The sequence below is a fragment of the Pseudomonas fluorescens genome (genome assembly GCF_041354075.1).
Classification (GTDB): domain Bacteria; phylum Pseudomonadota; class Gammaproteobacteria; order Pseudomonadales; family Pseudomonadaceae; genus Aquipseudomonas; species Aquipseudomonas fluorescens_CE.
In genome coordinates this window covers 1-56,885 of the sequence record NZ_JARZGC010000025.1, presented here as the reverse complement: position 1 = coordinate 56,885, position 56,885 = coordinate 1, and the positions used below count along the sequence as shown (strand labels likewise).

Annotated in this window: 53 protein-coding genes and 1 other RNA gene (1 of these 54 running past the window's edge); 17 read left to right on the top strand and 37 right to left on the bottom strand. The window is 61.9% G+C overall.

All coding sequences use genetic code 11. The annotated features are described in order from the left end of the window. The 3 genes from QIW53_RS23910 to QIW53_RS23900 all read left to right on the top strand — a co-directional run. Positions 1-1,327, top strand: the 3' portion of a protein-coding gene (locus QIW53_RS23910) for a heavy metal sensor histidine kinase (protein WP_371052024.1). 38 nt of this gene lie to the left of the window's left edge; 1,327 of the gene's 1,365 nt are visible here — the last part of the coding sequence; its start codon lies beyond the left edge, outside the window; the stop codon is at positions 1,325-1,327. A gap of 241 nt (positions 1,328-1,568) precedes the next feature. Beyond that, complete coding sequence (locus QIW53_RS23905; RefSeq protein WP_371052023.1) at positions 1,569-1,793, top strand: hypothetical protein; 225 nt, start codon at positions 1,569-1,571, stop codon at positions 1,791-1,793. A 109-nt stretch (positions 1,794-1,902) separates the two neighbouring features. Then, positions 1,903-3,390 (top strand): sensor domain-containing diguanylate cyclase, encoded by a 1,488-nt coding sequence (locus tag QIW53_RS23900; RefSeq protein WP_371052022.1) that lies wholly within the window; start codon positions 1,903-1,905, stop codon positions 3,388-3,390. Positions 3,391-3,594: 204 nt separating this feature from the next. On the opposite strand, the gene lpxC is transcribed toward QIW53_RS23900, so the two are convergent. The 18 genes from lpxC to rsmI form a co-directional block, all read right to left on the bottom strand. Further along, positions 3,595-4,506 carry a UDP-3-O-acyl-N-acetylglucosamine deacetylase gene (gene lpxC, locus QIW53_RS23895; protein WP_027619572.1) on the bottom strand — a complete coding sequence of 304 codons (912 nt, stop codon included), beginning with the start codon at positions 4,504-4,506 and terminating at the stop codon, positions 3,595-3,597. 112 nt (positions 4,507-4,618) lie between these two features. After that, a complete protein-coding gene (gene ftsZ / locus QIW53_RS23890) occupies positions 4,619-5,812 on the bottom strand; it encodes a cell division protein FtsZ (RefSeq protein ID WP_192305115.1) in 1,194 nt (397 codons plus the stop codon). Between the two features lie 105 nt (positions 5,813-5,917). Beyond that, complete coding sequence (gene ftsA / locus QIW53_RS23885) at positions 5,918-7,177, bottom strand: cell division protein FtsA (RefSeq protein ID WP_175391042.1); 1,260 nt, start codon at positions 7,175-7,177, stop codon at positions 5,918-5,920. A gap of 14 nt (positions 7,178-7,191) precedes the next feature. After that, the gene (locus QIW53_RS23880; RefSeq protein WP_192305113.1) at positions 7,192-8,061 is read right to left on the bottom strand and encodes a cell division protein FtsQ/DivIB; all 870 of its coding nucleotides are present in this window, start codon (positions 8,059-8,061) and stop codon (positions 7,192-7,194) included. Positions 8,062-8,065: 4 nt separating this feature from the next. Continuing rightward, the gene (locus QIW53_RS23875) at positions 8,066-9,034 is read right to left on the bottom strand and encodes a D-alanine--D-alanine ligase (protein WP_371052021.1); all 969 of its coding nucleotides are present in this window, start codon (positions 9,032-9,034) and stop codon (positions 8,066-8,068) included. Next, the gene (gene murC / locus QIW53_RS23870; RefSeq protein ID WP_371052020.1) at positions 9,031-10,491 is read right to left on the bottom strand and encodes a UDP-N-acetylmuramate--L-alanine ligase; all 1,461 of its coding nucleotides are present in this window, start codon (positions 10,489-10,491) and stop codon (positions 9,031-9,033) included. Before murC ends, QIW53_RS23875 begins: the two co-directional genes overlap by 4 nt. Further along, on the bottom strand, positions 10,484-11,554 hold the full coding sequence (murG, locus tag QIW53_RS23865; protein WP_371052019.1) for an undecaprenyldiphospho-muramoylpentapeptide beta-N-acetylglucosaminyltransferase: 1,071 nt from the start codon (positions 11,552-11,554) through the stop codon (positions 10,484-10,486). Before murG ends, murC begins: the two co-directional genes overlap by 8 nt. Continuing rightward, positions 11,544-12,761: a putative lipid II flippase FtsW gene (ftsW, locus tag QIW53_RS23860; protein ID WP_371052018.1), complete on the bottom strand. Its 1,218-nt coding sequence runs from the start codon at positions 12,759-12,761 to the stop codon at positions 11,544-11,546. Before ftsW ends, murG begins: the two co-directional genes overlap by 11 nt. Continuing rightward, the gene (gene murD / locus QIW53_RS23855; protein WP_371052017.1) at positions 12,758-14,104 is read right to left on the bottom strand and encodes a UDP-N-acetylmuramoyl-L-alanine--D-glutamate ligase; all 1,347 of its coding nucleotides are present in this window, start codon (positions 14,102-14,104) and stop codon (positions 12,758-12,760) included. Before murD ends, ftsW begins: the two co-directional genes overlap by 4 nt. Before the next feature lie 5 nt (positions 14,105-14,109). Continuing rightward, positions 14,110-15,192 carry a phospho-N-acetylmuramoyl-pentapeptide-transferase gene (gene mraY / locus QIW53_RS23850; protein WP_262165700.1) on the bottom strand — a complete coding sequence of 361 codons (1,083 nt, stop codon included), beginning with the start codon at positions 15,190-15,192 and terminating at the stop codon, positions 14,110-14,112. Beyond that, the gene (locus QIW53_RS23845) at positions 15,192-16,559 is read right to left on the bottom strand and encodes a UDP-N-acetylmuramoyl-tripeptide--D-alanyl-D-alanine ligase (protein WP_371052016.1); all 1,368 of its coding nucleotides are present in this window, start codon (positions 16,557-16,559) and stop codon (positions 15,192-15,194) included. Before QIW53_RS23845 ends, mraY begins: the two co-directional genes overlap by 1 nt. After that, a complete protein-coding gene (locus tag QIW53_RS23840) occupies positions 16,552-18,015 on the bottom strand; it encodes a UDP-N-acetylmuramoyl-L-alanyl-D-glutamate--2,6-diaminopimelate ligase (RefSeq protein ID WP_371052015.1) in 1,464 nt (487 codons plus the stop codon). The genes QIW53_RS23845 and QIW53_RS23840 overlap by 8 nt, the downstream gene beginning before the upstream one ends. Continuing rightward, complete coding sequence (locus QIW53_RS23835; RefSeq protein ID WP_371052050.1) at positions 18,015-19,754, bottom strand: peptidoglycan D,D-transpeptidase FtsI family protein; 1,740 nt, start codon at positions 19,752-19,754, stop codon at positions 18,015-18,017. The genes QIW53_RS23840 and QIW53_RS23835 overlap by 1 nt, the downstream gene beginning before the upstream one ends. Then, entirely contained in the window at positions 19,754-20,047 is a 294-nt protein-coding gene (ftsL, locus tag QIW53_RS23830) for a cell division protein FtsL (protein ID WP_368555240.1), read from the bottom strand. Before ftsL ends, QIW53_RS23835 begins: the two co-directional genes overlap by 1 nt. Next, a complete protein-coding gene (gene rsmH, locus QIW53_RS23825) occupies positions 20,044-20,991 on the bottom strand; it encodes a 16S rRNA (cytosine(1402)-N(4))-methyltransferase RsmH (protein WP_371052014.1) in 948 nt (315 codons plus the stop codon). Before rsmH ends, ftsL begins: the two co-directional genes overlap by 4 nt. Next, on the bottom strand, positions 20,988-21,443 hold the full coding sequence (mraZ, locus tag QIW53_RS23820) for a division/cell wall cluster transcriptional repressor MraZ (protein ID WP_371052013.1): 456 nt from the start codon (positions 21,441-21,443) through the stop codon (positions 20,988-20,990). Before mraZ ends, rsmH begins: the two co-directional genes overlap by 4 nt. Positions 21,444-21,798: 355 nt before the next feature. Beyond that, positions 21,799-22,152: RNase P RNA component class A (gene rnpB, locus QIW53_RS23815), an RNA gene on the bottom strand. Positions 22,153-22,227: 75 nt separating this feature from the next. Further along, the gene (rsmI, locus tag QIW53_RS23810; protein ID WP_371052012.1) at positions 22,228-23,133 is read right to left on the bottom strand and encodes a 16S rRNA (cytidine(1402)-2'-O)-methyltransferase; all 906 of its coding nucleotides are present in this window, start codon (positions 23,131-23,133) and stop codon (positions 22,228-22,230) included. 175 nt (positions 23,134-23,308) lie between these two features. Between rsmI and QIW53_RS23805 the strand changes: the two genes are divergently transcribed. The 4 genes from QIW53_RS23805 to QIW53_RS23790 all read left to right on the top strand — a co-directional run bounded on the left by QIW53_RS23805 (position 23,309) and on the right by QIW53_RS23790 (position 26,755). After that, complete coding sequence (locus QIW53_RS23805; protein ID WP_371052011.1) at positions 23,309-25,120, top strand: penicillin-binding protein activator; 1,812 nt, start codon at positions 23,309-23,311, stop codon at positions 25,118-25,120. Next, the gene (locus QIW53_RS23800) at positions 25,120-25,482 is read left to right on the top strand and encodes a YraN family protein (protein WP_371052010.1); all 363 of its coding nucleotides are present in this window, start codon (positions 25,120-25,122) and stop codon (positions 25,480-25,482) included. Before QIW53_RS23805 ends, QIW53_RS23800 begins: the two co-directional genes overlap by 1 nt. 104 nt (positions 25,483-25,586) lie before the next feature. Next, positions 25,587-26,180 carry a phosphoheptose isomerase gene (locus QIW53_RS23795; RefSeq protein ID WP_368555245.1) on the top strand — a complete coding sequence of 198 codons (594 nt, stop codon included), beginning with the start codon at positions 25,587-25,589 and terminating at the stop codon, positions 26,178-26,180. Beyond that, a complete protein-coding gene (locus QIW53_RS23790; RefSeq protein ID WP_371052009.1) occupies positions 26,177-26,755 on the top strand; it encodes a BON domain-containing protein in 579 nt (192 codons plus the stop codon). Before QIW53_RS23795 ends, QIW53_RS23790 begins: the two co-directional genes overlap by 4 nt. Before the next feature lie 160 nt (positions 26,756-26,915). Here QIW53_RS23790 and QIW53_RS23785 read toward each other — a convergent pair whose 3' ends face one another. The 7 genes from QIW53_RS23785 to rplM all read right to left on the bottom strand — a co-directional run bounded on the left by QIW53_RS23785 (position 26,916) and on the right by rplM (position 31,806). Continuing rightward, positions 26,916-27,332: a ClpXP protease specificity-enhancing factor gene (locus QIW53_RS23785; RefSeq protein WP_371052008.1), complete on the bottom strand. Its 417-nt coding sequence runs from the start codon at positions 27,330-27,332 to the stop codon at positions 26,916-26,918. 16 nt (positions 27,333-27,348) lie between these two features. After that, a complete protein-coding gene (locus QIW53_RS23780; protein ID WP_371052007.1) occupies positions 27,349-27,966 on the bottom strand; it encodes a glutathione S-transferase N-terminal domain-containing protein in 618 nt (205 codons plus the stop codon). Between the two features lie 151 nt (positions 27,967-28,117). After that, positions 28,118-28,900 (bottom strand): cytochrome c1, encoded by a 783-nt coding sequence (locus QIW53_RS23775; protein ID WP_371052006.1) that lies wholly within the window; start codon positions 28,898-28,900, stop codon positions 28,118-28,120. Continuing rightward, a complete protein-coding gene (locus tag QIW53_RS23770; protein ID WP_192305083.1) occupies positions 28,900-30,111 on the bottom strand; it encodes a cytochrome b in 1,212 nt (403 codons plus the stop codon). Before QIW53_RS23770 ends, QIW53_RS23775 begins: the two co-directional genes overlap by 1 nt. Further along, the gene (gene petA, locus QIW53_RS23765) at positions 30,111-30,704 is read right to left on the bottom strand and encodes a ubiquinol-cytochrome c reductase iron-sulfur subunit (RefSeq protein ID WP_368555251.1); all 594 of its coding nucleotides are present in this window, start codon (positions 30,702-30,704) and stop codon (positions 30,111-30,113) included. Before petA ends, QIW53_RS23770 begins: the two co-directional genes overlap by 1 nt. Before the next feature lie 266 nt (positions 30,705-30,970). Next, positions 30,971-31,363: a 30S ribosomal protein S9 gene (gene rpsI, locus QIW53_RS23760; RefSeq protein WP_003228056.1), complete on the bottom strand. Its 393-nt coding sequence runs from the start codon at positions 31,361-31,363 to the stop codon at positions 30,971-30,973. A gap of 14 nt (positions 31,364-31,377) precedes the next feature. Continuing rightward, complete coding sequence (gene rplM, locus QIW53_RS23755; RefSeq protein WP_003228062.1) at positions 31,378-31,806, bottom strand: 50S ribosomal protein L13; 429 nt, start codon at positions 31,804-31,806, stop codon at positions 31,378-31,380. Positions 31,807-32,051: 245 nt separating this feature from the next. Between rplM and QIW53_RS23750 the strand changes: the two genes are divergently transcribed. Beyond that, positions 32,052-33,092, top strand: coding sequence for an NADP(H)-dependent aldo-keto reductase (locus QIW53_RS23750; protein WP_371052005.1), 1,041 nt, complete (start codon positions 32,052-32,054; stop codon positions 33,090-33,092). An 86-nt stretch (positions 33,093-33,178) separates the two neighbouring features. Here the strand turns inward: QIW53_RS23750 and QIW53_RS23745 are convergent, their stop codons facing one another. Further along, a complete protein-coding gene (locus tag QIW53_RS23745; RefSeq protein WP_371052004.1) occupies positions 33,179-34,315 on the bottom strand; it encodes an acyl-CoA dehydrogenase family protein in 1,137 nt (378 codons plus the stop codon). A 242-nt stretch (positions 34,316-34,557) separates the two neighbouring features. Between QIW53_RS23745 and QIW53_RS23740 the strand changes: the two genes are divergently transcribed. The 4 genes from QIW53_RS23740 to QIW53_RS23725 all read left to right on the top strand — a co-directional run bounded on the left by QIW53_RS23740 (position 34,558) and on the right by QIW53_RS23725 (position 39,836). Beyond that, the gene (locus QIW53_RS23740; RefSeq protein WP_371052049.1) at positions 34,558-35,454 is read left to right on the top strand and encodes a GlxA family transcriptional regulator; all 897 of its coding nucleotides are present in this window, start codon (positions 34,558-34,560) and stop codon (positions 35,452-35,454) included. Between the two features lie 136 nt (positions 35,455-35,590). Further along, entirely contained in the window at positions 35,591-37,537 is a 1,947-nt protein-coding gene (locus QIW53_RS23735; RefSeq protein ID WP_371052003.1) for an FAD-dependent oxidoreductase, read from the top strand. Between the two features lie 202 nt (positions 37,538-37,739). Next, positions 37,740-38,627: a nitrilase family protein gene (locus QIW53_RS23730; RefSeq protein ID WP_371052002.1), complete on the top strand. Its 888-nt coding sequence runs from the start codon at positions 37,740-37,742 to the stop codon at positions 38,625-38,627. Positions 38,628-38,642: 15 nt separating this feature from the next. Beyond that, complete coding sequence (locus tag QIW53_RS23725) at positions 38,643-39,836, top strand: hypothetical protein (RefSeq protein ID WP_371052001.1); 1,194 nt, start codon at positions 38,643-38,645, stop codon at positions 39,834-39,836. A gap of 123 nt (positions 39,837-39,959) precedes the next feature. Here the strand turns inward: QIW53_RS23725 and zapE are convergent, their stop codons facing one another. The 3 genes from zapE to QIW53_RS23710 all read right to left on the bottom strand — a co-directional run bounded on the left by zapE (position 39,960) and on the right by QIW53_RS23710 (position 43,154). After that, positions 39,960-41,054, bottom strand: a complete 1,095-nt coding sequence (zapE, locus tag QIW53_RS23720) for a cell division protein ZapE (protein ID WP_371052000.1) — start codon at positions 41,052-41,054, stop codon at positions 39,960-39,962. 90 nt (positions 41,055-41,144) lie between these two features. Further along, entirely contained in the window at positions 41,145-42,500 is a 1,356-nt protein-coding gene (locus QIW53_RS23715; protein ID WP_371051999.1) for a tryptophan--tRNA ligase, read from the bottom strand. Positions 42,501-42,524: 24 nt separating this feature from the next. Next, positions 42,525-43,154, bottom strand: coding sequence for an alpha/beta hydrolase (locus QIW53_RS23710; RefSeq protein ID WP_371051998.1), 630 nt, complete (start codon positions 43,152-43,154; stop codon positions 42,525-42,527). Positions 43,155-43,298: 144 nt separating this feature from the next. Here QIW53_RS23710 and QIW53_RS23705 point away from each other — a divergent pair, with 144 nt between their 5' ends. Then, entirely contained in the window at positions 43,299-43,739 is a 441-nt protein-coding gene (locus QIW53_RS23705; RefSeq protein ID WP_371051997.1) for a YhcB family protein, read from the top strand. 180 nt (positions 43,740-43,919) lie between these two features. On the opposite strand, the gene QIW53_RS23700 is transcribed toward QIW53_RS23705, so the two are convergent. From QIW53_RS23700 to ehuR, 8 genes are all read right to left on the bottom strand, one after another. Then, positions 43,920-45,305: an aspartate aminotransferase family protein gene (locus QIW53_RS23700; RefSeq protein WP_371051996.1), complete on the bottom strand. Its 1,386-nt coding sequence runs from the start codon at positions 45,303-45,305 to the stop codon at positions 43,920-43,922. Positions 45,306-45,316: 11 nt separating this feature from the next. Continuing rightward, positions 45,317-46,789 carry an NAD-dependent succinate-semialdehyde dehydrogenase gene (locus tag QIW53_RS23695; protein ID WP_371051995.1) on the bottom strand — a complete coding sequence of 491 codons (1,473 nt, stop codon included), beginning with the start codon at positions 46,787-46,789 and terminating at the stop codon, positions 45,317-45,319. 259 nt (positions 46,790-47,048) lie between these two features. Further along, positions 47,049-47,528: an Lrp/AsnC family transcriptional regulator gene (locus QIW53_RS23690; RefSeq protein ID WP_371051994.1), complete on the bottom strand. Its 480-nt coding sequence runs from the start codon at positions 47,526-47,528 to the stop codon at positions 47,049-47,051. Positions 47,529-47,670: 142 nt separating this feature from the next. Next, positions 47,671-48,672 (bottom strand): N(2)-acetyl-L-2,4-diaminobutanoate deacetylase DoeB, encoded by a 1,002-nt coding sequence (doeB, locus tag QIW53_RS23685; protein WP_371051993.1) that lies wholly within the window; start codon positions 48,670-48,672, stop codon positions 47,671-47,673. A 3-nt stretch (positions 48,673-48,675) separates the two neighbouring features. After that, a complete protein-coding gene (doeA, locus tag QIW53_RS23680; RefSeq protein WP_371051992.1) occupies positions 48,676-49,866 on the bottom strand; it encodes an ectoine hydrolase DoeA in 1,191 nt (396 codons plus the stop codon). A 56-nt stretch (positions 49,867-49,922) separates the two neighbouring features. Next, positions 49,923-50,915, bottom strand: a complete 993-nt coding sequence (gene eutC, locus QIW53_RS23675) for an ectoine utilization protein EutC (RefSeq protein ID WP_371051991.1) — start codon at positions 50,913-50,915, stop codon at positions 49,923-49,925. Between the two features lie 36 nt (positions 50,916-50,951). Then, positions 50,952-51,923 carry a hydroxyectoine utilization dehydratase EutB gene (eutB, locus tag QIW53_RS23670; protein WP_371051990.1) on the bottom strand — a complete coding sequence of 324 codons (972 nt, stop codon included), beginning with the start codon at positions 51,921-51,923 and terminating at the stop codon, positions 50,952-50,954. A 106-nt stretch (positions 51,924-52,029) separates the two neighbouring features. Then, entirely contained in the window at positions 52,030-53,424 is a 1,395-nt protein-coding gene (gene ehuR / locus QIW53_RS23665) for a MocR-like ectoine utilization transcription factor EhuR (RefSeq protein WP_371051989.1), read from the bottom strand. A gap of 277 nt (positions 53,425-53,701) precedes the next feature. On the opposite strand from ehuR, the gene ehuB reads away from it, so the two are divergent. From ehuB to ehuA, 4 genes are all read left to right on the top strand, one after another. Next, positions 53,702-54,559 carry an ectoine/hydroxyectoine ABC transporter substrate-binding protein EhuB gene (gene ehuB / locus QIW53_RS23660; protein WP_371051988.1) on the top strand — a complete coding sequence of 286 codons (858 nt, stop codon included), beginning with the start codon at positions 53,702-53,704 and terminating at the stop codon, positions 54,557-54,559. A 62-nt stretch (positions 54,560-54,621) separates the two neighbouring features. Further along, positions 54,622-55,281, top strand: a complete 660-nt coding sequence (gene ehuC / locus QIW53_RS23655; RefSeq protein WP_371051987.1) for an ectoine/hydroxyectoine ABC transporter permease subunit EhuC — start codon at positions 54,622-54,624, stop codon at positions 55,279-55,281. After that, the gene (ehuD, locus tag QIW53_RS23650) at positions 55,278-55,934 is read left to right on the top strand and encodes an ectoine/hydroxyectoine ABC transporter permease subunit EhuD (RefSeq protein ID WP_371051986.1); all 657 of its coding nucleotides are present in this window, start codon (positions 55,278-55,280) and stop codon (positions 55,932-55,934) included. The genes ehuC and ehuD overlap by 4 nt, the downstream gene beginning before the upstream one ends. Before the next feature lie 80 nt (positions 55,935-56,014). After that, the gene (ehuA, locus tag QIW53_RS23645) at positions 56,015-56,809 is read left to right on the top strand and encodes an ectoine/hydroxyectoine ABC transporter ATP-binding protein EhuA (RefSeq protein WP_371052048.1); all 795 of its coding nucleotides are present in this window, start codon (positions 56,015-56,017) and stop codon (positions 56,807-56,809) included. The last annotated feature ends 76 nt before the right edge of the window (positions 56,810-56,885 follow it).

Sequence of the window (56,885 nt, the reverse complement as noted above, 5' to 3'; positions counted from 1 at the left end):
GTTCACGCTGGTGGCGCTGTTGGTGTTCCTGCTGATTGGCGGCGCACTCTATCAACAGGTCGACAAGGGCCTGGGCCTGTTGCCCGAAGCCGAACTCGACGCACGCTACAGCGTGCTCGAATCCACGGTCGGCCGTTATGGCACGCCCGAGCACTGGGTGAAGATCAACAACAAGCTCAAGCTGCTGAGCGAAGAAGACAAGCGCATCAGCTTCTGGATCGTCAGCGGCGATCCGCGCTACGAATACGGCCAACTGACGCCGCAGATCCGCGCCTTCGCCGAAGGGCCGCTGGGCATGCGTGACTTGCAGTTGCCCGACCAGCCCTATCCGCTCAAAGTGCTGGTCAGCCAGTTTCCGGCCAAGGACCAGCGCCCACCGTTGCGCTTCATGATCGGCGTCGACACCGAGACGTTTTCCCAGACCCAGCATCATCTGCTGGTCGCCCTGATCAGCCTGGCGATTGTCGGGGTGCTGCTGGCCTCGGCCCTGGGTTACTGGGTGGCGCGGATCGGCCTGAAGCCGTTGATCAAGTTGTCCCACGAAGCCCAGCGCCTGGCGCCACCGTTGCGCTCCGGGCGCTTGCGCCTGTCGTCGCTGCCGCCGGAGCTCGACCAGTTCGTCAACTCGTTCAACTCCACGCTGGAACGGGTCGAGCAAGCGTACTCGCGGCTGGAGTCGTTCAACGCCGACGTTGCCCACGAACTGCGCTCGCCGCTGACCAACCTGATCGGCCAGACCCAGGTGGCACTGACCCGTGGACGCTCGGCGGAACACTATTTCGAAGTGCTGCAATCGAACCTCGAAGAGCTTGAGCGCCTGCGTTCGATCATCAACGACATGTTGTTTCTGGCCAGCGCCGACCAGGGCAGCAAGGCCACCAAACTGACCAGCACCTCCCTGGCGGACGAGGTGGCAACGACTCTGGAATACCTGGATTTCATCCTCGAAGATGCCCAGGTTCAGGTACAGGTGCGCGGCGATGCCCAGGTACGAATCGAGATCGCGCACCTGCGTCGGGCCCTGATCAACCTGCTGAGCAACGCGGTGCAGCACACCGACCCCGGTCAGGTGATCGAGGTCCGGATCGAAGTCGAGGAGCATCAGGTCAGCATCGGCGTCGCCAACCCCGGTTCACCGATTGCCAGCGAACACCTGCCACGGCTGTTCGAGCGTTTCTACCGGGTCGATGCCTCACGCAGCAACAGCGGCAACAACCACGGCCTGGGGCTGGCGATCGTCAAGGCCATCGCGCTGATGCACGGTGGCGATGTGTTTGTGCGCAGTGATCATGGGGTGAATACCTTCGGTATCCACCTCCCGGTCTGAACCTGTAGGAGCGAGCATGCTCCGGGCGACGTTCCGACGATGGACTGGAGAACGCCGTTGGGCATCAGGCATCCCGCGTCATCGTTAACGACCATCGCGAGCATGCTCGCTCCTACAGAGGCAGGATCACTGTTGCTTTTCAGGCAATAGTCCTTTCAGCAATCCGCTCTTTTTCCCCGCCCCGGACATCCTTATCTTTGCCCGCACCAAACAGCACTTGCCAAGCAAGAAGGTTTTAAAGATGTCCAACAGTATGGGTATTGCCAGCGCTTTCGTTTTGTCTTCCCTGCTCGTCTCGCCGTTCGTCATGGCCGAGGAATCGCAGACGTTCGCTGCACACAACGCTGCACGCGCTGCAGCGTTCGAGGAGTATCGGAGTGAAATGACAGCCAGGGCCGCAGAGGCTGCGCAAAGCCCTCAAGCCTCGACTGTCCAAGGTCAGCTACCGGTCGGCAAGGACAGCTGATCGAAGCCTTTATTGCATATTTCGCAATGAATAACCTGTAGGAGCGAGCATGCTCCTACAGGTGCCAGTAACGACTACGCTTAATGGGTGATCCAAGCAGACAGCGCCCATGACCCTACGCCCTGCCCCGCCCTCCAAACCCGAGATCCTGGCGATGCTCGGCAGTACGCTGACGGTCATTGCCATTCTCGCCATCGTCACCTTTCTGCTGATCCGCGAACACACTGGTGCCCAGCAGGCGGCGACCCGAAGCGCGACCACCATTGCACAGTTGATCGACGCCGATGTCCTGCGCACCGTCGAGCTCTACGACCTGACCCTGCAGGGCCTGATTGCCGCTTCGCAACGGGACGATTTGAAGCAGGTTTCACCGCAGATCCGCCATCTGGCGCTGTTTGACCGCTCGACCACCGCACGCTTCAAGGGTGACATCCTGTTGCTGGACGCCCATGGCCAGGTGCTGGCGGACTCCTCGCGAATCGACTTCAAACCGGCCAATTACGCCGATCGCGATTTTTACCTCGCGCATGCCACCCGCCCCGACAGCGAAATGTTCATCAGCAAGCCGTTCAAGCCACGGTGCGATTGTGAAGACAACGGTCAATGGCGGATCAGTTTCAGCCGGCGCATTTCCTCGGCCACGGGTGAATTCCAGGGCGTTGCCGTTGCCTCGCTGCGCCTGGGCTATTTCGACCAGCTCTTCAAGAGCCTCGACATCGGCGAGGGCGGCATCCTGTCCATCATCAGCGACGACGGTTTCCTGCTGGCGCAGAAGCCTCATCTGGAAAATGATCCGATTGGCAGAAGCTTCCTCGACCGCCCCAATGTCCAGCGCATCCTGCGCGAGCGCAACGGCAGCTTCGAAAGCCTGTCGAGCGTCGATCGACAACGCCGCCTGTACACGTTTTCCAGGGTGGGCAACCTGCCGTTGACGGTCATCGTCGCGCTGTCCGGCCACGATGTGTTCGCCGCCTGGCAACGCACGGCGTGGCTGATCAGCGGCGCCACCGGCGTGTTGTGCATGGGCCTGTCGTGGCTCACCTTGCGACTGTGCCGGGAACTGCGCCTGCGCCACAGGGCGGAGCAGGAGCTGGCGCAACTGGCCGCCACCGACGCCCTGACCGGCGTCGCCAACCGCCGCATGCTCGACCAGACCCTGCGCCACGAGTGGTTTCGCGCCCAGCGCTCGGGCAAGCCCCTTTCACTGCTGATGATCGACGCCGATCACTTCAAGGCATTCAACGACCAGCATGGCCACCCGGCCGGCGATGATGCGCTGCGCGTGCTGGCCAGGGTAATCGACGAGAACGTACGGCGACCGGCGGACCTGGTCGCCCGCTATGGCGGGGAGGAGTTCTCGGTGGTGCTGGCGGAAACCGACGGCGCCGGCGCGCAGTTGATTGCCGAGCACATTCGCCAGGCTGTGGAGCGACTGCCGATCGAAGCAGGCGTCGCGTCGCCCATCACGGTCAGCATCGGTATCAGCACCTGGACCACGGCCACCAGCCTCAGCGTGGAGCAACTGCTGTTTGCAGCGGACAAGGCGTTGTATCAGGCGAAGGAGTCGGGGCGTAACCGGGTGGTCAGTGGCGCCTGACTGCACCTGTAGGAGCGAGCATGCTCGCGATGGTCGTCAACGGTAACGCTGGCGTTCTGACTACCCGCGGTGCCTGACCCACCATCGCGAGCAAGGACTAGGCGTCCCCCTCGCTCCTACAGGGATCGGGCCTGTCCACAAAAACCCGGACATAAAAAAAGGCCACCCGAAGGCAGCCTTTAAAAAACTAGAGAGGTTTTTTACTTACACGGCCGCAACAGGGCGCATGTAAGAGATGGGTGCGGTGCTGGCGTCTTCGAACGTCACGACTTCCCAGGCATCTGTCTGCTCAATCAACTTGCGCAGCAGCTGGTTGTTCAGTGCGTGGCCGGACTTGAAGCCCTTGAACTCACCAATCAGGCTGTTGCCCAGCAGGTAGAGGTCACCAATTGCATCGAGGATCTTGTGCTTCACGAATTCGTCTTCGTAGCGAAGACCGTCTTCGTTCAGTACACCATCCGCGTCGACCACGATCGCGTTTTCAACGCTGCCGCCGAGTGCGAGGTTGTGCTTGCGCAGGTACTCGATGTCACTCATGAAACCAAAGGTACGGGCGCGGCTCACTTCTTTTACGAACGAAGTGCTGGAAAAATCCACGCTTGCACTTTGTGTGCGGTCACGGAAAACCGGGTGATCGAAATCGATCTCGAAACTCACCTTGAAACCTTCGAAAGGGACGAAAGTGGCGCGCTTGTCGCCGTCTTCCACTGTCACTTCACGCAGGATGCGGATGAATTTCTTGGCTGCGTCCTGTTCTTCCAGGCCAGCCGACTGAATCAGAAATACGAAGGGTCCAGCGCTGCCATCCATGATCGGGACTTCGGACGCGGAGAGCTCGACGTAGGCGTTATCGATGCCCAGGCCAGCCATGGCCGAGAGCAAGTGCTCAACCGTATCCACTTTCACGTCACCGTTGACCAGCGTCGTCGACATGGTTGTCTCGCCGACGTTGGCTGCACGAGCCGGGATCTCGACCACAGGATCGAGGTCGGCACGGCGAAAGACGATGCCGGTGTCGATCGGTGCAGGCTTGAGGGTCAGGTAGACCTTCTCGCCGGAGTGCAGACCAACACCTGTGGCACGGATAATATTTTTCAGTGTGCGTTGTTTAATCATGGCTTGGGCCGCTTCAGCGCAAATTGCGAACTGGTATCAACAAAGGCTGGCGATGATAGCAGACCACGCCTTTGCTGAACACCAATCACCTTCATAGCCCTGATACATTCCATCAATCGGCCTGACGACGCAGGAAAGCCGGGATGTCCAGGTAGTCCAGATCATCTTGCGGATTCATCTTCGCGGCAGTCGCAGCACCGGCCTGAGCCTGGTTGCGCATGACGGTCGGACGGTCCAGGTCACGGTAGTTCACCGCTGGCGCTTCCTGACGAGCGGGTGCCGCTGCTTGCGGTTGCGAAGCCAGGGAAGTGTGAACGGTGTTGTCGATGACCTTCACAGGCTTCTCGATTTTTGCGCCCAGACCGGTAGCAACCACGGTGACGTGCAGCTCGTCGCGCATGTCCGGATCGATCACGGTACCGACCTTGACCATGGCATGCTCGGAAGCGAAGGCTTCGATGATGCTACCCACGTCGGAGTACTCACCCAGGGACAGGTCAGGACCGGCGGTGATGTTCACCAGGATGCCGCGTGCACCTTGCAGGTTCACGTCTTCGAGCAGCGGGTTGCGAATGGCCGCTTCAGTGGCTTCGCGTGCACGGTTCGGACCGCTGGCGCAGCCAGTGCCCATCATCGCCATGCCCATTTCGCTCATCACGGTACGCACGTCGGCAAAGTCGACGTTGATCATGCCCGGGCGCTTGATGATGTCGGAGATACCGCGAACGGCACCGGCCAGTACATCGTCAGCCTTGGCGAAAGCCGACAGCAGGCTGGCATCCTTGCCCAGGATGGTCAGCAGCTTCTCGTTGGGAATGGTGATCAACGAGTCAACGCTTTCGGACAGCAGACGAATGCCTTCGTCGGCCAGTTGCATGCGCTTGCGGCCTTCGAACGGGAACGGACGGGTCACCACCGCAACGGTGAGGATCCCCATTTCCTTGGCCACTTCGGCAATGATCGGCGCAGCACCGGTACCGGTACCGCCGCCCATGCCGGTGGTGATGAACACCATGTTGGTGCCCTGCAGGACCTCGGCAATGCGCTCACGATCTTCGAGAGCGGCCTGACGGCCCACTTCAGGGTTGGCACCGGCGCCCAGACCTTTGGTCACGCCAGTACCCAGTTGCAGGATGGTCCGCGCGCTGATGCTCTTCAGCGCCTGGGCATCAGTGTTGGCGCAGATGAACTCGACGCCTTCAATGTTGCTCTTGACCATATGATTGACGGCGTTGCCGCCACCTCCGCCAACACCGATGACCTTGATGACCGGGCTTGCGGGGACGTTGTCTACGAGTTCGAACATTTTCCCTCTCCTTTACGTTCTCTAGTTTTTTTCGCCTACTGCTTTACTGCGTGTTGCTGCTTGCTCTGTCAGGCGGCTTCAAGCTCAACGCTTGCCGCTGCCTCTTTAAAAGTTGCCTTGCACCCAGCTCTTGATGCGATCGAGCAGGGCACCCTTGGGTTCTTCATTGCTGTAGCTGTCGCGGCTGCCGATGCCCGAGAACGAAATCCCGTCGGACTGCTTCTGCAGGCCGTACATCAACAGGCCAACGCCGGTGGAATAGATCGGGTTGCGCACCACGTCATCCAGCCCTTTCACGCCGTGGGGCACGCCCAGGCGTACCGGCATGTGGAAGATTTCCTCGGCCAGCTCGGTGGCGCCTTCCATTTTCGAGGTGCCGCCGGTCAGCACGATGCCGGCCGGGATCAGGTCTTCGTAGCCGCTGCGACGCAGCTCGGCCTGGATCAGGGTGAACAGCTCGTCGTAACGCGGCTCGACCACTTCGGCCAGGGCCTGGCGGGACAGCTCGCGCGGCGGACGATCGCCCACGCTCGGCACCTTGATGGTTTCACCGGCACCGGCCAGCTTGGCCAGGGCGCAGGCATAGCGAATCTTGATTTCTTCGGCGTACTGGGTCGGGGTGCGCAACGCCATGGCGATGTCGTTGGTCACCTGATCGCCGGCAATCGGGATCACGGCGGTATGACGGATCGCGCCTTCGGTGAAGATCGCGATGTCGGTGGTACCGCCGCCGATGTCCACCAGGCATACGCCCAGCTCTTTTTCGTCGTCGGTCAATACCGAGTACGCGGACGCCAGTTGTTCGAGAATGATGTCGTCGATTTCCAGGCCGCAGCGACGCACGCATTTCTCAATGTTCTGTGCGGCATTGACGGCGCAGGTAACCACGTGGACCTTGGCTTCCAGACGCACGCCGGACATGCCCAGGGGCTCGCGAACGCCTTCCTGGTTATCGATCACATAATCCTGCGGCAGGGTGTGCAGCACGCGCTGGTCCGCCGGAATCGCCACGGCCTGGGCGGCGTCGAGCACGCGCTCGAGGTCGGCGGAGCTGACTTCGCGATCACGAATGGCGACGATGCCATGGGAGTTCAGGCTGCGGATGTGGTTGCCCGCCACGCCAACGAACGCCGAGTGGATCCGGCAACCGGCCATCAGCTGCGCTTCTTCGATGGCGCGCTGGATCGACTGCACGGTGGATTCGATGTTCACCACCACGCCCTTCTTCAGGCCGCGGGACGGATGAGTGCCGATCCCGACGATGTCCAGCGTGCCGTCGTCCGCGACCTCACCGACCAGCGCCACCACCTTGGAGGTGCCGATATCGAGACCGACGATCATTTTTCCGCTTTGCACGTTTGCCATGGGTCCTGCCTCTCTTAATTCTTCGCGACAGCGGGTTCGGCTGTCGTAGGCGCTACCGGTTCCCGCCAGCCGACGGCAAGGCCGTTGGCGTAGCGCAGGTCGATACTCGCGATGTTCGTAATCTGTTCTTTAAGCGTCTTGTCATAGATGGCAATGAAGCGGCGCATCTTTTCCACCTGGTTGCCACGGCCCAGCAGCAGTTCGATCCCCGGGCCCGAACTGCCGGCACCGGTGGTCAGGAACCAGCTGCCTCGTTCACGCAACTCCAGGCGTGCAATCGAGAAGCCCAGCGGCCTGAGCATCTGGCTCAGTACCTGGTATTGCTGCATCACTTGCTGCTGGGCCCGTTGTGGGCCGAACAGCTGTGGCAGGTGTTCGTAGTTCGCCAGTTCACGCGGGGTGAACGCCTGCCCCTGGTTGTTCAACAGCGACTCATCGCCCCAACGGGCCACCGGCAGTTGCTCTTCCAGGCGAATCACCACCTGGTCCGGCCACACCCGACGCACTTCGGCGTGAGCAATCCATGGCATCTGTTCCAGCTCGGTGCGCATGCTCGCCAGGTCGATGGTGAAGAAGCTCGAGGCCACGTAAGGGGCGATCCGCTGCTGCACCGCTTGCTGGCTGATGTAACTCAGGTCGCCCTGCACCGCGACCTTGGTGATCGGCCGGTCGGCGTACGGCAACAAGCGCTGCGCGCCCTCGTACGTACCGAAACCCAGCCCGACCAGCAGCACCGGCCAGAACAGGGCCTTGAGAAAGCCGAAATTGGCTTTCGGCAGGCGCGCAGACATCGGCTCCTTGGCCACCATTCGGCTGGCACCCCGTGGCACCGGCTTGCGGCCGGGTGCGGGTGGGGGCTGATGTCTGAGCTGAGCGCCTCGCATGGTCTTACCCTCGCGGCTCTGCGTTGCTGGCAAGACTGGCCGCCAGGATGCTCAGAACCAGTTGCTGGAAATCCAGGCCGGCGGCACGGGCCGCCATGGGTACCAGGCTGTGATCGGTCATGCCCGGTGCGGTGTTGACTTCAAGGAACCAGAACTGACCGTCCGCATCCTGCATCACGTCCGCCCTGCCCCAACCGGCGATACCCAGCGCCTCGCAGGCTTTCGCCGTGAGGTCCATCAGTTCTTGTTCCTTGGCGCTGTCCAGCCCGCACGGAATCCGGTACTGGGTATCGTTGGCGATGTACTTGGCGTCGTAGTCGTAGAAACTGTGCGTCGTGCCCAGGGCAATCGGAGGCAACACCTGGTCACGCAGCGTGGCGATGGTGAACTCCGGACCTTGAATCCATTGCTCGACCAACACTTGCGAATCGTAGGTACTGGCCGCTTTCCAGGCGTCGATCAGCTCGGACGCGGAACTCACTTTGGCCATACCGATACTTGAACCTTCATGGGCCGGTTTGACGATCAAAGGGAAGCCCAGTTCCGTCGCTGCCGAAATACAATCGGCCTCGCAACGGAGTACGGCATGACGCGGCGTCGGAATCCCGAGGCTGTGCCAGACCTGCTTGGTGCGCAGCTTGTCCATGGCCAGCGCCGACGCGAGGATGCCGCTGCCGGTGTACGGAATGCCCAGGCACTCCAGCAGGCCCTGCATGCTGCCGTCTTCACCGCCACGACCGTGGAGAATGATGAAGGCGCGGTCGATTTTTTCGCTCTGCAGACGCTGGAGAAGATCGTCACCGACATCGAGGCCGAACGCGTCCACGCCAGCGCTTTGCAGCGCCTGGAGCACGGCATTGCCCGACTTCAGCGAGACCTCACGTTCGGCACTCTTGCCGCCGAACAGCACGGCGACGCGGCCAAAGTCCTTCGGCGCGACGGTGGAGACGAGGTTGGCGTAGGCAGCAGTCATTTCAACTTCCCCTCGACCGGTGCAGCCACGGCACCGGTGAACAACGGACTCTTCAACAAACTCGGGGCAAGCCCGCCGACGTCACCGGCGCCCTGGCACAGCAGGATGTCCCCGGCACGCAGCAGCGGCTTGACCAGCGGCGCGAGGTCGATACCGCGCTCGATGTAGATCGGGTCGAGCTGACCGCGCTGACGGATGCTGTTGCACAGCTTGCGGCTGTCAGCCCCCGGGATCGGCTCTTCGCCCGCCGGATACACTTCCATCAGCAGCAGCACATTGGCGTCGGCCAGGACATTGACGAAATCGTCGTACAGGTCGCGGGTGCGGCTGTAGCGGTGTGGCTGGTAGACCATCACCAGCCGGCGCTCCGGCCAGCCACCCCGCACGGCCTTGATCACCGCCGCGACTTCGGTCGGGTGATGACCGTAATCGTCGACCAGCATCACGTTGCCGCCCTCGACCGGCAGTTCGCCGTAGACCTGGAAGCGCCGACCGACACCCTGGAACCCGGACAGGCCCTGGACGATGGCTTCATCGCTGACGCCCTCGTCGGTGGCGATGCAGATGGTCGCCAGTGCGTTCAGCACGTTGTGGTTGCCCGGCATGTTCACCGAAACGTCCAACGGCTCGCGATCCGGTCGCAGCACGGTGAAGAACGTCTGCATGCCCTGCTGGCGCACATTGATCGCACGCACGTCGCAGTCATCGCCGAAGCCGTAGGTCACTGCCGGGCGCTTGACCAGTGGCAGGATTTCACGCACTACGGGATCGTCCAGGCACACCACGGCCAGGCCGTAGAACGGCAGGTTGTGCAGGAACTCGACGAAGGTTTTCTTCAGTTTGTTGAAGTCACCGTCGTAGGTCGCCATGTGGTCGGCGTCGATGTTGGTGACCACGGCCACCAGCGGTTGCAGGTGCAGGAAGCTCGCGTCGCTTTCATCGGCCTCGGCGATCAGGTAGCGGCTGGTGCCGAGCTGGGCGTTGGTGCCCGCAGCATTCAGACGGCCACCGATCACGAAGGTCGGGTCCAGGCCACCGGCGGCGAACACCGAGGCGATCAGGCTGGTGGTGGTGGTTTTGCCGTGGGTACCGGCGACCGCGATGCCGTGGCGATAGCGCATCAGCTCGGCGAGCATTTCGGCACGGGGCACCACGGGAATGCGACGCTCCAGGGCGGTGGCGACTTCCGGGTTGGAAGTGTTCACGGCACTGGACACCACCAGCACGTCGGCGGCAGCGGCGTTTTCGGCACGATGGCCGATGAAGATCTGGGCGCCGAAGGATTCCAGGCGCTCGGTCACCGGCGACGCTTTAAGGTCCGAACCGGACACTTGATAACCCAGGTTCAGCAAGACTTCGGCGATACCGCACATGCCCACGCCGCCGATCCCGACGAAGTGGATGCGACGGATGCGGCGCATCTCCGGTTGTGGCATGGCTTTCTGATTCTCAACCATGGGCCACCTCCAGGCAGGTATCGACCACATTACGCGTGGCATCGGGTTTGGCCAGGCGACGTGCTGCGGTCGCCATGTCGGTGAGTCGTTGTGGTTGCATCAAAACCTCTGTCAGGCGTGCGGCAAGATCCGCTGCGCCAGTCGTTCTTTGCGGCATCAGGAAGGCAGCGCCTTCGCGGGCCAAATAATCGGCGTTGCGGGTCTGGTGATCGTCGATCGCGTGGGGCAAGGGCACCAGCATCGAGGGCAGACCGGCGGCGGCCAGTTCACTGATGGTCAACGCGCCTGCGCGGCACACCACCAGGTCGGCCCAGCCATAGGCTTGGGCCATGTCTTTGATGAAAGGCTGCACTTGCGCCTCGACGCCAGCCGCGCGATAGCGCTCTGCAGTCACTTCATCGTGATTTTTGCCGGCCTGATGGAACACGTCCGGGCGCAGGTCGGGTGCGACTTGCGCCAGGGCTTCAGGCAGCAACTTGTTCAACGGCTCTGCCCCCAGGCTTCCGCCCAGGATCAGCAAACGCGCCTTGCGACCGGCCAAGGCAGGTCGCGGGGTGTCGAGGAACAGCTCGGTGCGCACCGGGTTACCCGTGGTCCGTCGGCTGTCCGACAGGGTAAAGGTGTCGGGGAACGCTTCACAGACTCGGGCGGCCAACGGCACCAGCAACCGATTGGCGGTACCGGCGACGGCGTTCTGTTCGTGAACGATCACCGGCACGCCGGCCAGTTTGGCCGCGACACCACCAGGACCGGTCACGTAACCGCCAAAACCGACCACGCACACCGGCCGCAACTGGCGAATGATCGTGCGCGCCTGCCAGATCGACTTGAGCAACATCACGGGCGCCTTGAGCAGGGACAATTTGCCCTTGCCACGCAAGCCGCTGGCGTTGATGCGATGCAGCTCGATGCCGGCCATCGGCACCAGATCGTTCTCGATGCCCCGTGGCGTGCCGAGCCAATGCACGGTGTAGCCACGCACCTGGAATTCCCGGGCACAGGCCAGCGCCGGGAACACATGGCCACCGGTGCCGCCCGCCATGATCAGCACGTTAGCGCCCATGGTTCGGCTCCTCGGCGAAGTCGCTCTCATGGAACTCCATCTCTTCGCTGCCCAGGTGGGTTCGACTCTCCCATTCGATGCGCAGCAACAAGCCGAGACAGGCACAGCAGATCACCAGCGAGCTGCCGCCATAGCTGAGGAACGGCAAGGTCAGGCCCTTCGTCGGCAGCAGGCCGACGTTCACCCCGATGTTGATCAGGAACTGCCCAATCCACAGGAACGACAAGCCATAGGCGATGTAGGCGGCGAAGAACTGCTTGGCCTTCTCGGCCCAGTAGCCGATGTACATGCCGCGCACACAGACGAACACGAACAGCGCCACGGTGCACAGGGAGCCAACGGCACCCAGCTCTTCGGCCAGGACCGAGAACACGAAGTCGGTGTGCGCTTCCGGCAGGTAGAACTGCTTCTGCACGCTGTTGCCCAGGCCAACCCCCAGCCACTCGCCGCGACCAAACGCGATCAAGGCCTGGGACAACTGATAGCCGGCACCGAACTGGTCGGCCCACGGGTCGGCAAAGTTGGTCAGACGCGCCATTCGATAAGGCTGCACCTGAATCAGCAACACCACCGCCGCGACGGCGAGCACCACCATCAGCGAGAAACGGAACAGCCCGACGCCACCGAGGAACAACATCGCTGCCGCGGCCCCCATCATCACGACGGTGGCGCCGAAATCCGGCTCCATCAGCAGCAGGCCGGCCATCGGCAGCAGCACGATGAACGGCTTGAAGAAGCCCATCCAGCTCTCGCGCACTTCTTTCTGGCGACGCACCAGATAACCGGCGAGGTAGATCACCACGAACACCTTGGCGATCTCGGAAGGCTGCACGTTGAAGAAGCTGAAGCCGATCCAGCGCATCGAGCCGTTCACTTCACGGCCGATCCCCGGAATGATCACCATCACCAGCAAGCCGAAGGCACCGATCAGCATCATCCAGCCCAGGCGTTGCCAGGTGGCGATCGGGATCATCATGGTGACCACGCAGGCGGACAAGCCCAGCACCACGTAGATCAGGTGACGCGTCATGTAATAGAAGGCGCTGCCCGATTGCACCGCCGCCACTTCGGTCGAGGCCGAGGCGATCATGACCAGGCCGAGCCCGAGCAACGCCAGGCAACCGGCGAGCATCGGAAAGTCGACGTCGATGCCGCGCCCGGTGATGATCGGCGACGGGTACGGCTTGATGATGTTCATCAGGCTCATGCCAGATCCTCCACGGCTTGGACGAACTGGTGACCACGGTCTTCGTAATGCTTGAACATGTCGAAACTGGCGCAGGCCGGCGACAGCAGCACAGCATCGCCCGGTTGCGCGACGGCACGGCACTGCGCGACGGCTTCAAGCAGCGAGCCGACCCGGATCTGTTGCACGCTGTCGCCGAGGGCCGCACCGATCTGGTCGGAGTCACGGCCCATCAGGATCACGGCGCGGCAGTTGGCCGCCACCGGATCGCGCAGGTCCTTGAAGTCGGCACCCTTGCCGTCACCGCCGGCAATCAGGATCAGCTTGCCTTCGATGTCCGCGCCCAGGCCTTCGATGGCCGCCAGTGCGGCGCCCACGTTGGTGGCCTTGGAATCGTTGTAGTAACTCACGCCGTCCAGGTCACGCACCCACTGGCAACGGTGCTCGAGGCCGGCGAAGGTGCGCAGGCTCGCAAGCATGGCGTCGAACGGCAGCCCGACCGCGTGTCCCAGGGCCAGGGCCGCCAGGGCATTGGACTGGTTGTGGGCACCACGAATCTTCAACTCGCGCACCGGCATCAGGTTCTGGAATTCGAAGGCCAGGTATTTCTCGCCGTTCTCTTCGCGGATACCGAAGGCCTTGAAATCGGGTTTGCCCAGGCCGAAGGTCCAGCACGGCTGGCCCTCGCCCATCAACGGACGGCTCAGGGCGTCCTGGCGGTTGACCACGAACTGCCGGGCGCCACGGAAGATCCGGTGCTTGGCCAGGTGATAGGCCGGCAGGCCGCTGTAGCGGTCCATGTGGTCTTCGCTGACGTTGAGCACGGTCGCCACTTCGGCGTTGAGCTGGTCGGTGGTTTCCAGCTGGAAACTCGACAACTCCATCACGTACAGCTCGATGTCGTCGCTCAGCAGGTCCAGCGCCGGGGTGCCCAGGTTGCCGCCGACGGCGACACGCTTGCCAGCGGCGGCGGCCATCTCGCCGACCAGGGTGGTCACGGTGCTTTTCGCATTGGAACCGCTGATGGCCACGATCGGCGCCTTCGCGTGACGCGCGAACAGCTCGATGTCGCCGGACAACTTCACGCCACGGGCGGCGGCAGCCTGCAGGGCCGGGGTCGCCAGCGCCAGGCCGGGGCTCACGTAGAGCTCGTCGGCACGGCACAGGAATTCGACGTCCAGCTCGCCACAACGCACTTCCACGTGCGGATAGTCACGCTTGAGCGTGGCCAGTTCCGGTGGATTTTCCCGCGTATCGGCCACGGCAAACGACGTGCCCCGGTTCGCCAGGAAGCGAACCAGGGACATGCCGCTCTTGCCGAGGCCGACAACGATGCGGAAGTGGTCAGAAGCGATCAGGGACACTCGTTCTACCTCAGCTTCAGGGTGGCAAGGCCAACCAGCACGAGAATCACGGTGATGATCCAGAAACGGACGATCACGCGCGGCTCGGGCCAGCCCTTGAGTTCAAAGTGGTGATGAATCGGCGCCATGCGGAACACACGGCGCCCGGTCAGCTTGAAGGAGGCCACCTGGATGACCACCGACAGGGTTTCCATCACGAACACACCGCCCATGATGAACAGGACGATTTCCTGACGGACGATCACCGCGATGGTGCCCAGGGCGGCGCCCAGCGCCAGTGCGCCGACGTCACCCATGAAGACCTGGGCCGGATAGGTGTTGAACCACAGGAAGCCCAGGCCCGCACCGATCAGCGCGCCGCAGAACACGATCAGTTCACCCGCGCCCGGCACATAGGGGATCAGCAGGTACTCGGCAAATTTCACGTTACCCGACAGGTAGCAGAAAATGCCCAGGCCACCGCCGACCATCACGGTCGGCATGATTGCCAGGCCATCGAGGCCGTCGGTCAGGTTGACCGCGTTGCTCGAGCCGACGATCACGAAATAGGTCAGGACGATAAAGCCTGCCCCCAACGGAATGCTGTAGTCCTTGAGCATCGGCAGGATCAGGGTGGTCTCGACCGGAGTCGCGGCCGTCTTGTAGAGGAAGATCGCCGCCGCCAGGCCAAACACCGACTGCCAGAAATACTTCCAGCGGCTCGGCAGGCCCTTGGAGTTCTTCTCGATCACCTTGCGATAGTCATCGACCCAGCCGATGGCACCGAACAGCAACGTCACCAGCAACACGACCCAGACGTAACGGTTGCTCAGGTCGGCCCACAACAGGGTGCTGACACCGATGGACGACAGGATCAGCGCGCCACCCATGGTCGGCGTACCGGATTTGGACAGGTGCGATTGCGGACCATCGTTACGAACGGACTGGCCGATCTGACGGTTCTGCAGGGTGCGGATCATCCAGGGGCCATAGCACAGCGACAGGACCAGCGCGGTCAGTACACCGAGAATCCCGCGCAGGGTCAGGTACTGGAAGACCGCGAAGCCTTTGTAGAACTGTTGCAGATACTCCGCTAGCAGCAGCAGCATTAATGTTTCTCCAGGCTGGACCCGCACAAAGCCGCGACGATGTTTTCCATCGCAGCGCTACGCGAGCCCTTGATCAAAATGGTGGTGTTGGTGTCTTGCTCGGCGCCGAGGGCCTCGATCAGTTCAGCCTGGGTGGCGAAGTGATAAGCCTGTTCGCCGAACGCCTTCACGGCGTGCGCCATCAGCGGTCCCACGGCATACAGTGCGTTGACCTTGCCACGGGCATAGGCGCCGACGTCGCGGTGGCCCTGCTCCGCCCAGTCGCCCAACTCGCCGATGTCTCCGAGCACCAGAACGGTGCGACCGGAAAAGCCGGCGAGTATATCAACGGCGGCGCACATGGACGTGGGGTTCGCGTTGTAGGTGTCATCGATCACGCGCATGCCGTTGGTGGCGAGTTGCGCGACGGTGCGGCCCTTGACCGGTTGCACCGCGCCAAGGCCGGTGGCAATGCCGAACAGCGAAACGCCCAGGGCATGTGCAGCGGCGGCAGCGGCCATGGCATTGGCCACGTTATGGGTGCCGAGCAGGTTCAGTTGAACGTGCTCCACACCCATGGGGGTGTGCAGCCTGAACGACGGGCAACCGCGCGCATCGCGACCCAGGTCGCTGGCATGGAAATCCGCATCGCTGTTGTCCAGGGCGAAGGTCAGCACCTGGCGACCGGCGGCACGGGTTTTCCAGATCCCGAAGGCCTTGTCGTCAAGATTGAGTACGGCAATGCCGTCGGCCGCCAGCCCTTCGATGATTTCGCCCTTGGCTTCGACGATTTTTTCCGGGCCGCCGAATTCACCCACGTGGGCGGTCCCGGCATTGTTGAGGATGGCAACGTGAGGCTTGGTCATGCTGACGGTGTAGGCAATTTCGCCGAGACGCGAGGCGCCCAGCTCGATCACCGCCGCCGTGTGCTCCGGTGCCAGTTCCAGCAGGGTCAGCGGCACGCCGAGGTCGTTGTTGAGATTGCCACGGGTGGCCAGGACCGGGCCGCGCGTGCGCAGGATGCTCGCGAGCATTTCCTTGACCGTGGTCTTGCCACTGGAACCGGTGATGGCGGCGACCGGATGGGTGAACGCCCCACGGTTCAAGGCGCCCAGTTGCCCCAGCGCCTGACGGGTATCGTTCACCCGCAATTGCGGCAGACTGCTGTCAGGGACTTCCCGCTCGACCAGCGCCGCCACGGCGCCTTTGGCCGCGACATCATTGAGATAGTCATGCCCATCGAAACGCGGACCGGTCAGTGCGATGAACAACTGGCCCGGCTTGATGGCGCGGCTGTCGATGCTGATGCCATTGAAACTGGCATCGGCGCCGAGCAGGCGGCCATTCAATGCAACGGTCAGTTCACTCAGTTTCAGGGCTTTAAGCATGGGCCACCTCCCACGCGGTCAAGGCACGGTCGGCCTCGACCAGATCCGAGAAGTCGTGGCGCTGACCATTGATTTCCTGATAGTCCTCGTGGCCCTTGCCGGCCAGGACGATCACGTCATCCGCCGAAGCGCCTGCGATCAATTGGGCAATGGCCACGCCGCGACCGGCAACGAAGCTCACCTTGTCCGCGTCGGCGAAGCCGGCACGGATGTCATCGAAGATCACTGCCGGGTCTTCGGTGCGCGGATTGTCATCGGTGACCAGCACCCCGTCAGCCAGACGCTCGACCACCTCGGCCATCAACGGACGCTTGCCGCGATCGCGATCACCGCCGCAACCGAACAGGCACAGCAGCCGACCTTTGGCGTGCGGGCGCAGGGCTGTCAGCACTTTTTCCAGGGCATCCGGGGTGTGGGCGTAATCGACCACCACCAGCGGCTGAGTGCCGCCACCCAGGCGCTGCATACGCCCCGCCGGGCCCTCGAGCTTCGGCAGGACCTTGAGGATTTCGTCGAGTGCATAGTCGAGACCGAGCAAGGCGCCGATCGCGGCCAGCACGTTGCTCAGGTTGAAGCGGCCGAGCAAGGTGCTGCGCAGATGGTGCTCGCCCTGGGGCGTGACCAGCGTGGCACGTACCCCTTCGTCATCGAATTGCGCATCGCGACAGAACAGGTAGGCGCTGCGATCCAGCAGGCTGTAGGTGATCAGGCGCGACTCGCGTTTTTCGCCCGCCAGTTGCCGGCCGAACTCGTCGTCGAGGTTGACCACGCGGCATTTCAAATCATTCCAGGCAAACAGCCTGGCCTTGGCTTCGCCGTAGGCCTGCATGGTGCCGTGGTAATCCAGGTGGTCGCGGGACAGGTTGGTCATCACCGCCACGTCAAACGCCAACGCGGTGACACGCCCCTGGTCCAGGCCGTGGGACGACACTTCCATGGCCACGGCCTTGGCGCCGGCCTTTTTCAGGTCGGCCAGGGTCGCCTGGACGGCAATCGGGTTCGGCGTGGTGTGCAGGCCGCTTTGCAGCGCGCCGTAAAAACCGGTGCCCAGCGTGCCGACGATGCCGCAATGCTGGCCGAGCAGGTCCAGGGCCTGGGCCACCAGTTGGGTCACGCTGGTTTTGCCGTTGGTGCCGGTCACGCCCACCAGATTCAGGTGACGACTCGGCTCACCGTAGAAACGCCCGGCGATGTCCGACAGCTGCGCCGCCAGGCCCTTGACCGGAATCAATGGCACATCGGTGATCGGCAACACGGTCGCGCCTTCGACTTCATAGGCCACCGCCGCCGCGCCACGCTGCAAGGCGTCGCCAATGTGCGCGCGACCATCGAAGCGCCCACCGGGCACGGCGAGGAACAGGTCGCCGGCGCGCACATTGCGACTGTCGATCGTCAACTCGCGAATCAACAGATCGTGGCCGGCGTGGGCAAAAATCTTGTTCAGACTCAGGGACATCAGCCGCGCCCTCCATTGGCTTTTGGTGGAACGGCCGGAACCGCATTGGCCTGTTGGACCGGCGGCAGGTTGTCCGGCGTGATGTTCATCAGGCGCAGGGTCCCGGACATCACTTTGCTGAACACCGGCGCCGACACCAGGCCACCGAAGTAACCGGCCTTGGTCGGCTCATCGATCACCACCACGATGGCGTAGCGCGGGTCGTTCATCGGACCGAAACCGGCGAACAGCGAGCGGTAGGAGTTTTCGGCATAACCTTTGGTACCGACCGACGTCTTGCGCGCAGTACCGGATTTGCCGCCCACGTGATACGCCGGCACCTGCGCGCGGAACACACCGCGCGGGGCTTCGATCACTTGTTGCAGCATGGTCTGCATGGTCTTCGCGACGTTTTCCGGCAGCACCTGCGTGGTCTGCGGCGCCTTGTCGGTCTTGATCAGGGTCAGCGGCGCGAGGCGACCGTTGTTGGCCAGGGCCGAGAAGGCATGAACCAGCTGGATCGCGGTCACCGAAATGCCATAGCCGTAGGACAGCGTGGCCGTTTCAGCCTTGCGCCATTCGCGGTAGTTCGGCAGGTTGCCCACGCGTTCGCCCGGGAACCCGAGGCCGGTGTCCTGGCCGAGGCCGAGCTTCTGCGCCAGACGGAAGATGGTTTCACCGCCGATGTCGAACGCAACCTTGCTCATGCCGACGTTACTGGAGTTGATCAGGATGCCGGTCATGTCCAGCACCGGGCCTTCGGTCTTGGAAACGTCCTTGATGGTGTATTTGCCGATCTGCAAGGTGCCCGGATACACCTCGACGCTGTCGCTCGGTTTCCAGCGTCCGGTTTCAATGGCGGCGCTCATGGAGATCGCTTTCATGGTCGAGCCGGGCTCGAACACGTCGATCATCGCGCGGTTACGCATCATCGCCGGTTGCAGGTTGCGGCGGTTGTTCGGGTTGTAGGTCGGCTGGTTGACCATGGCGAGGATCTCGCCGGTCTTCACGTCCATGATCACCAGGCTGCCGGCCTTGGCGCCGTTCTCGATGATCGCGTTGCGCAGCTCGCGGTTGGCCAGGTATTGCAGGCGCAGGTCAATCGACAACGCCAAGGGCTTGCCGGCCTTGGCGTTTTTTGTCACCTGAACATCCTTGATAAGTCGCCCGCGCCGGTCCTTGATGACCTGTCGCTTGCCGGGCACGCCGGCCAGCCATTCATCGTAGGCCAGTTCGACGCCTTCGCGGCCATGGTCATCGATGTCGGTAAAGCCGACCATGTGCGCCGTCACTTCACCCGCCGGGTAGAAGCGGCGGAACTCCTCGATGCCATAAACGCCCGGGACTTTCAGGTCGAGCACCGACTGGCCCTGCTCGGGGGTCAAGCCGCGCACCAGGTAAATGAATTCCTTGTTGGCCTGCGCTTCGAGACGTTCGGCCAAGGCTTTCGGGTCCTGCCCCAGCGCAGCCGCCAGTGCCGGCCACTTCTCCTTGGCCAGTTGCATTTCCTTGGCGTTGGCCCACAGGGTGGTGACCGGCGTACTGACGGCCAAAGGCTCGCCGTTACGGTCGGTGATCAGGCCACGGTGTGCCGGAATCGGAATGTGACGAACGCTGCGCGCGTCGCCCTGCCCCTTGAGGAAGGCGCGGTCGACTACCTGCAGATCGATGATGCGCCAGCAGATCGCTGCCACCATGACGCCGAGCAAACCCAGCACCAGGCGGAACCGCCAGGGAAAGAGTGCGCCTTCGAGCTTCATCATGGCGCCACCATCTGCACGTCAGCCGCGCCAGGGATGTGCATCTTCAACTGTTCGGTGGCCAGGACTTCGATACGGCTGTGGGCGGTCCAGGTGCTCTGCTCGAGAATCAACCGGCCCCACTCCGCCTGCGCCTTGTCACGCACGCTCAGTTCGTTGTACAGCGTGTTCAACAGTTGACGGTTCCAGTGCGCGCTGTACGACACGCCGATGGCCGACACGAGCACGCCGACAAACAGCAGCAGCATGAAGAAGCTGCCGCCGGGCAGTGGCTTGGCGAAAAGCTTGCTCACCGCAACTTCTCCGCGACGCGCATGACAGCGCTGCGAGCACGTGGGTTGGCTTTGAGTTCGGCCTCGGAGGCGGACTGCGCTTTGCCATGGATCTTGATTTTCGGTTCGAAAGCGACGTGACGCACCGGCAGGTTGCGCGGCAGGTTGTCGGCCTCACCCTTGACCAGTTTGCGCATGAACAGCTTGACGATGCGGTCTTCCAGCGAATGGAAGCTGATCACCACCAGCCGGCCACCGATTTCCAGGCACTCCAGCGCGGCGTCGAGGCCGGCTTCGAGATCGCCCAGTTCGTTATTGACGTGAATGCGAAGGCCCTGGAATGCACGGGTTGCCGGGTTCTTGCCTTTTTCCCACGCCGGGTTGGCCACTTTCAGGACTTCGGCCAGATCACCGGTACGCTCGAACGGCTTGACGTCGCGACGTTCGACCACGGCACGGGCCATGCGTCCGGAGAAACGCTCTTCGCCATATTCCTTGAACACCCGGGCGATTTCCTCCACGGGTGCGGTGTTGACGAATTCGGCGGCGCTGATACCCCGGGACGGGTCCATGCGCATGTCCAGCGGACCGTCATTGAGAAAACTGAAACCGCGCTCAGGGTCATCGAGCTGTGGCGAGGACACGCCCAGGTCGAGCAGAACACCGCTGACCTTGCCGGACAGGCCGCGATCGGCGACTTCCGAACCGAGCTCGGCAAAGCTGCGCTGCACAACGACAAAGCGGCCGTCTTCGGCCGCTAGCGTCTGCCCGGTGGCAATCGCTTGGGGATCCTTGTCGAATCCGAGCAACCGACCATCGGGCCCGAGCTGGCTGAGGATCAACCGACTGTGCCCGCCGCGCCCGAACGTACCATCCAGATAGCAGCCATCAGCACGTACGGCGAGTCCTTCGACGGCCTCGTCAAGCAGTACGGTGATGTGGTTAAAGCCGCTATCAATAGTCACAGGATCAAATCACGCAGTTCATCGGGCATGGCGCCCGGTTGTTGAATAGCTGCCAGGTCAGCGGCAGAAACCGCATTCCAGGCATCCTCGTCCCACAATTGGAACTTGTTCAGTTGGCCCACCAACATCGCGCGCTTATCCAACCTGGCATATTCACGAAGACGCGGCGGCACCAGAAAACGACCACTGCCATCGAGCTCGAGGTCAACGGCATTACCAATCAATAAACGTTGCAGACGGCGGTTCTCTTCGCGAAGTGAAGGCAGTGCGCGCAGTTTGGTTTCGATAATTTCCCACTCATCGAGGGGATAAACACACAAACATGGATCAGCGGCATCGATCGTGACGATCAACTGACCGGAACTACGCGAAACGAGCTCGTCACGGTACCGGCTCGGCATGGCGAGACGGCCCTTTGCGTCGAGACTGATAGCGTTAGCTCCGCGAAACACGTCAGCGTTTCTCCAAATGTTAGCGTTTTGCGCTCAAAAAACCCACTTCATGCCACTTTCCGCCACTTGCGCACACTATAGGAATGCGGCCACCGCACCGTCAAGGCGCGGATTAAAGGAAAACCCTTACAGAACTGAGATTTAGGAGCACATCAGGAGGGGCAACGAGAATCCGGCGCACGAAAAGACGCAATAAACCGAATCAGCACAGAAGGCTGCATTCAGAAGTTAAAGTAGTTTGTTAAGAGTAAGATTTTTTCGGTATTACAAGAGAGGTTCTGCGAATCATTTACAAGGAGGGAAAGAGCCATTACGGGCGCCCTGTCCGTTACTTCAAAAACAGGGAGGGGAAAAGGTGGAGAGTCGATCTGTAAGCCGGGTTCTGTCTTGAACAGTCATTCGTCTACGATGGCCATCACTGGACATCTTTAGCAACCTACCCGGTCCCAGCGCGGGCCACGCCTTGGGACCCTATTTGGTCTTGCTCCAAGTGGGGTTTACCTAGCCACGAACTGTTGCCAGACGTGCGGTGCGCTCTTACCGCACCTTTTCACCCTTACCGGCGCCGAAGCGCTTAGGCGGTTATTTTCTGTGGCACTTTCCGTAGGCTCACGCCTCCCAGGCATTACCTGGCACTTCGCCCTATGGAGCCCGGACTTTCCTCCCCCCCCTAATTTTCATAGAGGGCAGCGACTGTCCGATCGACTCTCCGCCGCGAAGGTTAACGGCAGAGCGCCCGAAGAACAAGCGCTAAACGCCTGCCGACGCTCCTGCACGTCGGGTTTCACTGGCCTTTCTGCTTATCCAGGGCGGCCTGGTAAAGCACGTTCTTGCGCTCACCGGTAATCTGCGCCGCCAGGGCCGCCGCGCGCTTGAGGGGCATCTCTTCGAGCAACAGGTCGAGAATGCGCATGGCTTCGCTGCTCACGGCGTCCTCGGACTCGGGAGCAGTCCAGCCCGCGACCAGCACTACACACTCGCCGCGTTGCTGGTTGCTGTCCGACTCGACGAACTCGCGCAATTCGGCCAGCGGCAACCCTTTCAGGGTTTCGAAGGTCTTGGTCAGCTCCCGCGCCAGCAAGGCCGGGCGCTGCCCGCCGAAGACCAGCTCCATGTCCTGCAGGCATTCCAGGATGCGGTGCGGGGCCTCGTAGAAAATCAGCGTGCGCGGCTCTTCCTTGACCTGCTCCAGTCGCGCCCGTCGGCCGACGGCCTTGGCCGGCAGAAAACCTTCGAAGATGAAGCGGTCCGACGGCAGGCCTGCCGCCGACAAGGCCGCGATCAATGCACAAGCCCCCGGCACCGGCACCACATTGATACCCGCCGCACGGGCCTGGCGGACCAGGTGATAACCCGGATCGGAAATCAACGGCGTCCCGGCATCGGAAATCAGCGCCACGTCATCACCGGCCAGCAGGCGGGCAATGAAACGGTTTCCTTCATCGCGCTCGTTGTGCTCGTGACAGGCCGCCAACGGCGTCGGGATACCGAAATGCTGCATCAGCCGCTGGGAGTGACGCGTGTCCTCGGCGGCGATCAGCGCTACCTCGCGCAGGATCTTCAGCGCACGCGCACTGATGTCGTCCAGGTTGCCGATGGGCGTCGCCACCACATAAAGCGAGCCGGCAGCGGAATTCAAAGCACCCGGGACAGTCAAAGCGCACACCTCATGATCGGTAAAAGGCGCCATTGTAACCCGTAGTGACGCTTTCAACAGGCGCAAGCGGTGGCGGTTTTGCAGTGTCCGAGGCCGCCCTGCCGCCCCTGCATGAGCTAAATTGATCGATTCACGCCAGTAACATCGCGCCCCGGCCAGTGCTTGGGTACAATTCCACGCTAATTTGATCGAGTATCAGGAACACTACATGATCGCTTGCCTGCGGCTGTTCACTGCCCTCTGCCTCGCTGCACTGCTGGCGGCTTGCGCCAGCTCGCCGTCCTCCAGCCTGGACGAAATCCCACGGACTGCGGATGCCAGCATCGAGCAACTGCTCGATCAGGCCGCCAAAAGCAAAACCCCGGAACAGGCCGCGCTGTATCGCCTGAGTGCCGCCGACCTGGCTTATCGCCAGGGCAATGCCGGCCAATCCGCGCAGATCCTGCAACAGGTGCCCGTCGAGCAGCTCAAGCCGGGCCAGCAGGTATTCGCCAGCACCCTGGCGGCCGAACTGGCCATGGCCCGCAATCAGCCGAAAGCTGCGCTGGCCGCCCTGAACCATCCAAGCCTGCAACAACTGGCCGAACTGCCGGTCGAGCAGCAGGTCCGCACCGGCACCGTGCGTGCCCGCGCCCTCGAGGCTGACGGCCAGACACTCGCCGCCGCCCGCGAACGCATCTTCATCGCGCCCATGCTCAGTGGTGAAGCCGCCAGCAAAAACCACGAAGCGATCTGGACCCTGATCGCTTCGCTGCCGACCGAGCAGTTGCAGCCCGGCACCAACGACGACCTCGGTGGCTGGATGGCCCTGGCGCTGGCCGTGAAAACCGCCGGCACACTGGAACAGCAGCAGGCCGCCATCGACACCTGGCGCGCCCAGAATCCCAAGCACCCGGCCGCTGTCCAGTTGCCGCAAGCACTGACAAACCTCAAGGAACTGGCCAGCCAGCCCCTGAGCAAGATCGCCCTGCTGCTGCCCCAGGACGGCCCGCTCGCCTCGGTCGGCAAAGCCCTTCGTGACGGTTTCATGGCTGCGCACTATCAGGCTCAGCAGGCCGGCCAGAAGCCGCCCGCGATTGCCTTCTATGACAGCTCGCGCCTGACCTCGCTCGACGAGTTCTACCGCAAGGCACAGGCCGATGGCGTGCAACTGGTGGTCGGCCCTCTGGAGAAGCCGCTGGTCAAGCAACTGAGCGCCCGGCCGCAACTGCCGATCACCACCCTGGCGCTGAACTACAGCGAGGGCACCCAAGGCCCGGCGCAGTTGTTCCAGTTTGGTCTGGCGGCTGAAGACGAAGCCCGTGAAGTATCCCGCCGCGCCCGCGCCGACGGCCTGCATCGCGCTGCCATCATGGTGCCGAAAGGCGAATGGGGCGATCGCGTGCTCAGGGCGTTCAGCCAGGACTGGCAAGCCAACGGCGGCAGCATCGTAGCCACCGAACGGGTCGATCAGCCGGTCCAACTGGCCCAGCAGATTGCCGACATGTTCCAGCTGCGCCAGAGTGAAGGCCGCGCCAAGAGCCTGCAAAGCACCGTTGGCTCGCAAGTGGCCGCTCAACCGTCGCGCCGCCAGGACATCGAGTTCATTTTCCTCGCCGCGACGCCTCAGCAAGCCCAGCAGATCAAGCCGACCCTGAACTTCCAGTACGCCGGCGACGTTCCGGTCTACGCCACTTCCCACGTGTTCAGTGCCAGCGGTGACGTCAACCAGTACAACGACATGAACGGCATTCGCTTCTGCGAAACCCCATGGCTGCTGGACGCCAACGACCCGCTGCGCAAGCAGGTGACCGCGCAATGGCCACAAGCCGCCGGCAGCCTGGGGCGCCTGTATGCAATGGGCGTCGACGCCTATCGCCTGGCACCGCGCCTGGGGCAACTCAAGGCACTGCCGGACAGCCAGATCGAGGGGCAATCGGGCAGCCTGAGCATGACGCAGAACCAGCGCGTGGTACGCCAGCTGCCGTGGGCCGAGTTCGTCAACGGCCAGGTTCAACGCCTGCCGAACACACCGCGCTGATGCCCGACGGATCACGCCAGCAACGCGGCAAGGATGCCGAGCGCCATGCGCTCGAGCATCTGCAACAACAGGGTCTGCGCCTGCTGGCGCAGAATTGGTTGTGTAAACGTGGCGAGCTTGATCTGGTCATGCTAGATGGCGATACAGTAGTATTTGTTGAAGTTCGCTACAGAAAAAACACTCAATGGGGTGGCGCGCTCGATAGCATCGATGAGCGCAAACGGCAGAAACTGATCATTGCCGCGCAGTATTTTCTTCAGCGCGAGTCGCGTTGGGCCAATTCCCCCTGTCGCTTCGACGTGATTGCCATCGACAGCAATCACGATCAGTTGAACTGGTTGCAGAATGCCTTCGACAGCTGATCACCGGCGTCCCGACCCGGACACTTTCACCCGACAATTTTGCTCTTTGCTTTGCGGGCTGCACATTCATGTGCCCAGTAGCCGCGCTCATTAAGGTCACACAGATGGACATGCAATCCCGAATTCGCCAGCTTTTCCAGGCCAGTATCGACACCAAGCAAATGGCGATGGACGTACTTGCACCGCACATCGAGCAAGCCAGCCAGGTCATGGTCAACGCCCTGCTCAACGAAGGCAAAATGCTTTCCTGCGGCAACGGCGGCTCGGCCGGCGATGCCCAGCACTTCTCGTCCGAGCTGCTCAACCGCTTCGAACGCGAACGCCCGAGCCTGCCAGCCATTGCCCTGACCACCGACAGCTCGACGATCACCTCGATCGCCAACGACTACAGCTACAACGAAGTTTTCTCCAAACAGATCCGCGCCCTCGGTCAACCGGGCGATGTGTTGCTGGCCATTTCCACCAGCGGCAACTCGGCCAACATCATTCAAGCGATCCAGGCCGCACATGATCGCGAAATGATTGTCGTAGCATTGACGGGACGTGATGGCGGCGGCATGGCGTCACTGCTGCTGCCCGAAGACGTCGAGATTCGCGTACCGGCCAACGTCACCGCACGTATTCAGGAAGTCCACCTGCTGGCGATCCATTGCCTTTGCGATTTGATCGACAGCCAACTGTTCGGGAGTGAAGAATGACCCCTAATCGCTTGGGCCTTCTGGCCTTGACCCTGTGCCTGGGTATCAGCGGCTGCACCTCGGTGGTTAACGCCAGCCGGGAAGCCCCTATCGAAGATGACCGCGGCACGCGCACCCTCGGCAGCAAGATCGATGACTCACTGATCGACACCAAGGTCGGCGTGAACGTCGCCAAGGCCGACCCGCTCCTGGACGATGGCTCGCACATCGTCGTCACCAGCTACAACGGTGTGGTGCTGCTTGCCGGACAGACGCCGCGCGAAGACCTGAAAGCCAAGGCCGAACAAGCCGCCGCCGCTGTCCAGCGCGTGAAGAAAGTCCACAACGAACTGCAGGTGCTGCCACCGTCCGGCTTCCTGGCGCGCCAGAACGACACCTGGCTGACCTCCAAGATCAAGACCCAGATGCTCACCGACCCGAACATCCCGGGCTCGCGCATCAAGGTCGTGACCGAAAACGGCATCGTCTATCTGCTGGGCCTGCTGACCAAACAGGAAGCCGCCCAGGCGACCAACCTGGTTCAGGGTGTTTCCGGGGTGCAGAAGATTGTGAAGTTGTTCGAATACATTGATTGATGCCCGTACTGCCCCCCTGTAGGAGCGAGCAGGCTCGCGATGGTAGCCCAGACACCGCAGGCATCCAGATAGCCAGCGTTATCGTTGACGACCATCGCGAGCATGCTCGCTCCTACCGGGAGCAGGCACAAAAAAGGCGATCCTCTCGGATCGCCTTTTTTCATTTCACCACTTTCAAACTGGGTCGGCCGCTGGGGCGCGGTGGTTCGCTGTCCGGTGGTGGCAGATCGTCATCCGGCTCGATCTCCTCGCCCTCGTCCTCCATGGGCGACTCCAGATCGAACACCATGCCCTGGCCGTTCTCCCGAGCGTAAATGCCCAGGATCGAGGCGATAGGCACGTACAGGGTGTGCGGCACACCACCGAAGCGTCCTTCGAAGCTGACCGCTTCGTTGTCCATGTGCAAATGACGCACGGCAGCCGGCGATACGTTCAGGACGATCTGTCCATCACTGGCAAAACCTTGTGGCACCTGCACCGACGGATACTCGGAGTTGACCAGCATGTGCGGGGTGCAGTCGTTGTCCACAATCCACTCGTAGAGCGCGCGGACCAGATAAGGTCGACTGGAGTTCATAGCGGCTCCTTAAGCCTTAGCGCATATCGCGTTCGACACCAGACAGACTTGCCTGGAATGCCTCACGCGCAAACGAGCGCTCCATATAATCAAGCAGCGGCTTGGCAGGCCGCGGCAGTTCGATACCCAGAATCGGCAAGCGCCAGAGTATTGGCAATAGGCAGCAATCCACCAGACTTTGTTCCTCACTGAGGAAAAACGGCTTGTCGGCGAACAGCGGCGACACACCGGTCAGGCTCTCGCGCAGCTCTTTACGAGCGACGACACGGGCAGCTTCCTTGGTCCGGGAATCCAGGATCAGATCCACCAGGCCACACCAGTCGCGCTGGATGCGATGCATCAGCAAACGACTGTTGGCACGCGCCACAGGATATACCGGCAGCAAGGGCGGGTGCGGGTAACGCTCATCCAGATATTCCATCACCACGGTCGACTCCCACAAGGCCAGGTCGCGATCGACCAGGGTGGGCAAGCTTGCATAAGGGTTGACCTCGATCAGTCTAGGCGGCTGGCGGCCAGCTTCCACGTAAATGATCTCGGCGCTGACACCCTTCTCAGCCAGTACGATGCGCACTCGGTGGGAATAGTGGTCGGCGGGGTCGGAGTAACAGGCCAACCGATTGGTCACGCCCATTGGCGGTCCTCCTCGCTTGTTGAAATTATCGAAAGCGGAAAAACGAGCGCGCCCAGAGGGCGCCTCCCGTAACGCCTGGATGACCAGAATCGTTACACTTTCAGAGGCGCCCTTGGGCGCGCGCGATTAACAGCAATTGCTTGAAGCGTTATCAGTGCACGTCTTTCCAGTATTCGCGCTTGAGCAGGTAAGCGAATACGAAGAAGAACGCCAGGTACAGCAAGACATAGGTACCAATGCGCTGATGTTGCAGCTTAACCGGGTTAGCCGAGTAAGCGAGGAAGGTTACCAGATTCTTGACCTTCTCATCGAACTGCGCTTCGGTCAGCGCACCGCTTTTCGGCACGATGGTCAACTGATCGCACGCTTCATGCGTCAGCGCGGTACCGGTCAGCGGATCATATTGCTTCTTGCCGTCCTCGACGATCTGCACCTGTTTGCAACCCACGACCTGGCGACCTTGCAGGCCCACCAGCACGTTCGGCATGCCCACGTTCGGGAAGACCTTGTTGTTCACACCCCAAGGGCGCGCCGGGTCTTCATAGAACGACTTCAGGTAGCCATAGAGCCAGTCGGTACCACGAACACGAGCCACCAGGGTCAGGTCAGGAGGCGCAGCGCCGAACCAGGTCTTGGCGTCGGCCGGTTGCATGCCGATGCTCATGTGGTCGCCGATCTTGGCGCCCGTGAACACCAGGTTCGACAGCATCAGGTCATGGGGAATGCCCAGATCGTCGGCAACACGCTCATAGCGCTGGAACTTGGCGCTGTGGCAACCCATGCAGTAGTTGGCGAAGGTACGCGCGCCATCCTGCATGGCAGCCTTGTCGGAAACGTCGATATCGATCTTTTCCAGTTCAGGACCACCGTGTTCAGCCGCGAACGACAGGACAGGCAAAGCAGCAAGAATCAGTACAGCAAATAGCTTTTTCATCAGCCAGTCACCCTTTCCGGAACCGGTTTGGTCTTCTCGAGCCTGGTGTAGAACGGCATCAAAATGAAGTAGGCGAAGTACAGGAAGGTGCAGACCTGCGACAGCAACGTACGACCCGGCGTTGGCGCCAATACGCCCAACACACCCAGGATCACGAACGAAATGCAGAACACCCAGAGCCAGATTTTGCTCAGCCAGCCCTTGTAGCGCATCGACTTGACCGGACTACGGTCCAGCCACGGCAGGACGAACAGCACGGCGATGGCCGCGCCCATGGCGATAACGCCCAGCAGCTTGTCCGGAACCGCGCGCAAGATCGCGTAGAACGGCGTGAAGTACCAGACCGGAGCGATGTGCTCGGGGGTCTTGAACGCGTTCGCCACTTCGAAGTTCGGTTTCTCGAGGAAATAACCGCCCATTTCAGGGAAGAAGAACACGATCGAGCAGAACACGAACAGGAACACCACCACGCCGACGATGTCTTTCACGGTGTAGTACGGGTGGAACGGAATGCCGTCCAGCGGTACGCCGTTTTCGTCCTTGTGTTTCTTGATGTCCACGCCGTCCGGGTTGTTCGAGCCAACCTCGTGCAGCGCCAGGATGTGCAGCACCACCAGACCGAGAATCACGATCGGCAGGGCGACTACGTGCAAGGCGAAGAAGCGGTTCAGGGTGATACCGGAAATCAGGTAGTCACCACGGATCCACTGGGTCAGGTCGTCGCCGATGACCGGAATCGCACCGAACAGCGAAATGATCACCTGGGCACCCCAGTAGGACATCTGGCCCCAGGGCAGCAGGTAACCCATGAAGGCTTCCGCCATCAGCGCCAGGTAGATCAGCATGCCGAAGACCCACACCAGCTCACGGGGTTTCTGGTACGAACCGTAGAGCAGGCCACGGAACATGTGCAGGTAAACCACGATGAAGAACGCCGAAGCGCCGGTGGAGTGCAGCAGACGCAGGATCGAGCCGTACTCGACGTCGCGCATGATGTATTCGACAGAGGCGAAGGCCTCTTCCGCCGAAGGGGTGTAGCTCATGGTCAGCCATACACCGGTAACGATCTGGTTGACCAGTACGAGCAGTGCCAGGGAACCAAAGAAGTAGAAGAAGTTGAAGTTCTTCGGGGCGTAGTACTTGCTGAGATGGTCTTCCCACATTTTGGTCGCGGGAAAGCGCGCATCAACCCAATCCATGAACTTGCTCATCACGCTTTCTCCGTATCGACGCCAACGACAATGATCTCGTCGGACTCATAGGAATGCGGGGGAACCGGCAGGTTCAAAGGCGCAGGTTGCGACTTGTAGACACGGCCAGCCAAATCGTAGTGGGAGCCGTGGCAAGGGCAGAAATAACCCCCCACCCAGTCTTTGCCCAGATCCGCAGGCGCCACTTCCGGACGGAAGGTTGGCGAGCAACCCAGGTGCGTGCAGATGCCGATCAGCAGCAGAATCTCGGGCTTGATCGAACGCACTTCCGGATCGACATAGGTTGGTTGAACAGAGTTCTTGGAGGTCGGGTCAGACAGCTGGCCCTCGATCTTCTTCAGATTCCCCAGGATTTCCTCGGTACGGCGGACGATGAATACCGGCTGACCGCGCCACTCAGCAACCATCTGCTGGCCTGGCTCGATTTTGCTGACATTCACTTTCACCGGTGCACCTGCGGCTTTCGCCTTGGCACTGGGAAACCATGACCCCACGAACGGGACCGCAGCCCCCACCGCTCCTGCAGCACCCACCACGGATGTGGCTGCTACCAAGAAGCGACGCCGGCCTGCATTCACGCCGTCATTGCTCATTCAGTCCTCTCCCATCAGCTTTGTGGCCTGTTAAATCAGGCATCTACTAAATAAATCTATGTACTTATAAAAATTTTGCCGAATGGTAATGAAAAGCCCCAATCCTGACAAGGTAATTACCGAAGGGCTCCACTGCCAAGCCTTGCAGTATAGGGGCTCTACGGATGTGGCACGTTGTCACAGAGCAATTCTTTGAGAAATCGCGCGCATAAAAAAACGCCCAGCTCCGTGAGGGGCTGGGCGTTCTTTTTGAACGAGAAAGCGAATTAACGCTTCGAGTACTGCGGACGCTTACGCGCTTTACGCAGACCGACTTTCTTACGTTCAACTTCACGGGCGTCGCGAGTAACGAAGCCAGCTTTGCGCAGAGCGCTACGCAGGGTTTCGTCGTAGTCCATCAGCGCGCGAGTGATGCCGTGGCGGATTGCGCCAGCTTGACCACTTACACCACCGCCGATCACGGTGACGTAGATGTCGAACTTCTCGACAGTCTCGGTCAGTTCCAGCGGCTGACGAACTACCATGCGGGCAGTTTCGCGACCGAAGAAATTATCCAGCGAACGGTTGTTGATGGAGATGTTACCAGTGCCCGGACGCAGGAAAACGCGTGCGGTTGCGGTCTTGCGACGGCCAGTGCCGTAATTTTGAGTCGCCGACATAATGAACTATTCCGTTAAATCTTCAGTTCTTGGGGCTGCTGAGCAGTATGAGGGTGTGCAGCGCCCGCATAGACTTTCAGCTTACGGTACATGTCGCGACCCAGCGGGTTCTTAGGCAGCATGCCTTTGACCGCGGTCTCGATCACGCGCTCAGGGGCCTTGGCGATCAGCTTTTCAAAGTTGATCGACTTGATGCCGCCCGGGAAACCGGAGTGGGAGTAGTACATTTTGTCAGTGGTTTTAGCACCGGTCACACGGATCTGCTCGGCGTTGATAACGACGATGTAGTCGCCGGTGTCAACGTGAGGAGTGTACTCAGGCTTGTGCTTGCCACGCAGACGGCTCGCGATTTCGGTGGCCAGACGACCCAGGGTCTGACCAGCAGCGTCGACGACAAACCAGTCGCGCTTTACTGTTTCCGGTTTAGCAGTAAAAGTTTTCATTCTTTATAGCCTCAGGGGCCGCCCTGTAAATTAGACGGCGGATCTTACTGAATAGTGCGTACTTTGACAAGTCAAAGGCAGCCGGATACAGACGCTTTCGGGGGCTCGGGTCGGCGCGTCCGTTCAACGGCAAGATTCTTCGGCGGCGGCGCATCACTTCCACTGCAGAAAGAGGTGCGCAATTATGCAGATTGCGAAAAATAATTCAACCTGCTTTTATGATTGTTTTGCCCAAGGAGCACCTGATGGACTATCGCCAGCTAGGCCGTACCGATCTGAACGTGAGCGCCCTCTGCCTCGGCACCATGACCTGGGGCGAGCAAAACAGCGAAGCCGAAGCCTTTGCCCAGATCGAACGCGCCAAGAGCGCCGGGATCAATTTCATCGACACTGCCGAAATGTATCCGGTGCCGCCCAAGGCCGAGACCTACGCGACCACCGAGCGCTACATCGGCAACTACTTCAAGAGCCGTGGTGATCGCGCTGACTGGATCCTGGCCAGCAAGATCGCCGGCCCGGGCAACGGCATCGACTACATCCGCGACAACCACCTGCGACACAACCGCCAGCACATCACCGAAGCCGTGGACGCCAGCCTCGAGCGTCTGCAGACCGACTACATCGACCTCTATCAGTTGCACTGGCCGGAACGCAGCACCAACTTCTTCGGCCAGCTCGGCTACAAGCACAGGATCGAAGCCAACCTGACGCCACTGGAGGACACCCTCGAAGCGCTGGACGAACAGGTCAAGGCCGGCAAGATCCGCCACATCGGCCTGTCCAACGAAACGCCATGGGGCACCATGCGCTTCCTCGCCCTGGCCGAAGCCCGGGGCTGGCCGCGCGCCGTGTCGATCCAGAACCCGTACAACCTGCTCAACCGCAGCTTCGAAGTCGGCCTGGCGGAAATCGCCATCCGCGAACAGTGCGGCCTGCTCGCCTATTCGCCGCTGGCGTTTGGCTTCCTGTCGGGCAAGTACGAAGGGGGCGCCCGTCCGCCGAAAGGTCGCCTGAGCCTCTACAGCCGCTTCAGCCGCTATTTCAATCCGCAGTCCGAAGCGGCGTGCAGCCGTTACGTGGCACTGGCCCGTGAACACGGCCTGGACCCGGCGCAAATGGCCCTGGCCTTCGTGACCCAGCAACCGTTCGTGACCAGCAACATCATCGGCGCAACGACCCTGGAGCAACTGGACAGCAACATTGCCAGTTTCGACCTGAAGCTGTCGGATGAAGTCCTGGCGGGGATCGAGGCGATTCACAAGGATCACCCGAACCCGGCGCCTTGATTCAACCCTGAATCCATTTGCCTTCAGGCTCGCTCCCACCGGCCAACCACTGGCCTGGTGGGAGCGACCTGTCATTTGCCTGCCGATCAAAGCGCCCGCGCAATGATCTCCTTCATGATTTCATTGGTGCCGGCATAAATGCGCTGCACCCGCGCATCGGCCCAGGCCCGGGCGATCGGGTATTCCCACATGAAGCCGTAGCCGCCGTGCAACTGCACGCATTCGTCGAGCACCTTGCATTGCAGGTCGGTTCCCCAGTACTTGGCCATCGCTGCAGTCGGCACGTCGAGCTTGCCCTGCAAGTGCAGCTCCAGGCAGCGATCGACGAAGACCCGGCCGATCTGGATTTCGGTGGCCATCTCCGCCAGCTTGAAGCGGGTGTTCTGGAAATCGGCAATCGACTTGCCGAACGCCTTGCGCTCACGGGTGTAGTCCAGCGTCCATTGCAAAGCCGCCTCGGCCGAGGCCAGGCCGCCGATCGCCACAGTCAGGCGCTCCTGGGGCAACTCCTGCATCAGATAGGCAAAGCCCATTCCGGCCTGCCCCAAAAGGTTTTCCTTGGGCACGCGCACGTCCTGGAAGAACAGCTCCGAGGTGTCCTGCGCCTTCATCCCGACTTTTTCCAGGCGCTTGCCCTTGGCGAAACCCGGGGTGTCGGCCTCGACCAGGAACAGGCTGGTGCCCTTCGCGCCCGCCTTCGGGTCGGTCTTGGCCACGACTATCACCAGGTCCGCCAGGTAGCCGTTGGTGATGAACGTCTTCGAGCCGTTGATCACGTATTCATCGCCATCGAGCATGGCGGTGGTCTTGACCCCTTGCAGGTCAGACCCGGCGCCCGGCTCGGTCATGGCAATCGCGGTGACCATTTCACCGGACACCAGCTTGGGCAGGTATTTGTGTTTCAGCGCCTCACTGCCGTAATGCAGGATGTAGGGCGCGACGATGTCCGAATGCAGGGAGAAACCGATGCCGGTCAGGCCGAGGCGCCCCACCTCCTCGATCACCACCGCGCTGTAGAGAAAGTCCGCGCCCAGCCCTCCGTAGGCTTCCGGCAGGTGCGAACAGAGCATGCCCGCCTCCCCCGCCTTGTTCCAGAGCTGGCGGTCGATATGGCCTTGTTTTTCCCATTGCGCGTGGAACGGCACGGCCTCTTTTTCGAGGAAGGTGCGCACGCTGTCGCGAAAAAGTTCGTGGTCGGGACTGAACAAGGTTCTGGGGATCATGCGGCACCTGGCGTTGTTGTTAGAGGGTTGTCGTTCAGAGACTAAGGTGCGCAATCGATACAGGACACTGGACACATCCGACAAAAAATAAGACGATCCAGCCGTCTGGTGACCACTTTCCCCTATAAGAATAAAGTTGAATTATGTCTAACCAAGCCTCCACGCCCTTGCGGCGCGTCAGCATCCTGGCCATCGACCGGGTTTTCGCTTCCACCCTCATGCAGGCCAAGGATTTCTTCCACCTGGCCAGCCTGCGCTACGGCAAACAACTGGGCCTGGGCCTGACACCGGCGTTCGAAACGCGCCTGGTCAGCCCCGACGGCAAACCGGTCAACAGTTTCAGCGATGTGATCCTGCCGGTGGACGGCGGCCTGGAAGATGCCGAGGTGATCATCCTCCCGGCGTTCTGGGACGATTTCGAAACCCTGTGCCAGCGTTATCCCCAGGTGCTGCCATGGCTGCGCCAGCAGCATGCGCGCGGCGCGGTACTCTGCGGCGAAGCCACCGGGGTGTTCTGGCTGGCCGAAGCGGGGTTGCTCAATGGCAAGGAAGCGACCACCTACTGGCGCTTTTTCAATGCCTTCGCCGAGCGCTTCCCCCGGGTCCATCTCAACCAGGACAAACACCTGACCGACGCCGACAACCTGTATTGCGCTGGCGGCACCACGTCGGCCTGCGACCTCTACATCTACCTGATCGAGCGCTTCTGCGGCGCCAATGTCGCCCAGGCCGTGGCCCGCGACATCCTCTATGAGGTGCAGCGCAGCTATGCGCCGGGGCGTATCGGTTTCGGCGGGCAGAAGCTGCATCAGGACGTGATCATCCTGCAGATCCAGCACTGGCTGGAAGAGCATTTCGCCGACAAGTTCCGCTTCGAAGACGTCGCGCGCGAGCACGGCATGAGCATCCGCAACTTCATGCGCCGCTTCCAGACGGCCACGGGCGACAAGCCGCTGCACTACCTGCAACGGCTGCGCATCGAAACCGCCAAGGGCCTGTTGTCCGGCAGTCGCAAAAGCATCAAGACCATCAGCTATGAAGTGGGTTACGACGACGCGAGTTTCTTCGCCCGGTTGTTCCGCCAGCACACCGAGCTGTCACCCAACCAGTACCGCCAGCAGTTCCAGCAGGCCGCCTGAACCAACGGGGGCCGTTTACCCTTTTTCCCACCAGAAAAAGGGAATGCGGAGCGACACGGCCTCCGACCTGGCTCACAGACACGCCCCTCTGAAAGCACGAAGATCTTCCGGGTGTTCACCCCATGGAAGATCGACTGTGACGATTGGATCAAGCTACGAATACCCCGCTTCCGTCAGCCCGGATGCCCCACGCACCAAGCGCTCGACCGCCGGCAAATGGGCCGGCCGCTTTCCCAACCCGCCAGACCTGTGTTTCGACTACCGGGCACTGGTCGAACAGAAAAACGGCATCGCCAGCTCCACCGCCCCGCAACATCGCATCGGCATCATCGGCGCCGGCATCACGGGCCTCACCGCCGCCCGGGAACTCTACCGCGCAGGCTTCACGCGGATTTCGCTGATCGAGCAAGCCAGGCGCATCGGCGGCAGGCACCGCACCGTTCCCGGAAGCGGTGATCTCTCGCAACACGATACCCCCTTCGAAATGGGCGCGATGCGCATGCCCTTCTTCAATCGGGCCGGCGAGCCACCCTCCGAAGGCCGGTCACTGATGGCTTACTACGCCAGCACTTTCGACCTGGTGTGTTCTGACTTCGCCAACCCCGGCAGCCCGGCCGTACGTTCGACGGGCATCTACCTGCGAGAAGGCAGCATGGGCGACGACCCGGCGCCCCAGATGTTGATCTGGAACAACGCCGACGGCCTAACCCCGCCGCCCGGCGAGGCGCTGCAAAGGGTCCACGGCAAATGGAAAGCCTTCGCCGACCGCATGACGCGTCACGTTGCCCAGGTGTATGCCAGCCCCGAATGGGAAGCGATGTGGGCCGCCATTGTCGAGCGATACGAGGGGGTTTCGTTTCGTGACCTGGTCAGCCAGCCCGCACTGAAGGCCTGGGATCCGCAAGCACCGGGAGATTTTGGCGGAATGGGCATGTCCGCCGAGGAGTCGGCGATTTTCTACGCCATCGGCATCGGCGACGGCAGTTGGGGCGCCTTCTACGACGTGTGCTGCCTTTACCCCCTGCGCACCGCCATCTTCGGCTTCAGCAGTGGCCTGCAACTGATCCATGGCCGGGTGAATGCGCAGGGTAATCCCCTCGAAGCGCCCTACCTCGACGGGGAGCCCGCGCTTGACTCCCGGGGTCAGGCCTTTGCACGCCCGCGCTACGTCGGGCTTGCCGCGCTCAGTGAATGCCTGATGTTCATGAAGATCGCCGAGACCGGCAAGTCCGTCCATGAGCACAGCCTGGAACAGGCCAACGGCCTGCTGACCGACTGCTCCGTGACCCGGCTCAGGAAACTGGCGAACGGGGCCATTCGCGTTTACTACACCCTGCCGCACAGCCAGCCCGAGCAGGCCTGGCAACAATTCGAGGACTTCGATTCGGTGATCATGACGCTGCCCTCCTGGTTGATCGAAACCCGCATCAAACTCGAAGGCTTCACCGCGCAGATGCTGCCGTTCGAAACCATCAACGCCTACAAGACCGCGCACTGGGAAACCAGCTGCAAAGTCTTTGCACCGCTGAAGAAAACCTTTCTGTCGAAACAGACCAACATCCCCCAGGCCATTGTCACCGACAGCTTCATCCATGACGTCTACACCTACCGCTACAACGAGCATTACCGCAACGACTGCATCCTGTTGAGTTACACCTGGGAGGACGATGCCACCAAGCTCGCGGCCTTCGGTGACAAGGAACTGGTGACCCGCTGCGCCAACGAACTGGATCGCATCCTGATGAACGCCAGCAACATCCAGGAAAAAATATCGCCCTACATCGACCTGGAAGGGGCGGTGGTGCAACGCTGGATGACCGACCAGAACGCCCTGGGGTGCGCCAAGCTGTACCGCCCCGGCGCCTATTACGACGCCGTGCGGCTGATGAAGCACAACCGCGATGTCGGCCACGTGGGCGGCCTGTATTTTTCCGGTGAGTCGTTTTCCGTCGACGCCGGCTGGACCGAGCCCTGCTTTCGCGGGGCAGTGGATGCCGTCATCAACCTCTGCAACAGAACCGGCGCGACGTTCAACGGCGGTTTTTCCATGAGTGACTACCCGCACTACCAACTCAAGGCCTGAAAGCCTCGCGCCAGAGCCCTGCACCCGGTGCAGCGGCTCTGCCCTGCGCCCCTGTCGACGACACCGATCAACCTCCTCAATGCATTTTCGGATAAAGCCTACAACCTCCCCGGAATCGGCTGACTTACCTTCCTTTGCCGTTTCAACACCTAATGAACCCGCAGTTAAACAACTCGAATAACAATAAAAAGAGGTCATTGAAATGAGCGAGCCATCCAGCCCTGTTCGTGTCGCAGTAGTGCAATTCGATCCACAAGTCGGCGTCGAGAATCGTGAAGACAATCTGATGCGCAGCCTGCAACTGGCCGAGGAAGCGGTCAGCGGCGGCGCCAATCTCATCGTCCTGCCCGAGCTGACCAACACGGGTTACTTCTTCAACAACCGGCAGGATGCGTTCGCGCATTCCGAAGGCGTGCCCGACGGGCCCAGCGTGCGGCTGTGGATCGACTTCGCCCGCCGGCACCGGATTTACCTGGTGGCCGGCTTGACCGAACGCGATGGCGTGCGGCTGTTCAACACCGGGGTACTGGTCGGGCCCGACGGCTTCATCGGCAAGTACCGCAAAGCCCATTTGTGGAACCTGGAAAAACTCTGGTTCACCCCGGGTGACCTGGGATTTCCGGTCTTCGATACGCCGATCGGCCGGATCGGCCTGTTGATCTGCTGGGACATCTGGTTTCCGGAAGTGCCACGCATCCTCAGCCAACAGGGCGCCGACATCATCTGCAGCCTGAACAACTGGGTCTGGACGCCACCCCCGCTATTCGATGAGGCCGGCAAATGCATGGCCTCGTACCTGACGATGACGGCGGCGCACGTAAACAACGTGTTTATTGCCGCGGCCAGCCGGATCGGCGAAGAGCGAGGTGCGCGATATCTGGGGTGTTCCCTGATTGCCGGGACCAACGGCTGGCCGATCGGTGCGGTGGCTTCGGCGGACCAACAGGAAATCCTGTTGGCCGACATCGACCTGACCAGTGCCCGCAGCGCCCCCATCTGGAACAGCCTGAACGATCTGCACCGTGATCGCCGGGGTGACCTCTACGATCAGATGCTCGGTTACCGCCAGCACCCCTGCCTGCCGCGCTGAAGGGAGACCCGACTCATGCTTTCGACTACCGAGAACAACCGCCTGGGCCAACGATCGCCATTCGACACGGCGGTCATCCTGCTGATCATCGGCGCCGCCGTGCTGGTGATCTGGCTGTCACTCACTCAACGTGCGCACTGGTCGGCGCATTGGCCGGGTTACACCGACCTGCTGACGGCCCTCCCCCACCCCAGTGCCTGGCTGCGCTGGGTGCTCGGCGACATCAGCGAGGTGGCCTTCTACAAACACGAGTTCGCCTCCATCGGCCTGCTGGCCGGTGCCTACCTGGCGTACTGGGCGAACCGCACGCGCCGACGCTGGCAGGGTTTCGCCATCTGCTACGGCAGCGGTCTGTGGCCGTGGCTGGTCACCAGCTCGCTGCTGGGGCTGCTGCTGAGCAACCTGCTGTGGGGCTGGACGGTGACGGCCAGCAGTTGGCAGCCGACGTTCGTCGCCTTCGTGTCACTGCCGGCGGCAATGGTGCTGATGTTCGGTGGTGGCTGGAAGGTCACGATCAGCGGCGCCGTCATGGGCGCCGTACTGGTCACGCCGATGTGCCTGCTGATGGTCAATTACCTGTGCAATCCGCTGGGGTTGCCCGTGGTGATTGGCAATGTCTCGGGCATGGCGGTGGCCAGCGTTCTGGCTTTCCTGCTCTGTCGCCATGTGCCCGGCCTGGTGAAATCGGCGCAACCGGCCGAGCCGCCTGCCGAGACCGCTGCCGCCGACACGCCCGATTACGGTGTGGTCTGGAGCCTGCGCCGGGTCCTCGCCGACTTCTCGGAAGCGCCGTTCTACGGCAACGAATGGGCAAGCCTGGGTCTGATTTTGGGGGCTCTGCTGGCGTTCACGCTGAACCCCGCCAGCCCGGTCTACGGCTCGCTGCTGTTGCCACAACTGATCGGCGCCCAGGCGCTGACATCGGCCCTGGGCATCATCATCTGGCGCCGGAACTGGATGGAGCATGGCTGGTACCCCACGTACATTCCACTGGTCTCGGTGGTGCCGGCGGCGCTGCTGACGTATGGCGGCAGTTGGCAGGTCGTCGTCATGAGCGCACTGTTAGGGGCGCTGATTGCACCGCCTCTGGCCTGCGAGATTGCCAGACGCCTGCCGGCGGACATGCACGGTTTCATCGGCAATGTCCTGTCCATGGCCATCAGTACGCTGCTGATCATTCCGTTTATCGGTTTTTTGATTACGCATTGAGCGGTCGGCATCTGTACTTGTAGGAGCGTGCTCGCTCCTACAGGGGTTGGTGTTGTCCCTTTGGGTGTGTGCTCAAAACAAAAAAAGGCCTGCAATGCAGGCCTTATTGTTTTGCGAATCTGCCTAGGGCTTGTGCGCCCGGGACAGGAATTCGTGGGATTGCATTTCCAGCAGGCGGCTGAGGGTGCGCTGGAACTCGAAGTTCAGACGACCGCCGGTGTAGAGGTCTTTCAGCTCGACTTCCGCCGAGATGATCAGCTTGACGTTACGGTCGTAGAATTCGTCGACCATGTTGATGAAGCGTCGCGCGATGTCGTCGGTGGTGACGCTCATCTGCTCGACGCCGCTGAGCAGCACGGCGTGGAAGATCTTGCCCAACTCGATGTAGTCGTTCTGGCTGCGCGGGCCGTCGCACAGCTCGCGGAAGTCGAACCAGGCCACGTCATCGCAGGTACGCAGGGCGCGGATCTCGCGGTTCTCGATGATCAGCACATCGTTCTCGACCGCTGCCGTGCATTCCGGCGTCAGGGCGCGGAAGCTCTTGCGCAGGCTTTCCTGGGACGCCTCGTCCAGCGGGAAGTGGAACAGCTCCGCCTGTTCGAGGTGACGCAGACGATAATCGACGCCGCTGTCGACGTTGACAATCTCGGTGTTCTGCTTGATCAGCGCAATGGCCGGCAGGAAACGCGCACGTTGCAGGCCGTCCTTGTACAGGCCGTCCGGCACGATGTTCGAGGTGGCAACCAGGGTCACGCCGTTCCTGAACAGCTCTTCCATCAGCGTGCCGAGGATCATCGCGTCGGTGATGTCGGAAACGAAGAATTCATCGAAGCAGATCACCCGCGACTCGGCGGCAAAACGCTTGGCGATGATGGTCAGCGGGTTTTTCTCGCCGCCCAGGGTCTTCATTTCTTCGTGCACACGCTTCATGAAACGGTGGAAGTGCGTGCGGGTCTTTTCCTTGAACGGCAGCGCTTCAAAGAAGGTGTCGACCAGATAAGTCTTGCCGCGTCCGACGCCGCCCCAGAAGTACAGGCCCTTGACCGGGGTCTGATCCTTCTTGCCAAACAGTTTGCCCAGCAGGCCCGGCTTGTTCTGATCGGCCGCGATCAGATCGTCGTACAGGCGCTGCAAATGACGCACAGCCGTTTCCTGCGCGGCGTCATGGAAGAATTCCGGGCGTTTCAGATCAGCTTGGTATCGTTCTAGGGGCGTCATAATTCGTTAGCAAGGCAACAAAAACGGGCCGTCACTGTAGCGACGGCCCAGGGGAATGGCAATCAGCCCTTGGTCGGGCCGAGCCGTTGTTTATTCCTGAACCGGCGTCAGGGCGACCCGCAGGGCCTCGATCCCATGGTCGCGGGCAGCGACATCGGCGAAGGCCGGACTGTCGGCGACGCACTCGCCTTCCAGCCAGACGCTGAAGCTCAGCGCGTCACTGCGCACGTCCAGTGGTTGGCCCGCCTGCAACTGCTTGGTCACCTGGCCGGCCGTTTTGCCGTCGGCAAAGTGACGCGAGAGCAGCAGTTGCTCGCCATCGGCCGCCAGCAGACGGAAACGGAAACTGCCGTCGTCTTCACGGAAGCTGACAAAGCGTGCAGCCTTCGCGGCTTTCTTCTTGCTGGTCGCCGCGACTTGCGCCTGGGCCACGAACGAACGCAAGCCCACCGCTTCGCGCAGTTCATTGAGGAATGGCGTGGCAACGGAACGGGCCTTTTTCGCGCCGTGTTGCAGGATGTCTTCCAGGTCCGCCGGGCGCTCGATCAACTGGTGATAACGCTCGCGGGATTCGCCCAGCTCGCTGTCGAGCAACTGGAACAGGCGATTCTTCGCCTCGCCCCAACCCAGGCCCTGCAACAACTCGCTGCGGAATTCGTCGGCCTGTGCAGGTGTGGCAAACGCCTGGAACAGCGTAAACAGGTGCGAATTGTCCGGATCTTTCGCTTCACCCGGAGCCCGGGAGTCGGTAACGATCCGCGAAATCGCGTCTTTCATGTCCTTGGCGCTGCTGAACAACGGAATGGTGTTGTCGTAGCTCTTGGACATCTTGCGACCGTCGAGGCCTGGCAAGGTGGCCACGCTTTCTTCGATCAGCGCTTCGGGCAGGGTGAAGAACTCTTTGCCCTGGCCAAACAGGTGGTTGAAGCGCTGGCCGATATCACGGGCCATTTCCACGTGCTGGATCTGGTCACGACCGACCGGCACCTTGTGCGCGTTGAACATCAGGATGTCCGCGGCCATCAGCACCGGGTAGCTGTACAAGCCCATGGTGATGCCCGCATCCGGGTCCTCGCCGGTCTCGACGTTCTTGTCCACCGAAGCCTTGTAGGCGTGGGCGCGGTTGAGCAGGCCCTTGGCGGCCACGCAGGTCAGCAGCCAGGTCAGCTCGGGGATTTCGGGGATATCGGACTGACGATAGAAGGTCACGCGGTCCACATCCAGGCCACCGGCCAGCCAGGTTGCAGCGATTTCCAGACGCGAACGCTGAATGCGCAGCGGGTCATCACATTTGATCAGGGCGTGGTAGTCGGCCAGGAAATAGAACGAATCGGCGTTGCTGTCACGGCTGGCGACGATCGCCGGACGGATGGCGCCGGCGTAGTTGCCCAGGTGCGGCGTGCCGGTGGTGGTGATGCCGGTGAGGATACGGGTACGAGTCGTCATGGGTTATCGCTTGTCAGACTGCAATCAATTCGAAAGACGCGGCAGGATCAGATCCTTGAGATCGGTCAGCTTGCCATGAAAAAAGTGTCCGCATTCTGCCACTTTCAGCAGCTCATGGGGGCGCTGGAGTGCTGAAGACCAGTCGTAGACGGCTTGTGGGTCGATGACTTCGTCGGTTTCCGGCTGGATGAGCGTCAGTTCACCCTGTTGCGGCAACTGATCCTGTTCGCCCAGGCGCATGACCGCCGGTGCGACCATGAACAGGTGCTTGAGCGGCTCGCCGCCAGCTTCCAGCCGCCCGCCGAGGCTGGCGGCGACAAAACCGCCGAACGAGAAACCGAACAGGGTCAGCGGCAGATCCGGGTGCCGGGCCTTCAGCCATGCGGCGGCGGCTTGCGCATCGTCGACTTCGCCGGTGCCCATGTCATGGGTGCCTTCACTGGCACCGACGCCCCGGTAATTGAAACGCAAGGTAATCAAACCGGCATCGCGCGCGGTGCGCTGCAGGGTCGACACGACTTTGTTGAGCATGGTGCCGCCCTGCACCGGGTTCGGATGGCAGATCAGCGCCACGCCCCGAGGCGCCTCGGTCTCAAGGTAAAGGGCTTCCAGCTGACCCACCGGGCCATCAATCACTACAGGGGTTTCGCGCATAAGCAAGAAAGGAACTCCGTGACCTTGAATCGGGTCGACTCGTCTAGCAAATTGTCCGTGCCAGTGTATTGCGAGCGAATCGCGGTATACAGCGCAGGTTCGAGCCGTTAACGTAAAGCAAAGCCGTTTATAGAGGAAGGACTCGTGGAACACTCGCTCTTAGTTTGGTTGTTGCCGACTCTTGCCCTGGTCGTGGGTGTCGCCATTGGTTTCCTGATCGCTCGCCTGGTGCCGAATGCGGCCCCGAGCAGCACGCAACGTCAGCTCGATGACATTCAGGAACGTTTCGACAGTTATCAGAACGAGGTGGTCACTCACTTCAACAGCACCGCATCACTGGTCAAGAAACTGACCCAGAGCTACCAGGAAGTGCAGGATCATCTCGCCGAGGGTGCCAACCGCCTGGCCCTGGACGAGCAGACCCGCCAGCGCCTGCTCGCCGCGCTGCATTCCGAAGCCCCGGTGGTGGCGCCGCGCGATCGCCTGACGCCCCCGCGCTTCAATCAAGAGCCGCCGCGCGACTACGCGCCCAAGGCGCCGAACGCGCCGGGCATGCTCGATGAGCATTATGGCTTGAAGAAGTAAGCCGGCTTTACGCTGTAAAAAAGCCCCCGAACGGGTGATCGTTCGGGGGCTTTTTTGTGGTCGAGTTTTTTGTTGCCTGTACCGGCCTCATCGTCGGAACGCCGCCCGGAGCAAGCCCGCTCCCACAGGGTTTTGCGCTGCTCTTGCTCGCGATGTGGCTTAGGCCTCACTGCATTAGCTTCAGCCCAACACCTCCCCCGCCACCTGATCGATCGCCTCCTTGGTGATGCCGACGATCAGGTCCGCTTCAGCCTCGGTCAGGATCAACGGCGGTGCGAAGCCGAGGATGTCGCCGTGGGGCATTGCCCGGGCCACCATGCCGCGTTCCAGGCAGGCCGCCGAGACTTTCGGGCCGACCTTCAAGGCCGCGTCGAACGGCGTGCGCTGCTCCCGATCCGCCATGAACTCGACGGCGGCGAGCATGCCATCCCCCCGGACTTCACCCACCAGCGGGTGCCCTTCGAGGGTTTCGCGCAACCGGCGATTGAGGTAACCGCCCACCTTCTCGGCATTTTCCGTGAGGTTCTCGCGCTCCAGGATATCGAGGTTGGCCAGGGCCGCCGCCGCGCAGATCGGATGCCCGGAGTAGGTCCAGCCGTGCCCCATGGCCCCCTGGGATTCGGAGGCTTTTTCGATTACGTCCCACACCTTTTCGCCGACGATCACCGCCGACAATGGTGCATAAGCGCTGGTCAGCCCTTTCGCCGTGGTGATCAGGTCAGGCTGCATGCCATAGCGCTGGCTGCCCATTTTCGAACCCAGGCGACCGAAGGCGCAGACCACTTCGTCGGCGATCAGCAAGACGTCGTACTTGTCCAGCACCGCCTGGATAGCCGCCCAGTAGCCCGCCGGTGGAACGATGATGCCGCCGGTGCCCATCAGGGGTTCGCCGATGAACGCTGCCACGGTGTCCGGACCTTCGGCCAGGATCATTTTTTCCAGCTCGTCGGCGCAATAACGGACAAAGGCGACTTCGTCCATGCCGGCGGGAGCCTTGCGATACCAATGCGGGCACACGGTGTGCTTGATCCCTTCGGCCGGCAGGTCGAAATGCTGATGGAAACTCGGCAGGCCGGTCAGACTGCCGGTCATGATGCCCGAGCCGTGATAACCACGGTCGCGGGAGATGATTTTCTTCTTCTGTGGCCGCCCTAGCACGTTGTTGTAATAACGCACCAGTTTGATCTGGGTTTCGTTGGCGTCGGAACCGGAGAGGCCGTAGTAGACCTTTTTCATCCCTTGGGGCGCCCAGTCGATGATGCGGCTCGACAGCTCGATGATGGCCTCGGTCGAGTGACCGACGTAGGTGTGGTAATACGCCAGCTCCTTGGCCTGCTTGTAGATGGCGTCTGCCACTTCGGTACGGCCGTAGCCGATATTGACGCAGTAGAGGCCGGCGAAGGCATCGATCAGTTCACGGCCCTCGTGGTCGCGGATGCGAATGCCCGACGCACTCTTGATGATGCGCCCCTTGAGTGCACCGCTGGCGTGGTCATGGGCGTGCGTCGATGGATGCATGAAGTGCGCACGGTCTTGTTCGAACAGCGAGTCGAGTTCTTGGCTCATGGTGGATCTCCTTAGAACTGGCCTTGATGGTGCAGGCAGAAGTATTTGGTTTCGACAAAGGCTTCGAAGCCTTCGGTGCCGCCTTCGCGGCCCAGCCCCGAGGCTTTCATGCCACCGAACGGAATCGGGTGGCCGGTGAACTTGACGCCGTTGACCGCGACCATGGCGTGGTCGAGGCGGCGGATCAGCGGGTAGATCAGGTCCAGGCGATTGGAACAAATGTAGGCCGCCAGACCGTATTCGGTGTCGTTGGCCATCTCGACGGCCTGGTCCAGGGTGTCGAAGGGCATCACCCCGGCGATCGGTGCAAAGTTCTCTTCGCGGTAGATGCGCATGTTCGGGGTGACATCGGCCAGCACCGTCGGTTGATAGAACAAGCCGCCGAGGGCATGGGCTTCACCGCCCACCAGCCGTTGCGCGCCCTGCTGCAGGGCATCGGCCACGCGCTCGGCGGTCACGTCGAAGGCGGCCTGGTGCATCAGCGGGCCGATATCGACCTGCTGTTCGCGATCACCGAGCATCGCCGGGCCGACACGCAGCTCGCGTACCGCTGCAGCAAAGCGCTGGAGAAATTCCGGGTAGACCGAGCGCTCGACCATGATCCGGTTGGCGGCGCAGCAATCCTGGCCGGAGGTCTGGAACTTGGCCTCGACCGCCACTTTTACCGCCAGCGTCAGATCGGCGTCGGCACAGACAATGAAGGGCGCATTGCCGCCCAGTTCGAGCGCCACTTTCTTCACATCCTGAGCGGCGGCTTGCAGCACCAGCTGACCCACCCGGGTCGAGCCGGTGAAACTCACCGAGCGCACGCGCTTGTCCTGCACCAGGGTTTGCATGGCCATCTGCGGTTCACCCAGCACCACGTTGAACACGCCCGCCGGAAAACCGGCCTCTTCGGCGAGTTGCGCCAGGGCGAATGCCGAGTACGGGGTTTCGTGGGCCGGCTTGATCACCACCGTGCAACCGGCAGCCAGGGCGGCGGCGGCCTTGCGGGTGATCATGGCCGAGGGGAAATTCCAGGGCGTCAGCAATGCGCAGACGCCGACCGGCTCCTTGACCGTACCCAGGTGGGCACCCGGGATGTGGCTCGGAATGTTCTGCCCATACAGACGCCGGGCTTCTTCGGCGAACCACGGAATGAAGCTGGCCGCGTAGGCGATTTCACCCCGGGACTCGGCCAGGGATTTGCCCTGCTCCAGGCTGAGAATCCGCGCCAGGTCCTCCTGATGCTCCAGGATCAACGTCGCCCAGCGCCGCAGAATCGCGCCGCGCGCATCCAGGCTCTGCTCGCGCCACCCGGCAAACGCCCGGTGTGCGGCGTCGACAGCGGCGACGATCTGCGGCTGATCGAGCATCGGCACGTGACCGATCAATTTCTGATCAGCCGGATTGTGCACCGCAATGCTCTGACCACTGTCGCTGTGCACCCAATGGCCATCGACGTAGCAGAGTGCCTTGAACAGCAGTGGGTGTTTGTAGGTCATGACGTTCACTCCAAACCGTGTGCGTGGAGTCCATGCTAGGGCAGCGGGGGCTTGGGGATTTGCGGTTTGGGTGGGGGCTGGCAGGTGGTTTTTTCTGATTGGGCGGGGGTAATCGGTCAGTTTTTGCGGTGTACCTGTTCGAACAAATCCAATGTGGGAGCGGGCTTGCTCGCGAATAGATTGTGTCAGGCAACCAATCTGTCGACTGACAGTCCCTATTCGCGAGCAAGCCCGCTCCCACAGGAGGTTTTCGCCGTGTTCAGGATTCTTGTGACAACTCTGCAGGCAGTGCGCCGCCCGTCTTGATGGTCTTGGTGACGATGTAGGTGAAGTAACGCTCGATGCCCAGGTCTTCGAGCAGCAGTTGGTCGATAAAACGCTGGTAGTGGTCGATGTCCGGTGCCTGGATCATTGCCATGTAATCGACCCCGCCACCGGTGGCATAGCAGAACGCAACCTGTGGCGCCTCACTCATCCGCTGTTCGAACCGGCGCATGTCCTGTGCGGTGTGCCGGGCCAACGTTATTTCCACCAGTACCTGCTGGCTCTTGAACACCGCGCCCCAGTCGATCTGCGCCCGGTAGCCCTTGATCAGGCCGAGGGCTTCGAGCTTGCGCACTCGCTCCCAGGCCGGGGTCACCGAAAGGTTGATCGCCTCGGCCAGACTCGACTTGGTGATACGCCCGTCTTCAGCGAGGATCCGCAGGATTTTCAGGTCATAGCGATCGAGTTTGTGCATGGGGCGAGGATCTCCTGAATCAATGAAAAACCTCTGTAGGAGCGAGCATGCTCGCGATGATAGACGCTGCACCGCTGGGCATCAGTCCCCCGCGTAATCGTTCACGTCCATCGCGAGCATGCTCGCTCCTACAGGGCGGACGTCAGGCCAGTACGTCGGCAATCACCGCGAGGGTATCGCCACACTGCACCAGCCCGGGAAAGTGCCGCGCCGCCAGCAGGCCACTGCGTGCCGCGCGATACTCCACGGGCGGCACGCCGCTGCGGGTGGCATCGTAGACCCGGGCGATCACGTCGCCCTGCTCCACGGTGTCGCCCAGGTCACGGCACATCTCCAGCAAACCGTCGTGCTGACTGGCGATGAAACAATCGCCATCGGGCATGTCGAGCATGATCGTTGGCCCGGACTCTACCTCACCTTCAACGATCCCTGCATGGATCAACAGGTTGCGCACACCGCGCTCGGCAATCGCCACGCTGCGCGCGGTGGACGAACCGCCACCCCCCAGCTCCGTGGTGACGAACACCTTGCCCTGGGATTCGGCAGCGGTGTCGTACATCGCCCCGGCATCCAGTTCCAGCATACGCATGCTGTAAGGCGCATTGAACGCGCGCATGCCGGCCTCGCAGCGAGCCTGCTGCTGTTTGTCCGGCAGCACATGGCACGCGGCGAACGGCAGGAAATCCAGAGTGCGCCCGCCGGAGTGGATGTCCAGCACGATGTCGGCCAGGGGCAGCAAGGTGCGAGTGAAGTAATCGGCGATCTTCTCGGTCACCGTGCCGTCGGGGCGGCCGGGGAAGCTGCGGTTGAGGTTGCCCTGGTCGATGGGCGACGTGCGCCGCCCGGCATGGAAAGCCGGGGTGTTCATGAACGGGATGATGATCACCCGACCGCTGACATCGGCAGCCGTCAAACCCTGGGCCAGCTTGCTCAGGGCCACCGGGCCTTCGTATTCGTCACCGTGGTTGCCGCCGGTGAGCAGCGCGGTTGGCCCACGGCCACGGGAAATTACCGTGACCGGAATCATCACCGCGCCCCAGGCGGAATCGTCCCGGGAATACGGCAGCTTGAGAAAACCGTGCTGCACGCCTTCACGGTCGAAATCCACCGTGGCGCTGATCGGGTTGGCAGGCAGGTCGCTCATGGCTCAGTCCTTCACGAACAGTTGGCGTGGCACGTTGCACAGCGTCTCGACGCCGGTGTCGGTGATCAGGATGCTCTCGGTGATTTCCAGCCCCCAGTCGTCCATCCACAGGCCCGGCATGAAGTGGAAGGTCATGCCCGGTTGCAACACGCTGGTGTCGCCGGGACGCAGGCTCATGGTGCGCTCGCCCCAGTCCGGCGGATAGCTGATACCGATCGGGTAGCCGCAGCGGCTGTCCTTGTGAATGCCGAACTTCTCCAGCACCTTGAAAAAGGCCACGGCGATGTCGCCGGTGGTGTTGCCCGGCTTGGCCGCTTCCAGGCCGGCGGCAATGCCTTCGACCACGGCTTTCTCGCCGTCGAGGAAATGCTGCGGCGGCTTGCCCAGGTACACCGTGCGCGACAACGGGCAGTGATAACGTTTGTAGCAACCGGCAATTTCGAAGAAAGTGCCGGCGCCCTTTTCGAAGGGCGTGTCGTCCCAGGTCAGGTGCGGCGCACTGGCGTCGGCACCGGTGGGAAGCAGCGGCACGATGGCCGGGTAATCGCCGCCATGGCCATCGGCCCCGAGGATGCCGCTGCTGTAGATCTCGGCCACCAGTTCGTTCTTGCGCATGCCCGGCTCGATGCGCTCGAGAATGCGCTCGTGCATGTTTTCGACGATGCGCGCGGCGATGCGCATGTAGGCGATTTCCTGGGGCGACTTGATCGCCCGCTGCCAGTTCACCAACCCCACCGCGTCGATCAACCGAGCCTTGGGCAGGTTTTTCTGCAGCGACAGGTAGGCGGCGGCGCTGAAGTAGTAGTTGTCCATCTCCACGCCGATGGTCAGCCCGTCCCAACCCCGAGCGCTGATCACTTCCCGCGACAGATAGTCCATGGGATGACGCTCACGGGACTGCACGTAGATGTCCGGGTAGCCGACGATGTTTTCCGGCTGCATGAACACCGTGCGCTTGGCGCCGTTGGCGTCCTGGCCGCGACCGAACCAGACCGGCTCGCCCTCCAGGGCCAGCAGCACGCATTGGTGAACGTAAAACGACCAACCGTCGTAGCCGGTCAGCCAGGCCATGTTCGACGGATCGGTGACCAGCAGCAGCTCGATGCCCTGGGCCTGCATGGCCACTCGCACCTTGGCCAGACGCTGGGCGTATTCCTCCCGGGTGAACGGAAGATTGACGACTATCTGAGACATGCACATGCCCTCTTGTAGACGAAGCGGAATAAATGACGCGCGGATGGAAAAACCGGTCAACTGCCGAACTGCAAACCCTTGCCGGCCGAGCGCGCACGCTCGAACGCCAGATTGGCCATCGCCGTGTCCTGGGCACCGGTGCCGGTGAGGTCGCACAAGGTGACCTGATTGGCGTGCGTACGACCGGGCCGTTGGCCGGCCAGTACCTGGCCCAGTTCGGCGAAACCTGACTCGTCGCTCACGACACCGGCCGCCAGGGCGTGATGCAGTTCGCCGAGGATGCGGGTCTGGCTCAGGCGATCGGCCACATAGCGATCGACCTGCGCCAGCGCCTGCGGGGAAATCTCGTTCTTGTGCTCGGCGTCCGATCCCATGGCGGTGATGTGCAGGCCGGGATGCAGATGGCGCAGGTCGATCAAGGGCTCGCGGCTGGGCGTGCAGGTGATGGCAATGTCGACATCCGCCATGGCCTCGTCGAGGGTGGCGCAGGGTTTGACAGCCAGGCCGCTGTCGCGCGCCAGCTCGACACTGAAGGCTTCGGCCTTGGCAAAGTCGCGAGCCCACACCCGCACGTTGTCGATCGGTCGCACCAGCCGCAGCGCCTGCAACTGCAACGCGGCCTGCTCGCCGGCACCGATCAGCGCCACGCTGTGGCTGTCGGTGCGTGACAGGGCCCGCGCTGCCACCGCCCCCGCCGCAGCGGTGCGCACGGCCGTCAGGTAACCGTTATCCAGCAGCAAGGCATCGAGCAGACCGGTGCGCGCCGACAACAGCATCATCATGCCGTTGAGGCTGGGCAGGCCCAGTGTCGGGTTGTCGAAAAACCCCGGGCTGACTTTGATCGCAAAGCGCTCCAGGCCCGGCAGGTACGCGGTCTTCACGTCCACTTCGCCGTTGTGTTCGGGGATGTCCAGGCGCAGGATTGGCGGCATCGCCACAGCGGCAGTGGCCAACAGCACGAAGGCTTGCTGGACGGCTTCGATGCTGGGCAGATCCAGCGCCACGCAGGCACGTAGATCGGCTTCGCTCAACAGGGTGACTTCACTCATCGATGCGGCGCTCCATGGATTCGTTAGGGCTGGGTTTCAGGCATCGGCGCCGGCAAGCACGCGCAGATGTTGATCGGTATCGACGTTACGTCCGCTGACCACCACCACGACCGGGCCCTTGGGTTCGATCAGACCCTCGAGCAGCGCTGCGATCCCCACCACAGCCGCGCCTTCGAGTACCAGGCGCTCTTCGCGATAGGCATGGCGGATGGCATTGGCAATCGAGGTTTCGCTGAGCAGGTGCAGGTGATCGCAGGTGTCGCGGGTCATGCTGAAGGTGTATCGGTTGTCCAGGCCGATGCCGCCGCCGAGGGAATCGGCCAGGGTTGGCAGCTCTTCGACTTCAACCGGATGCCCGGCCTGAAGACTGGCGTGCATCGCCGCGCCGCGCTGCATGCTGATGCCGTGGGTGACGATCTGCGCATTGACGCTTTTCAGCGCCAGCGCCACGCCGGCGAACAGCCCGCCGCCGGACAACGGCACCAATACCTGGGCGACATCGGGTTGCTGTTCGAGGATTTCCAGCCCCAGTGTGGCCTGCCCGGCGATGATCGCCGGATGATCGAAGGGCGGCAGCAGGGTGGCGCCCTGCTCGGCTGCAATGCGCTCGGCTTCGCGCTGGGCGTCATCCTGGGAGCGGCCGACGATGCACACCTCGGCACCGAGATCGCGGATGGCCTGCACCTTGTTTTCCGGCACCAACTGCGACAGGCAGATCGTCGCCTTCACGCCCAACCGGGAGGCGGCATAGGCCAGCGCCCGGCCGTGGTTGCCGGTGGACGCCGCAACGACGCCACGGGCCTGTTGTTCAGGCGCGAGTTGCGCCACGGCATTGCTCGCTCCGCGCAGCTTGAAACTGCCGGTGATCTGCTGGGATTCAAGCTTGAGGTAAACCGGCACACCGAGCAGGCGCGACAGGCTGGGCGAATGTTCCATCGGCGTGCGCCGCACCAGCGCTTCGATGCGCTGGCGGGCGAGGTAAACATCGTTGAGCTGTAGCGCTGGCATGACCGCATCCCGATGAGGTATTGGGCGCAGTCTAAGAGGGCAGGATTGTCACGCTGAATGTACTAGGGCAATTCAGGCGAAAAATTTTCCCCGTCTTTTTTTCCCCTCAAAAATCGTGGATCTGCGGGTACTGACCGAAGATCTCGCGCATGCTCATCAGCGCCTCACGCATCTCTTCATTGCTGCATTCGGCCGCTACACAGAGTCTCACCGCCCGGGCTCGAGGGGTGCCACGGACGGTGAACGGGTCCGGCGACGTGACGGCAATGTGCCGACGACGCAACACCCGCACCAGGCCGTCGACCTCCCAATGGGGCGGGATGCCCAACCAGGTATTCAAGGCATGAGGATGCTGGCCAAGCACGTACTCACCCAGATACTCGCTGACCATGGCCTGACGGACCGACAGCAGCTTGCGCTGCAAACGCAGCAGCGTGTCGGCGCGACCGTCGCGAATCCAGCGCGCGGCAATCTCGGACACCATCGGCGTGCCCATCCAGCTGTTGACGCGCAGGATGCTTTCGGTGCGCAACGCCAGACGCTTGGGCACCACCAGGTAACCGGTACGCAAACCGGTGAGCACCGACTTGGTCATGCTCGTGCAATAGAACGACAGCTCCGGCAGGTAATGGCTGATCGGGGGCGCGCGATGTTCATCCAGCAAAGGGCCGTACACATCGTCTTCGATGATGTGCACGCCAAAGCGCCGGGCGATCTCGGCGATTTCCCGACGGCGGCTGTCCGGCATCAGGCTGGTGGTGGGGTTATTGAGGTTCGGCGTGCACACCAGGGCGGTGATGCGCTCGTTGCTGCACATGTCCTCGAAATGTTCCGGGTCGATGCCGTGGCGGTCCATGTCCAGCCCCTTGAGGGTAAACCCGAGCACCTGGGAGTTGCCGATCACACCGTGATCGGTCAAGCCCTCGGTGAGCACCACATCGTCGGGCCCGGCCAATGAGGCCAAGGCGAGAAAAATGCCGTGGGCCGCCCCGTTGGTGATCAGGATGTCATCGCGCTCGACCCGCAGCCCCTGGCGGCCGATCCAGTGCATCGCCGCCTCGCGGTGCGATTCGAAGCCGGCAATCGGTCGGAAGGCATGGATCCACGGCTGGTCGTCTTCCGTGCTGAGTTCGCGGCAGGTATCGCGCCAGAACTGGTCATGCTCGCGGGTGTGGAGGATACGTGCGATGGAAAAGTCCACCAGCGCCCGCTCCGGACTATCGAGAATGTAAGTCGCGACCCGGTCGCTCATGCGCCGCGAGACAAAACTGCCGCGCCCGACTTCGCAGCGCACCAGGCCCTGGCGCTCCAGCTCCTTGTAGGCATTGGTCACCGTTTGCACGCTGATGCCCATGGCGTCGGCCACATTGCGCTGGGGCGGCAGGCGCTGATCGTTGGCCAGCACACCCTGTTCGATGTCATCGGCGATTGCCTGCACCAGGATCTTGTATTTGGACTCGCCGCTGCGGGCGATATCCAATGCTGCCTTCCACTTGTCCATCGGCTTGGAACCCGCGTATTTACCTGTGCCGACAGCATCCCGCGAGAATCGCCGCAAAGCAATTGTCCTAGTGCAATGCAATGTTGGGCGAGGCTTTTGTATGCTCGGTCCAAGGTCGATGCCGGGGCTTGTCAGGCCCTCACAATAAAATCAGTCGATCTGTGCCGGTACGGTGTCCAATCACTTGAGTCCGTCCCTGCACGCTTTGCTCTTGCCACACTGCCTCCTAACACAGAGCCGTCGACGACGGGTCCACAAGAAACAGGAGATTTTATCGATGAGCAATTCCCTTCCCCGCGCTTCCCATCCTTTGCGTCGCCTGTTCGTGGCTTGCGCGCTCTTCGGCCTGGCCGCCAGCGCTCACGCCGCGACGACCCTGGAAACCATCACGAAAAACAGCAGCATCCGCATCGGCTACGCCAACGAAACGCCGTTCGCCTACACCGAGACCGATGGTCGGGTGACGGGCGAGTCGCCGGAAATCGCCAAGGCCATCTTCGCCAAAATGGGCATCAAGGACGTCAACGGCGTACTGACCGAATGGGGGTCGTTGATCCCGGGATTGCGTGCCGGGCGCTTTGACGTGATTGCCGCCGGGATGTACATCACCCCGGAACGCTGCAAGCAGGTGATCTTCACCGACCCGCAATATCAATTGCCGGATGCCTTGCTCACCGCCAAAGGCAATCCGAAGAACCTGCACAGCTATGAAGACGTCGCGAAAAATCCCGATGTGAAACTGGCGATCATGGCCGGTACGGTCAACCTCAAATATGCACGGGACTCGGGCGTAAAAGACGCGCAGATCCTTCAGGTTCCGGACACCACCGCCCAATTGCAAGCCGTGCGTGCCGGCCGTGCCGACGCCGCCGTGGGCACGCAATTGACCATGAAGGGGCTGGCTGCCAAGGGTGGCGACAAGGTCGAGGCAGTCACCGAGTTCAAGGACGACCCCTCGCACACCGGTTACGGTGCCCTCGCCTTCCGTCCGGAAGACAAGGACCTGCGCGATGCGGTCAACGCCGAGCTGAAAAAGTGGCTGGGCTCCGAAGAGCACCTCAAGGCGGTCGCGCCTTTCGGCTTCGACAAATCCAACGTGACAAGCAAAACGGCTGCCGAGCTCTGCGCTCAATAGCCGAAACAGGCATGGCGCTGCGGCGCGATGCCTATTTCCCTGCTTAATCGGGATGTTGAACCATGGGTGAATTACTTCCGCTGTTGATACAGGGCGCCTGGGTCACGATCCAGGTGACCTTCTTCGGCTCGATCCTGGCGATCGTCGCGGCCATTCTCGCCGCGCTCGGGCGCATGTCCCCGTGGCGGTTGCTGAGCTGGTTCTCGGTCGCGTACATCGAGGTGTTTCGCGGCACCTCGCTGCTGGTGCAACTGTTCTGGCTGTTTTTCGTGCTGCCGCTGCCGCCGTTCAATGTGGAATTGAGCCCCTATGCCGTGGCCATTGTCGGCCTCGGCCTGCACATCGGCGCATATGGTGCGGAGGTCATGCGCGGGGCTATAAGCTCGGTGGCCAAGGGCCAATATGAAGCGGCAACCGCGCTGAACTTCAGCGGCTACAAGCGGTTTCGCCGGATCATCCTGCCGCAGGCGCTGCTGGCCGCGATTCCACCGGGCACCAACCTGCTGATCGAGTTGTTGAAAAACACCTCGCTGGTCTCGCTGATCACCTTGTCCGACCTGAGCTTCCGCGCTCGGCAACTGGACCAGGCCACCTTCCAGACCCTGGAGATCTTCAGCCTGGCGCTGCTGATGTATTTCATTCTGGCCCAGGCCATCAACCTCGGCATGCGCGGCCTTGAACGTCGCCTGGCACGCGGCCGGATGCGTGGAGGTCTGTCATGACCCTGTTCGACTGGACGTATGCCTGGCAGATCCTCCCCGACCTGCTGCGCGCCTCGCTCAACACCGTGGGCATCACCCTGATCGGCTTCCTGATTGCCATCGTGCTGGGGCTGTTTCTGGCCATCGGCCGGCGCAGCCGCCTGTACTGGGTGTCCTGGCCAATTGCCGGGACGATCGAATTCATCCGCAGCACGCCGCTGCTGATCCAGGTGTATTTCCTCTACTACGTGCTGCCCAACTACGGGCTGAGCATGAGCGCCATGCAAGTGGGGATCATCGGGATTGGCGTGCACTACGCCTGCTACATCGCCGAGGTGTATCGCGGTGGCCTCGACGCCGTGCCCCGGGCGCAATGGGAAGCCGTCACCGCGCTGAACATCGCCCCCTACAGCGCCTACCGCAACATCATCCTGCCCCAGGCCCTGCGGCCGATCCTGCCGCCGCTGGGCAACTACCTGGTGGCGATGCTCAAGGACACGCCGGTGCTGTCGGCGATCACCGTGGTGGAAATCATGCAACAGGCCAAGAACATCGGCTCCGAGAATTTCCGCTACCTGGAACCGATCACCATGGTCGGCCTGTTCTTCCTCGCCCTGAGCATCGCCCTGGCTTATCTGGTACGGCGCCTCGAATTGCGCCTGGAGCTACGCTAATGACTTCTCCACTCTCGACGACCCACGACCTTTCCCGGCGCGGCAACCTGACATCGCTGCATCCGCAGGAGGCCACGGCCATGCATCAACCGAACGCGGTCAAGCCGATCGTCAGCTTCCAGGACGTGACCAAGAGTTATGGCAACTTCACCGTGCTCGACCGCCTGAACCTGGATGTCGCTCCCGGGGAGAAAGTCGCGATCATCGGCCCCAGCGGCTCGGGAAAATCCACGCTGTTGCGGGTGCTGATGACACTTGAAGGCATCGACGACGGGGTCATCCGCATTGAAGACGATCTGCTGACGCACATGCCCAATCGCAACGGCGTGCTGGTGCCTGCCAACGACCGGCATATCCGCCGCGTGCGCGGCAAGATCGGCATGGTGTTCCAGAGCTTCAACCTGTTCCCGCACATGACCGCGTTGCAGAACGTCATCGAGGCGCCCGTGCAGGTGCTGGGCATGAAACCGGCCGAGGCCCGCGAGCGCGCGGCCGACTTGCTGGAACTGGTGGGATTGGGCAGCAAACTGGGGCATTACCCATCGCAGCTGTCCGGCGGGCAGCAACAACGGGTCGCCATCGCCCGGGCCTTGGCGATGCGGCCCAAAGTCATGCTGTTCGATGAAGTGACCTCGGCGCTCGATCCGGAGCTGTGCGGCGAAGTGCTCAACGTGATCCGCAAGCTCGGCGCCGAACACAACCTGACGATGCTGATGGTCACCCACCAGATGGGCTTCGCCCGCGAGTTCGCCGACCGCGTGTGTTTCTTCTACAAGGGGCAGATCCACGAACAGGGCACACCCGCGCAGATCTTCGAGCATCCGCAACAGGAGCGGACCTGTGCGTTTCTCAGTGCGGTGAAAGAGGCCAACTAGGAATCAGATCCAAAAGTGGGAGCGGGCTTGCTCGCGAAGGCGGTGTGTCAGGCAACATTTTCATAGCCTGACACAC

Excerpts from the sequence above, each read along its gene's own strand:
- QIW53_RS23905 (WP_371052023.1), top strand. The coding sequence starts at position 1,569 with ATGTCCAACAGTATGGGTATTGCCAGCGCTTTCGTTTTGTCTTCCCTG.
- QIW53_RS23900 (WP_371052022.1), top strand. The coding sequence starts at position 1,903 with ATGACCCTACGCCCTGCCCCGCCCTCCAAACCCGAGATCCTGGCGATG.
- lpxC (WP_027619572.1), bottom strand. The coding sequence starts at position 4,506 with ATGATTAAACAACGCACACTGAAAAATATTATCCGTGCCACAGGTGTT.
- ftsZ (WP_192305115.1), bottom strand. The coding sequence starts at position 5,812 with ATGTTCGAACTCGTAGACAACGTCCCCGCAAGCCCGGTCATCAAGGTC.
- ftsA (WP_175391042.1), bottom strand. The coding sequence starts at position 7,177 with ATGGCAAACGTGCAAAGCGGAAAAATGATCGTCGGTCTCGATATCGGC.
- QIW53_RS23880 (WP_192305113.1), bottom strand. The coding sequence starts at position 8,061 with ATGCGAGGCGCTCAGCTCAGACATCAGCCCCCACCCGCACCCGGCCGC.
- QIW53_RS23875 (WP_371052021.1), bottom strand. The coding sequence starts at position 9,034 with ATGACTGCTGCCTACGCCAACCTCGTCTCCACCGTCGCGCCGAAGGAC.
- murC (WP_371052020.1), bottom strand. The coding sequence starts at position 10,491 with ATGGTTGAGAATCAGAAAGCCATGCCACAACCGGAGATGCGCCGCATC.
- murG (WP_371052019.1), bottom strand. The coding sequence starts at position 11,554 with ATGGGCGCTAACGTGCTGATCATGGCGGGCGGCACCGGTGGCCATGTG.
- ftsW (WP_371052018.1), bottom strand. The coding sequence starts at position 12,761 with ATGAGCCTGATGAACATCATCAAGCCGTACCCGTCGCCGATCATCACC.
- mraY (WP_262165700.1), bottom strand. The coding sequence starts at position 15,192 with ATGCTGCTGCTGCTAGCGGAGTATCTGCAACAGTTCTACAAAGGCTTC.
- QIW53_RS23845 (WP_371052016.1), bottom strand. The coding sequence starts at position 16,559 with ATGCTTAAAGCCCTGAAACTGAGTGAACTGACCGTTGCATTGAATGGC.
- QIW53_RS23840 (WP_371052015.1), bottom strand. The coding sequence starts at position 18,015 with ATGTCCCTGAGTCTGAACAAGATTTTTGCCCACGCCGGCCACGATCTG.
- QIW53_RS23835 (WP_371052050.1), bottom strand. The coding sequence starts at position 19,754 with ATGAAGCTCGAAGGCGCACTCTTTCCCTGGCGGTTCCGCCTGGTGCTG.
- rsmI (WP_371052012.1), bottom strand. The coding sequence starts at position 23,133 with ATGGCGCCTTTTACCGATCATGAGGTGTGCGCTTTGACTGTCCCGGGT.
- QIW53_RS23805 (WP_371052011.1), top strand. The coding sequence starts at position 23,309 with ATGATCGCTTGCCTGCGGCTGTTCACTGCCCTCTGCCTCGCTGCACTG.
- QIW53_RS23800 (WP_371052010.1), top strand. The coding sequence starts at position 25,120 with ATGCCCGACGGATCACGCCAGCAACGCGGCAAGGATGCCGAGCGCCAT.
- QIW53_RS23795 (WP_368555245.1), top strand. The coding sequence starts at position 25,587 with ATGGACATGCAATCCCGAATTCGCCAGCTTTTCCAGGCCAGTATCGAC.
- QIW53_RS23790 (WP_371052009.1), top strand. The coding sequence starts at position 26,177 with ATGACCCCTAATCGCTTGGGCCTTCTGGCCTTGACCCTGTGCCTGGGT.
- QIW53_RS23785 (WP_371052008.1), bottom strand. The coding sequence starts at position 27,332 with ATGAACTCCAGTCGACCTTATCTGGTCCGCGCGCTCTACGAGTGGATT.
- QIW53_RS23780 (WP_371052007.1), bottom strand. The coding sequence starts at position 27,966 with ATGGGCGTGACCAATCGGTTGGCCTGTTACTCCGACCCCGCCGACCAC.
- QIW53_RS23775 (WP_371052006.1), bottom strand. The coding sequence starts at position 28,900 with ATGAAAAAGCTATTTGCTGTACTGATTCTTGCTGCTTTGCCTGTCCTG.
- QIW53_RS23770 (WP_192305083.1), bottom strand. The coding sequence starts at position 30,111 with ATGAGCAAGTTCATGGATTGGGTTGATGCGCGCTTTCCCGCGACCAAA.
- petA (WP_368555251.1), bottom strand. The coding sequence starts at position 30,704 with ATGAGCAATGACGGCGTGAATGCAGGCCGGCGTCGCTTCTTGGTAGCA.
- rpsI (WP_003228056.1), bottom strand. The coding sequence starts at position 31,363 with ATGTCGGCGACTCAAAATTACGGCACTGGCCGTCGCAAGACCGCAACC.
- rplM (WP_003228062.1), bottom strand. The coding sequence starts at position 31,806 with ATGAAAACTTTTACTGCTAAACCGGAAACAGTAAAGCGCGACTGGTTT.
- QIW53_RS23750 (WP_371052005.1), top strand. The coding sequence starts at position 32,052 with ATGGACTATCGCCAGCTAGGCCGTACCGATCTGAACGTGAGCGCCCTC.
- QIW53_RS23745 (WP_371052004.1), bottom strand. The coding sequence starts at position 34,315 with ATGATCCCCAGAACCTTGTTCAGTCCCGACCACGAACTTTTTCGCGAC.
- QIW53_RS23730 (WP_371052002.1), top strand. The coding sequence starts at position 37,740 with ATGAGCGAGCCATCCAGCCCTGTTCGTGTCGCAGTAGTGCAATTCGAT.
- QIW53_RS23725 (WP_371052001.1), top strand. The coding sequence starts at position 38,643 with ATGCTTTCGACTACCGAGAACAACCGCCTGGGCCAACGATCGCCATTC.
- zapE (WP_371052000.1), bottom strand. The coding sequence starts at position 41,054 with ATGACGCCCCTAGAACGATACCAAGCTGATCTGAAACGCCCGGAATTC.
- QIW53_RS23715 (WP_371051999.1), bottom strand. The coding sequence starts at position 42,500 with ATGACGACTCGTACCCGTATCCTCACCGGCATCACCACCACCGGCACG.
- QIW53_RS23710 (WP_371051998.1), bottom strand. The coding sequence starts at position 43,154 with ATGCGCGAAACCCCTGTAGTGATTGATGGCCCGGTGGGTCAGCTGGAA.
- QIW53_RS23700 (WP_371051996.1), bottom strand. The coding sequence starts at position 45,305 with ATGAGCCAAGAACTCGACTCGCTGTTCGAACAAGACCGTGCGCACTTC.
- QIW53_RS23695 (WP_371051995.1), bottom strand. The coding sequence starts at position 46,789 with ATGACCTACAAACACCCACTGCTGTTCAAGGCACTCTGCTACGTCGAT.
- QIW53_RS23690 (WP_371051994.1), bottom strand. The coding sequence starts at position 47,528 with ATGCACAAACTCGATCGCTATGACCTGAAAATCCTGCGGATCCTCGCT.
- doeB (WP_371051993.1), bottom strand. The coding sequence starts at position 48,672 with ATGAGCGACCTGCCTGCCAACCCGATCAGCGCCACGGTGGATTTCGAC.
- doeA (WP_371051992.1), bottom strand. The coding sequence starts at position 49,866 with ATGTCTCAGATAGTCGTCAATCTTCCGTTCACCCGGGAGGAATACGCC.
- eutC (WP_371051991.1), bottom strand. The coding sequence starts at position 50,915 with ATGAGTGAAGTCACCCTGTTGAGCGAAGCCGATCTACGTGCCTGCGTG.
- eutB (WP_371051990.1), bottom strand. The coding sequence starts at position 51,923 with ATGCCAGCGCTACAGCTCAACGATGTTTACCTCGCCCGCCAGCGCATC.
- ehuR (WP_371051989.1), bottom strand. The coding sequence starts at position 53,424 with ATGGACAAGTGGAAGGCAGCATTGGATATCGCCCGCAGCGGCGAGTCC.
- ehuB (WP_371051988.1), top strand. The coding sequence starts at position 53,702 with ATGAGCAATTCCCTTCCCCGCGCTTCCCATCCTTTGCGTCGCCTGTTC.
- ehuC (WP_371051987.1), top strand. The coding sequence starts at position 54,622 with ATGGGTGAATTACTTCCGCTGTTGATACAGGGCGCCTGGGTCACGATC.
- ehuD (WP_371051986.1), top strand. The coding sequence starts at position 55,278 with ATGACCCTGTTCGACTGGACGTATGCCTGGCAGATCCTCCCCGACCTG.
- ehuA (WP_371052048.1), top strand. The coding sequence starts at position 56,015 with ATGCATCAACCGAACGCGGTCAAGCCGATCGTCAGCTTCCAGGACGTG.